Origin of the sequence: Paenibacillus sp. IHB B 3415 (assembly GCF_000802655.2) — a bacterium.
GTDB classification, from domain to species: domain Bacteria; phylum Bacillota; class Bacilli; order Paenibacillales; family Paenibacillaceae; genus Paenibacillus_AQ; species Paenibacillus_AQ phytohabitans.
The window spans coordinates 1-57,671 of record NZ_JUEI01000061.1 but is presented as its reverse complement, the minus strand read 5'-3'; the positions used below and the strand labels follow the sequence as shown (position 1 = coordinate 57,671).

Here is a 57,671-nt window from a genome sequence, read left to right as displayed (position 1 = left end):
GGGCATGCCGGGGCTGACTTGAAACGGGATCAGCTGGTCTTTGGCGGGGATATGATTAACAGGGGGAAAGATTCGGCAGGTGTAGTAAAATATATTAAAGAACTCACGGAGCGGCATCCCGGCCAGGTTCACGCGCTCATCGGCAATCATGAAGAAATGATGGGCGATTACATTAAAAACGGTGACAGGCTCTGGCTGAGCCATGGCGGGCATGACACGCTGGAGAGCTTTGCCCGGGCTTTTCCCGATCAGAAGGAGCGGCAGGCGCATATGGAATGGGCTTACTCCTTGCCCCTGTATTATGCAGATGAAGAATTTGTGTATACACATGCCGGACTTTGTACAGTGGAGCCCCTGGAGCAGCAGAGCCGGGAGATACTGTGGATGACGGAATATGAGTTCTACCGGCAGCCGCGGGAAGAGCTGCTTACATTAACGAACGGCAGGCCGGTGATTCATGGGCATACGCCGGTGGAACGGATATATTTTGACGGTGCCCGTATGAATTGTGATATGGGGTCCAACACCTACGCTGTGCTGGAAGAAAGGTCTCTTGGAATCGTGAATCTGACGGAGATGACCTACCATGTATACAAACAGGCAGATCAACGGCTGGAGAACCGGCGGATTGGACGCATTTAGCCCAAAAGCTGTACAGGGCCTGCTCCGGCGAGGCGGGAGTGCTTGAGAAGAATGTATAAGTATTCGAAATGAACAAGAGAGGATTGAGGGAGATGAAGCATCCTTTTCACCTGAAGGCAGTATGGAACGGCGGACGTAACAGTGAGGGTCATATCGAAGCAGGCGGGTTAAAGACGGTAATCTCGATTCCGCAGGAGATGGGCGGTCCGGGAACCGGAACGAATCCTGACGAAATGCTGCTGGGGGCAGCCTCGACCTGTTATTTGATTACGCTGGCAGCGATGCTCGAGCGTTCAGATATTGTACCACAGGAACTGACACTGGAGTCAGAGGCGACGGTAGATGTCACGAATAATGTATTTACGTACGAACGGATCGTGCACAAACCGCGGTTGGTGCTCCAGGCAGATGCGACAGCGGCCCAGCTGAAGAAGGCAGAGCGGCTGGCACATATGGCAGAAGAGTCCTGTATGATCTCCAGAGCCGTGGCAGGGAATGTCTCGATTGAGACGCAGCCTGTAATTGAAATAGCCGGGGCAGGAAAATAAAGGCTGAATATCCAGCTAGCATTCCTGCGCACGGGGAGGTCTAAGCTCATAGATACACCGGCGGAGAAAGAGGCTGCTCCAGCCGGTAAAGCGGCAGCTCCACGATCACGGAGGTACCCTTGGTGAATTCACTTTCGATCCGCAGCCGCCCGTCATGCAGCTCTATGATCTCCTTGCAGATGGCCAGGCCCAGGCCGCTTCCGGACTGGCGGGACCGTCCTTTGAAGAATTTCGTGCCGAGCTGTGCCAGGTCTGCGGCCTCGATGCCTTCGCCGTTGTCGGCTACGGTGATGATGATGAGCTCCCCGTTTAACACTGCTGTAAGGCGGATGGCTCCCTGGGCAGGAGTGAATTTGAAGGCGTTGTCCAGCAAATTGACAAAAACCTGCTTCAGGCGGTTGAAATCACCGTCTACCGGCAGGGGCTGATCAGGAAGCTCGGCATAGAGGCGGATCTGTTTGGTCTGCCCCCGGTATCTGAACTGCAGCAGCAGATCCTCAAGCAGTCCCCTGAGATCATAAGGCTGGCGTACGATCTTGATCTCACCAGCCTGGAATTTGGAGAAGTCCAGCAGATCCTCGACCAGGCCGATGAGCCTGTCGGTCTCCCCGGTCATGACCTCAAGACCCTGCAGGGTCTCTTGTTTATCCGATAAATCACCTACCAGCAGTGTTTCCCCCCAGCCTTTGATCGAAGTAAGCGGAGTGCGCAGCTCATGAGTGACAGAGGAGATGAAATCATATTTGATCTTCTCGCTTTTGAGAATTTCCTCGGACATATAATTCAGTGTAACTGCGAGCGTACCGACCTCATCATCATATGGTTTGGCCGCCCGTACGGTGAAATTGCCGGTGGCCATTTCCTTCGCAACCCCGGTTAGCTGCTGGATCGGACCCACGATTCTTTTGGCGATCAGCAGACTCATCACGAACCCGAATCCAATTACCAGCAGGCCGACTGCAGCTGCATTCAGCACAATTCTCATAATAACGGCATATAAAGGCTCCGCAGAAACAGAGTAACGCAGCACGCCAATCGTACTTCCGGATTCCTTAAGTGCAATCGAGACGGCTATGATCCGCTCACCCTGTAACGGCTTAAGACTCTGGAAGCTTCCTTTGCCGCTGGTCAGCGCTGCTCTCACATCAGGGGTATTCACCTTCTCCTGACTTGAGAAGCCGAAGGAATTAATAATGACATTCCCGGCCGGACTCAGCACTTCCACCTTACTGCTCTCTTCAGGAGAGAGATTCTCCAGAATATAACGTGCCCGTTCACTCAGGGTATAACCCTCCAGATACTTGTTGAAAAAAGTCGCTGAAGTAGCGGCCCGGGAATTCAACGTTTCCATCGCGCTGCCCAGATAGTAGTAGTGGACGGCAGCAATGAAAACTCCCTCCAGCAGCAGGACGATCAGGAGCAGCATAAGGGTAATATAGACGATAAGCCTGGACCTGATTCCCTTTAGCAAAGTTAGCCCCTCCATATATAGCCGAATCCCCACACCGTTTCGAGGAACTGCGGCCCGGAGGACTCCTGCCCGATTTTTTGGCGGATTCGGCTGATATTCACATCTACAATCTTAAGGTCTCCCATGAAATACTGTCCCCACACGGCTGTCAGAATATCGTCCCGGTTCATCGCCTTGTTCGGCTGCTCCAACAGCAGCTTGACGATCATGAATTCGGTCGGGGTCAGCGGGATATCCTGCCCGTTCTTCAGTAATTTCCGTTCATCCAGCAGAAGGGTAAAAGGCGGAAGCTCCAGGTTGTTCTCCTGCGGCAGAGCTTCTCCCGGATACATCCGGCGGTACAGGGAGCGCACCCGCGCGACCAGCTCAACCGGACTGAACGGCTTGACCACGTAGTCGTCTGCACCGGCTTCGAGGCCCATGACCTTGTCTACTTCCTGGCTTTTGGCTGTGAGCATAATGATTCCTAGCCGGGGGAACTGTCCCCGGAGGCGGGTGCATACCTCGAAGCCGCTCATGCCTGGAAGCATCAGGTCCAGTATAGCAATGTCAAAATCCTTCCGGTCCCCGGCAATCCTCAGGGCCTCTTCACCGGTAGAAGCTTCAGCGACCTCGAAGTCTGCACGCTTAAGATTCACACACAGAAGATCCCGGATCGGCTTCTCATCTTCCAGTATCAGCACTTTCATGAACAGCCTCCTTATTATTGCCGGGGCTTCTGCGGCGTGCCGGCCAGCTGCACTGCTTCCTCGAGGGTCAGCTTCAGCTGATTATACTCCTGAAGGGAAGCACCCTGCAGCTTGGCTGCTGCACCGGCAGCGGGCATGACCGCAATGAACACCGTTGGCGCCGTATCATCATTGGTATTCTGCAGCTCATACAGCAGCTTATATTCTCTATTCTCTGACTTCAGCTTAGTCTCTGCTGCAGCCCAGTCCTTCTTGGCCAGCAGGCGAAGCTCAAGCAGCGGGGCCTGCCGGGCAGATTCGGCATTCTTGTAGCTGAAGCGGATATTCTCCCATGGCGCCGGTGACTCTCCCAGTGTCTCCAGAATCGTACGGCCAGCCCAGTCCTTAGGAATATGGAAGTTGAAGCCCCAGCGGTCAAACTGTTCTTCCACGAACTTCAGGCCGGTTCCGCCATCCCATTGATAATACTTGGTGATGAACGGAGTGGCCAGAGGGGCGTAACTCTCGGTGCCCGCAGGCGGTACGAGAAAGCCAATCTCGACAATCCCGTCACCGTTAATATCTGTGCTGGCCAGAGGGTAATCCTTGATGGCCAAGTTATTGCTGCCGAGCATTCCGTCAGGCGCCGGTGCCAGCGGCGTGAGTACAAGGTCCTTGCTGCCGGCAAGCGCAGTACGCTGATAATCATCTGATGCCAGTATATCAGTAAATTTACTATTTTCCCAAGTAAGCAGCGAAGTGTAGGAGGAGTGCGCACCCACTGCGGCATCGATGAATAAGGCACTTCGGGTAGGGGATGCCTTGGCGAACTGGGCCCCAATTACGTTCCCGTCAAGCTTCTGATCGGACAAGGTCTGCAGCGTACCGCCCTGGAGCCGGAGCAGCTGAAGGTGCGTCTCGGGTTGTGTATCTGTAATATAGGTTCCCTGGAGTACAGCAATATCGGTTTGTCCTTCCCCGGTCAGATCCCCAACCACTACCTGATCATAGGGCTGCTTGAGAATCTCGGATAATTTGCCGCTGTTCAGACTGTGGACAGATAACTCTTTACTTAGTCCTTCCCCGCCGCTATATCCAAGCAGCAGATCCTCTGCTCCATCAGCGGTAACATCGGTGAACGCCACGTAATCCAGCTCGCTGCCTATCCCGGTCAGAGTGGCGAGTTTACTCCACTTCCCGTCCTTTTGCGAGAGCAGGAGGGTATTGATTTCATAATCGGTCTGGTCTGTCTTATAGAAGGCCAGCAGCTCATCCTGCCCGTCCTTATCGAGATCCTGTAATTGAATGGCGCTGCCGGATTCGGAATGGACAGGCACTGTTAAATGCGAATTGGCGGGAAGATATAATTTCACGATACCGGTTAATGTGCCATCGGCATTGCCCTGTGCCGGGGCCTGAAGCAGATCACTTGGCGCCTTCAGGGTGCCGCAGCCGGAGGTGATTATACTTAAGAATAGAAGGCCGCTCAGGCCGGGTATGAATTTGTTCATCCAGTTACTCTCCTTATGATTCATCTGTGCCTAGTATATCCCAACCTTTCTGGCAATTAGTTGCAAAATGGTAAAGGAGCTGTAACAGAGCTTATAGATTGAACTAAAGTTCTTAGGGTGAAGAATCTGACGTACCTGCGGTGAACATTTGGACTTCCGGCCGCTGTTATGTTTGGATTTCCTGATCTAGACCGCTGATCGCGGTAGAAATCCAAACATAAAGGCGGACGCTAACGCTCCTACAGTTCCAAATTTCCCCTCCGCTACTCCTTCTTCACTAGACTATATTGTTATGTTTGGATTTCCTGATCTAGACCGCTGATCGCGGTAGAAATCCAAACATAAAGGCGGACGCTAACGCTCCTACAGTTCCAAATTTCCCCTCCGCTACTCCTTCTTCACTAGACTATATAGTTCCAATTAACAACTCAGTTTAGCTCCGGAGGGGAGAGGGAAGGAAAGGGCAGGAAGAGACGGCCTGCGGCTGCTCGTCTTATACTGGAACGGCAAGAGGAGCTGCCGGCGTTGTTCCGGCCTATACGGCAGCGGACGGGATGCCAAGCATGGTCCGGCTGCCATTGGCAGGGTTGGAAGAAAGTGCAAACATGTGTTCTACCCGGAGCTCGTGGAATGTGCCTTTCGGTAGCTTTGCGGGGCTTGGCCGTAGCTTTTTTTGAAAGCTTTACTGAAGTAGCTCAGGTCGGCAAAGCCTGCCTGTTCCGCTACTTCCGAAATATTCGAGCCGGGGAGGAGGAGCTCCCAGGCTTTTTCCAGCCGGATCTTATTCATCCGTCTGACCAGCGTATGCCCTGTCAGCTTCTTGTACTCGCGGGATAAGTGGCCATAGCTCATATGGAACGATGCCGTGAGTTCTCCCACGTTCAGCCGGTCTCCCTGGAAATCCTCCAGGTAAATCTCCACCTTACGCACCAGCGGTTCAGAGCCGATTGCCGGGGTTTCGGTATGCCCCTCCAGTGTCTGCCGCAGCAGGCACAGACGCTCAAGCAGCCGGATTAGCAGCAACTGCAATCCCAGCTCCGATGGTTCTCCGGCTGCCGCTTCCTTAAGGAAGTGGGTCAGCATCACACTGAAACCGTCAGCATCACGATAAGCCCCCGGCTTCCATTCCTGAAGCGACTTCAGACGCGAATACAGTGAATGGGTATCCTCTTCTGCGCGTCCGGGATCAGCGTGGCGCAGCCGCCAGCGGAAGCAAAGTCCTTCATGTTGAAGTTATATAAAATCAAGTGTCCAAAATTCCACTTATTAGGGGGGATGTGTGTTGGAAACAGATGTCTCTACTGCGAGAATATCCTGTAGTAAGCGGAATGGTGTTAGGCTGACGTTATCTAAAGAGCGGAGCGAACTGAGAAGCCTCTATTTTCCGAAAAACCCTACAATATTGGATGAAGCGGACTGAGATTCCGTTATCTTGTTCATTTGAACTCGAAAGAAGGTATGACGGGGCATATAAGGGATTCTGTGTCCGATTGACCAGTGATTTCGCCGATTTTGCTCAAATAACGGAATCTCAGTCCTACTCACTAACTTCCAGGTCATAAAGAGTGCGGCTGTCTTCCCGCAGCTAAAATACGCGATGATAAACACATCTTCGGTGTTCTTTATAGAAACAGATAACGAAGGGCCGGAGGCGATTATGCTCAACAATGAAAATAGGCTAACCGTATGGAAATTACCATACGGTTAGCCTATTCTAACCAAAAAGACAGCCGGAATGGCTGCCTTTTGTGGGAAAGAAGAGCTTAACGCTGCAAGCTCTCTCCATTGGACGCAATAACGTCCTTATACCAGTGGAAGGATTTCTTGCGGTAGCGCTCAAGTGTGCCGGTATTGTCGTCGTGGCGGTCTACATAAATGAAGCCGTAACGTTTGCTGAGCTGTGCGGTTGAAGCGCTGACCAGGTCAATACAGCCCCATGAGGTGTAGCCCATGACATCTACGCCGTCCTCAATTGCTTCGCCCACCTGCACCAGGTGGTCATTCAAATACCCAATCCGGTAGTCGTCATTGACGGTCGGTATGCCGTCTTCGCCGGTGATCAGCTCGTCCTTGGCGCCGAGACCATTTTCGACGATAAACAACGGCTTCTGGTAACGGTCATGGAACATGTTCAGCACATAACGCAGACCCTGCGGGTCAATCTGCCATCCCCATTCGGAAGCCTTCAGGTAAGGATTGGCTGCACCGCTGAACAGGTTGCCTTCGGTCTGGTTGCGCTTATTCTCGTCTCCCGTCTCACAGATGCTCACATAATAGCTGAAGGAGATGAAGTCTACCGTGTGCTTCAGAATCTCGGCATCGCCAGGCTCCATATGGATTTCAATGCCGTTCTCTCTGAAGTAACGCTTCATATAGCCCGGATATACGCCTCTCGCATGAACATCCCCGAAGAAATAATTCATATGCTCCGACTTCATCGCTGCGATTACATCATCCGGGTTCGGAGTGAGCGGATAAGTCGGCATACTAAGGATCATACAGCCGATCTGGGCCTGCGGGTTGATCTCATGACTGATTTTCACGGCCAGCGCACTGGCTACCAGCTCGTGATGGATTGCCTGGTACAGATCCTGCTTACTGAGCTGCTCCTTTGGCGTGTAAATACCACCGCTCATGAACGGTTCATGCAGAATGGAGTTGATCTCGTTAAAGGTCAGCCAATATTTCACTTTGTTCTTGTAGCGGGTGAATACCGTTCTAGCATACCGTTCGTAGAAGCCGACTAAATCGCGGTTAACCCAGCCGTTATACTGTTTGGACAAATGCAGCGGCGTCTCATAGTGGGAGAGGGTAACGAGCGGCTCAATGCCGTATTTATGCAGTTCGTCGAACAGATCATCATAGAACTGCAGGCCTTGCTCATTAGGCTCCAGCTCATCACCGTTCGGGAAAATCCGCGACCAGGCAATGGAGGTACGGAAGACTTTGAAGCCCATTTCGGCAAAAAGCTTCACATCCTCTTTGTACCGGTGGTAAAAGTCGATTCCGACGAGCTTCATATTATCCTCAGTTGGAACTTCAGTAATCGGACCTTTGATCCCTTGCGGAGCGACGTCCTGGGTCGACCAGCCTTTGCCGTCCTCATTATATGCGCCTTCAAGCTGGTTGGCAGCTACAGCGCCGCCCCACAGAAAGCCTTCAGGAAACTTAATACTCATGCAATATCCCGCCTTTTTATAGTTATGGATTCAGATATGGTAAGCTAATAATATGTCCTATAATGGAATGCTAAATGTTGAAACGCGTTACATGTCAAGTATTTTTTTGGGAGATAACAATTTATATAAGGAGAAGCCTCATGTCGAATCTTGATCAAATTGCCAAGCTGTCGGGATTCTCCAAAGCCACCGTCTCGCGGGTGCTGAATCATTCCCCCCATGTGAGCCAGGCGACGCGGGATACCATCATGAAGATCATGGAAGAGCTGGATTACGTGCCGAACGGCAATGCTATTTCCTTGTCCAAAGGGCAGACGGAGCAGATCGGTATGGTTACGGAAGGGATCAACGAAGTGATGCTGCCGTTTCTGAACAGCTTCGTTGAGACCGCCAGCCAGTACGGCTACCAGACGATCATTTATACTTCCGGAGGTGATCCGGCCAAAGAGCTGCAGGCCTTCGAGGATATGCGGCGGAAAAGAGTCGATGCGCTGGTCATCAGCACCTGTGTCAACGATCTGGAGCTCCTCAGCTCCTATGGCAAATACGGGCCGATTGTGTCCTGGCAGCGGATGGAGCGTCCGGAGATTCAGAGTGTCGCCATGAACCAGTATGACGGATATATGCTGGGGCTGGAGCATGTGATCGCCCGGGGATACACGCGGATCGCCAATGCATTTGGCAGGCCGACCAGCATGAACACCTCCGGGCGGATGCAGGCGTATCAGGACATTGTCCGGAAATACGCACTGGCTGTTCAGCCAGACTGGTCGCCTACCGGCATCTATTCTATCCGCCAGGGGGAACAGCTGGTCCGCGAGCTGCTGCTGAATCCGGGCGAACGACCGAATGTCATTCTGTGCGCTAATGATCTGGTGGCGGCTGGTGTGCTGAACGAGGCCCGGAGGATGGGTGTGAAGGTGCCGGAAGAGCTGGCGGTTGTCGGATTCGATAATACCGAGCTGGCTCATACGCTGGGGATTACCTCCATCTATAATCCGATTGCCGCACAGGCACAGAATGCCTTTCAGCTGATTCTCGGCAGGCTCAAAGGCACGGAAGCGGAGCAGCAGCAGCTGGAGTTTCAGCTGGTGAAGCGGGCTACGACGTAAGGGGAAGCAGCTGCCGTCCTGGCGGCGCGCTGGGCCGGGAGAGGTAGGGGCGGCGCAGAACAAAGTAACAAGTGACAAAGCGGCAAAGCGGCAAAGTGACAAGTGACAAAGCGACAAAGCGGCAAAGTGACAAGTGACAAAGCGGCAAAGTGACAAGTGACAAAGCGACAAAGTGACAAAATAACTGTATTCCTGCATCAAATACAACATTTCCCGCGTCATACCGACCATAATCGAAAATTGTTGTATTAAATGCAGCAATCCCCGTTTGTTAAGCGGATTCGCGGGGGAATTCCTGTATTTCATACAACAATCCGCCTGCGCACCCGGGTTTCGCTGGCTCGAAGCTGTAATTTATACAACATTTTGTCTCCGGGGTGGAAAGTGGAGAGTAGGAGCAAGAGCAGCAATACAAGAGCTGTCCTTTGTGCAGAGAAAACTGCATAGGAGCAGCTCTTCGTGCTTATGGAGAAAATTGTAGAGGTTAGTCTCAAAAGTAGGCGGGACGAGCAAATGAAGAGCAGAAGTGCTCTTGAATCCGCCGTAAGTGAGCGGGAAGAGGAAATGAAGAGCAGAAGTGCTCTTGAATGGCGGGAAGAGGAAATGAAGAGCAGAAGTGCTCTTGAATGTGCCGAAAGTCGGCCGGATGAGCAAACGAGAGGGATAAATCCCTCTAATTCCGCCGGAAGCAGGGCGTCCCTCTACAAAAACAAAGGGCCGTGCCAAGCAGCCCATTCATGGCGCTTAGCACAGCCCTTGTAAATTGCCGCGCAGGACTCAGAAAATAATCTTCTGCGCCGCCATAATCCGGCCGATTTCGAAGATAGCGGCACACTCTGCGAAATGAACCTCGGAGATTACGGAATGGTCATGCGTTCTGTAATAATATTTGCCGTCGGTATACACATGATCATAGATGGGGCTGATGTCATACACCGAGGTAGGGTAGAGTTCCCCTTCGCCCTTGATGATCCCCGCCGTCACCGAATGGTGCCCGGAGCCTTCTACAAAGGAGATACCCATTGGAAGCCAAAGTGTGACTTCATGGCCGATATCCTGTCTCCAGCTGCCGTTCAGGGTACCTTCCCCTATGCGGATCAGACTGTCGCGCAGTTTCCGGGGAATCCAGGGGGAGGGGAAGACCAGATCGTGCGCCAGGTGAATGATCCTGCTGCTGTTGTCAATCTGTCTCATCAGGAAGTGGAAGCTCTTTCCGTCCAGGGTAACCTCTGCCCACTCATCAAAGAACAGGTTGTCCGAGAAAATCCGCTCCATCTGGTCGATCTCACCGTAGAGTGCGGGCATCAGCATCAGCTGGCTCTGAATCCGCCTGCCGATGAGCCGTATGAAGTCTACAATCGGGTGGGTCTCCGGCTGGAAGTAGCCGTAATTTATATCATAATAAAAGCCGAGATTCTCATTGATTAAGTCCTTGGCAAATGCCATGAGATTATCGAATTCGTGTTTCGTGTTCATGCACAAGCTGCTCCTTCAGTCGTATGATATTTTGCTTATCATATTACGACTAGGCTAAGGTGTCTGTGATGAAAAGAGCAGGTAATGATTGGGTTCTTAGCGTCAAAGCAAAAAAGATGCCTCATAGGCTCCCTTACCATGGGCGCTTATGAGGCATCTTTGTACTGCTCGGGTATCAGGACCTGATACCCAGAACCGGCTTATAGCCACACTCCGTCAGCCCGCAATGGAGAGCCTCTCTACAGCGCCGCCTGCCGCACAAACTCCCGGACCTCGCCTTGCCTAGGCAAGCGCGGCGATGGCCCCAACCAACCTTGGTACAGACTATTGCGCCTACCTGATTGGCGAAGGTCACGAACGTCTGCTACAGCTCCGCGCTCCGGGTGAACTCAGCCGGATGTGCCAGCTGGATGATCTGGCCGAGCAGGGCTCAGACGAACGCGTCTCCGGCTCCGGTAGAATCAATGGATTTCACGGAGCTGCTCGGAATCAGCATACGGGAATCCGGGGAGGAGATCAGGGTGCCGTCTTTGCCCAGAGTGACGGCTACTGCCCCGGCTCCCCATTCATGCAGCAGATCAAGGGCGGCATCGCGGTCCGCTTCGCCCGTAATAATCTGCAGATCCTCGTCGCTGACCTTCACCGGATCGGCCTTGGAGATACCTGCTCTGGACAGCGGGATGAATTCCTCCTGCCGTCCGTTCCACAGGTCACCCCGGTAGTTGGGGTCGAAGGAGATATATTGCCCATTCGCCTTCGCTTCATCCATGAGCGTCACATAAACTTCGCGGAAGGGCTCGGCCAGCAGGGCTGTCGCCGAGCCGAAATGAAGCATGGCCGCCTCACGGATGGCTGCCCGGTCCAGCTCTTCCAGGCTCAGCAGCCGGTCGGCGCCGCGGTCAAATACGAAATCGCGTTCTCCATTCGCCGCGAGTGAGACGAAGGCCAGGGTAGTCGGCGTTGCGGCGTCGAGCAGCAGCATCGAGGTGTCAACCTTCTACTCCTCCAGCGTCTGCTTCAGGAAGAGGCCGAAGGGATTGGCTCCGACTTTGCGAGGAAGGCGGATTGGCCGCCAAGCCGGGCAATGGCTGCACTTACGTTCGCCGGTGCCCCGCCGGCCTGCTTGGAGAAGTGCCTGCCTTCGGTCAGGCTGACATCCACATCGGTGCAAAAGAAATCAGTGAGCAACTCGCCCACGCAAAGCACTGTACTATATGGTTTAACTGTAAAATCACCTCCAGCAGAATTAGTTCGGAACGGGGGTGGAGTCTCTGAATACAACATCGGTGGCGACATGCGACACCTGATAGGGCTTGGCAGGGTCCTTGATTCTGGAGAGCAGCATCTCGGCAGAGACAATCCCCATATGTGCTGTAAATATGTACCGTCGTCAGATGGGGTTCGATGATCCGGGATTCCGAGGCATCGTCGAAGCCGTAGACCGCAACCACTTCCGGCACCTTGATTTCTCTGTTCTTAAGCGATTTCATCACACGGATCGCGATGAAGTCATTGGCGCAGATGAAGGCGGAAACGTCGCCTGCCGTGCAGAGACAGAGCCTGGCCTACAGCCATGACAACGGCCGGACCTGGATCAAGTATGCAGGCAACCCGGTGCTGACTCATCCTTCCACGGCGGATTTTCGTGACCCGAAGGTATTCTGGTCCGAAGCTCACGGAAAATGGATTATGGTGCTGGCGACGGATCAGACGATTACGTTCTACTCCTCCCCGAATCTGCGGGAGTGGCGTCTGGAAAGCGAATTCGGTGACGGTGCAGGCTCTCATGATGCGGTATGGGAATACCCGGACCTGTTCCAGCTCCCGGTTGAAGGGACAGGAGACAGCAAGTGGGTGCTGCTGGTCAGTATCGGTGATGACAGCGGGCAGAGATACGGCTCGCGGACGCAATATTTCGTCGGTGAGTTCGACGGCTCCGTGTTCACGCCCGAGCACAGCGACATCCGCTGGCTGGATTATGGCAAGGATAACTACGCGGGGGTCAGCTTCTCCGACATTCCGGCTGCGGACGGGCGGAGAATCCTCATCGGCTGGATGAGCAACTGGCGGTATGCCAATCATATTCCAAGCCAGGGCTAGCGCGGAGCGATGACGATTCCGCGGGTACTGACGCTGCATGATGCGGCAGAAGGCCGCATGTTGATCCGCCAGCAGCCTGTAGCTGAGCTGGACCGGTATTTCGGGGGAAACTAAGGCTATGCCGGATATGCTGTTGACTCCAGGTGAACGCCAGAATGTCAGCAGCAAGGATTCGGCGCTGGAGCTGCGGCTGGAGCTTGCGAACAATGAAGCGGAAGAGTTAAACCTGATAAGGGTGTTCCACCAGCTGGGAAATAGCTTGTGGAACACCCTTTATTTGCGCCACCGGATAGCGGCAGCCAAGCTTAGATTTTCCGGCCTTCATCTGCCCTGAATTCCCGCCGGAGCAATATGGCCTCCGCATAAGTGATCAGCATCTGGATGATGACAAGGAAGATCTGGTTCACCAGATCCATAGCAGAAGAGAAGATAATTACGAATGAAATCAGACCTGTGAGGAGCGACAACAGAATGAGCCCTTTGGAAGCTTTGCGGTTCAGTCTCGCCTTGAACACATTCGTGAGTGTAATGAATACACCCTGAACGAGAATACAATTGGCGAACAGAGTGAAATACGTCCAGAACCGGGCATCGAGTGAACGGCCAAACCAGTTAATCAGTACAAGAGCCACGACTAGTAGGAGAAGAGAGATACCATCCTTTCGGCTGAGCATGGCACAACATCCTTTCTATTGGCTGATTCAATCCAGTTGTGAAAGATATCCATTATTACCCGCAGACTGGTTAAATCAAGCAAATGTCAGGCGCTATGTGCTGCAGCCGGAGCCGGAAACATCCGGGTGAACAGGAAACGGGTCAGCGGACCGACAACAATCAGCTGCAGCGGCAAGGCACAGATGAAGTTGAGTCCCAGGACAGAGAAGTAATGACGGAAAAAGTTGTCCCCGAATCCGAAGTGTGCTAGTGTGCCATATAGAGACATGAGGATAACCATTCCGCAGACCATGAAGCACGAGATCGTCAGTACTTTCCGGATCATCGGGGCGGAAGGCTTCACGATTTTGAAGGCCAGGCCTTTGGCGATTTTACTGACTATAATAATATCGCAGAACAAGGCAACGGCAAGTGCCGGCAGCAGACCAATCGCCACATCGGCGAACAGTCTGTTATTGAATCCGTTAGAGATGATTACATTATAAAAAGACATGAAAACGACCATGAAAAAGCACATGAGGCTGGTGAAAATTAAAGCTTCTTTTTTATTGCTGCCCATTTCTCAAACTCCCTTAAATATAAGTTTTTCAAACCTCACTTATAGTAGCAGGGGGTGTGGATATTGTCAACCTAGTTGACAATTATCGATCTGGATAAAATCACTAAAGAAACTAACGAAAAGCGAAAAGAAGCGAAGGAGAAATTTGGAACTGTAGGAGCGATAGCGATCGCCTTTGTCAACGGATTTGGGCTGCGAACAGCGGATTAGATCAAGAAATCTGGTGTTCGCGGCCGGAAGTCCAAATGTTCACCGCAGTGACGACTAAACTTCAAGTTCAAATCTTAAGTGCATCTTATACAAGTAACTGGTTAATAGGGGACGGAACAAGCATTGCATATTACGGTCGGGCAGGCGGATAAGCGGACAGGCAAACAAACGGACAAGCGAACAAGCGGGCAGGCGGGTGGGCAGCAAGGGTTAACCGGATGGGTCTGTAGCTGGCTATACGAGCGACTTAAGTTCACTTGTAAAGATAGGCGTAAATGTTGTACGTAGTGCAACTTGGACCTATGGATAATGGCAGATTCGTAAGGATTGTTGTATGAAATACAAGAATTTCCCTGCTTAGCCGCTTGAATAAGGGAGGAATGCTGCCTTTTATACAACAATTTCCGACTACACCCGATATTAAGAGGGGATTGTTGTATTTTGTGCAAGATTTTAATTAGCCCCTTAAGTTCAGCCTTAGTTAGCATCCTAAGCTCCGGTTCTGCTTTAGCTGCTTAAGTCCAGCTTATATCGTTAATGATTTCACGCTAACGCCAAATTGCATGTATATATTGGAGGACATTTTGATGAAAGAGTATATCCTTGGTTTGAACCTGGTCGATTTAATCAGCGAGAAGCACAAGGTTCTGCGGGACAGGGTGAATATGGCGAGCGGGGAGAAGCTCAATAAGACCGAAACACATATTCTTGCAATGCTTGAGCTGCACGTCATGCTGTCCATTTCGGAGATTAGCAGGCTGATCAGCATTTCCCGCCAGGGGACGCAGAAAACGATCAACAATCTGCTGGCTGGAGGGTATGTGGACACGGCGATTGTAGAGGGGAACAGCCGGGACAAGCATATCGTGCTTACTCCGCGGGGGGCTGAGGTGTGCAGGAGTATGCTGGAGATCAAGCAGGATATTGAGTCGGAGATCGCGGCCCGGATCGGCAAGGATCAGGTGGAGGTATTGCGGAAGCTGCTTACAGAGGATTGGCTCTGAGACTGCAGCTGCTGCCGGGCGTCCAAGCGTATTCATAGGTTGTCATGGTAGAAGGCGTTAATCCAAGGTTCCCGGAGGCTTCCGGCGGGCCTGTTTGTGTTGCCTGCGAATGAATCCAGCCTTGAGAGGTGTACACTCGGCTAGTTGCAGAAGAGAAAATGCACACGTTAAAATTTCTTGGAATTCAAGATATGAAAGCGCTATAATTGAAAATGATTACATATTTGAAGGAGCCTATCTATGAAAAAGGGCAGGATGTTTTATAAGATTTTCATTCCGATTCTGGTGCTTGGCATCGGCCTGGTCATCAGCTTCGGCAGCTATATTTATATGACAACCAACCATTCTGTTATCGAGCGGGTCGCAGACGGCAAGAAGAGCCTGATTAACCAGATTAAGAATACGCTTGAACAAAAAATTGAAACCATTGAATATGCCTTCAATACGTACAGCACTACGAATTCCTTCAGCGAAGTCATCCGGAATCCGATTACTGAATCAGACTTTCAGGCATACCGCAATGTCAACACACAGCTGAATTATATTGCCTCCCTGGGGATGGACGGTGTGGAGTATTCACTGATCAGCCTGGAGCAAAATTGGCAGATCTCCAATGGGCGGCTTACCTATTTAAACGGCGAAGACCGGAAGAGCCTGTACGAGAGTTATATCGATAATCAAAAGCAGTCGCTCTTCTGGATTAAGACAGATAAAGGCATCCGTTTTGTGAACACCCTGCCGGTCTTCTCCCAGACGAAGCAGGCGATTGCTTTATCCGATATTTCACTTCAGTCGCTCCGGCGTACTCTGCAGACGGAAGACAACACGCCTGTATTTCTGCTGAACCGGCAAGGGGATACACTCTATGAACCAGACCCGGCATCGGGAGAGAATCTGTTGACCGGAGAACAGCTCAGCCGGGTTACGAAGCTTGCAGGTACCGGCGGACCGGCGGGCATTGTGCCGCTGGAGAGGGCCAATCATCAGAAGATTAAAGCCATCTACGCGAAGTCTTCCTATAACAATTGGATCTATGTGACGCTGCTGGAACAGAAGGAGATCTCGGATGCGCTGAAGGCTACAAGGTTCGGCCTGATTATGATGATCCTGATAATTACGCTGCTGATTGTGGCTGTAGCTTATAGCACGGCGCTTCATTTCACCAGGCGTATCCAGAAGATCCAGCGGAAGCTCTCCGGGGAGGGCCAGCCCGCGCCCAAGGATGAGATTGACTGGATTATTACGTCGATTGATACGATCCTGTCGGAGAAAGAGAGTCTGGAGGGGCTGCTGGAGCAGGAAATGCCGCAGCTGGAAACCCAGTGTATCCTGAACCTGTTCCGGGGCAGCATGTCGGCGGAAGAGCTGGAGCATAATATGGCCCGCTTCGGGTATTCGCTTACGGAGCATACGCATTTCGCCACGATGCTGATCCAGCTCGATAATTACGGGGAACGGCAGGCCAACGATAAGAACCTGCTGCTTGTTGCCGTGAACAAGCTGGTGGAAGAGCTGGTTCCGGCTACGCGGAGAATGATTCCAATTCTGCTCAATGACAAGACGCAGGCAACGATCCTGGTCTTTGAGGGTGCAAGCGAGCAGGAGAACCGCAAGCAGGTTCTGGAGGATGCCAAACGGATCATCAAGACCGTGAGGGACCTGCTCAAGCTCTCGGTCAGCGTCGGCATCAGCCGGTTCTACACCGACCTGACCGGCAGCAGGGAAGCCTGCGAGATGAGCAAGCAGGCGCTGCATCACCGGCTGAATCTGGGGAAGGAGTCGATTATCTTTTATGAGGATATCTCGCAGGTGATTTCAGGCCCGGTGCTGCTGCATTACCCTTCGGAGCTGGAATCGCAGCTGTTCGATGCGATCCGGCTTGGTGATGAAGAACGGGTATCCCGTTCACTCTATCCGCTGCTCGGGGAGATGATGAAGCACAGCAAGAACCCGCTCAACTTCGAGGTTACCCTGATCCGCTTCGTGAACAACCTGATTCAGCTGGAACAGCTGATCGGTGTAGAGGTGCTGCTGACCCAGGATAATTACGCCCTGTACCACCGGCTGCTGGATATCCGCAATCCGGAAGAGATTGAACGCATCCTGGTGAAAGAGGTTATTCACCCGATGGTGGCCTGTATGAAGGAGAAGACCACCCGCCAGTTCCGCGGCCTGTCTGACCAGATTGCGGGCATTGTACGGACGGAATATGATCAGGAGCTGTCGCTTGAGCTGATCGGCGAGCGCCTGCATTACAGCCCGAACTACTTGAGCAGTATCTTCAAGAAGGAGTTCGGGATGACCTTCAGCGAATATCTGATGGGCTACCGGCTGGAGACGGCCAAGAAATGGCTGGCAGAAAGCGATATGACGGTCAAAGAGATCGGCGAACGTCTCCAGTATCATAATCCGCAGAACTTCATCCGCTCCTTCCGCAAGAAGGAGCATGTCACCCCGGGAGCTTACCGGGCGATGAAGCAGGAGAAATAACAAGGCCCACGGACAGCAAACAGCCAGCCCCCGGTGAAGAGGGCTGGCTGTTTGGTTTATCCGGCAAGGTAAGCTTTTATATACTCAGGTCATACCTCTGAGCCCGGGCTGGTCAGCCTTTGACCGCTCCCAGCATGGCACCTTTGGTGAAGTGCTTTTGTACAAACGGGTAGGCTGCCAGCATAGGCACAGTAGCGACTACGATCACGGCCATTTTAATCGTCTGGGCCGGCGGCACAATATCCACTGAGGCGTTGTCCCCCTGCATCCCGCTGGACACGATAACAATCTGGCGCAGCAGCACCTGAATCGGCCACTTGACCGAATCATTGATGTACAGGACAGCAGTCATATATGTGTTCCAATAGGCCACTCCGTAGAATAAGGAGAGGGTAGCAATGGAAGGCAGCGCCAGCGGCAGCATGATTTTAAAGAGTACACCAAAATCATTGGAGCCGTCGATCTTGGCCGATTCCTCCAGCCCTTCCGGGAGCGCCTGGAAGAAGTTGCGCATAATGATCAGATTGAAGGCGTTGACCGCTGACGGGATAATCATGGACCCGTAGGTGTCGATCAGTCCGAACATTTTGACCACCAGAAAGGTTGGAATCATTCCTCCGCTGAACAGCATGGAGAAGACCACTACGAAGTTAATGAAATCTCTGCCTGCCAGATATTTGCGGGATAAGCCATAAGCCATCAGTGTGGTAAGAATCATACTAAATACAGTTCCGGCGGCCGTGACCCCGATAGACACGCCGAGGCCTCTAAAAATAGTAGGGGTAGACAGGATAAAACGGTAAGCATCCAATGAAAAGGTGGCAGGGAACAAGACGAACGTCTTCTCTACAACCTCCTGAGTCGAAGCAAAGGAGCTGGCAAAAACATTAATAAAGGGAAAAAGGCAGATCAGGGCAATGAGTGCCAGCAGGGTGGTATTGACGATGGTGAACAGTCGGCCGCCCACCGTTTCTTTTTTGAATGATGATGTAGATTGCGCCATGCGGTTATCCTCCTTGTAATCGTTTCAATGACACTGTAACAAGGCAGATTCATTCCGTATATAATCATTAGCTACGGCTTTGCCGGAGGGCAGAATAGGGGGAGCAGCAGGCTATAATCTTTATCCATGATGGGTATCCCTGCAAGGGGTGATGCTCCGGCAAAGCTTGCAGCGGCGCGGTTTAACCGATCAGAGTAGGTAATGATTATATACGTAATCCGCTAACAATCTTAAGCTTGAGGCGTAAAGAAACGCGTTCAAGGAGGCCGAGCTGGTGAAGGAAGCAAATATCGCCGTGATGGAATCAAACCCGTCAATGGCAAGGAAGAAGCGGAGCGGACACAGTCTGCTGAGTCTAAAAAGAAACAAGCTGTTATATCTGATGATCCTGCCGGGGTTTGTGTATTTTGTAATCTTTAAATACCTGCCGATGGGGGGCCTGGTGATCTCCTTTCAGGATTATCAGCCGTACCTTGGCATTGGAGGAAGCCCGTGGGTCGGCTTCAAGCATTTTGTCCGCCTGTTCACGGAGCCAACCTTTCTTATGCTGCTCAGGAATACACTGATCCTGTTTGCGCTGAACCTGGTGATCTTTTTTCCGCTGCCGATTATACTCTCGCTGATGCTGAATGAGGTCCGCAGCAAGATGTTCAAGAATGTGGTGCAGACGATCATTTATATTCCGCATTTCCTGTCGTGGGTAATTATCGTATCCATCTCCTATGTATTTATGAATGTGGACGGCGGGGTGCTTAACGAGGCCATTGCCGCACTCGGCGGCCAGAAGATCAGCTTCCTTACTTCCCCGGAGTGGCTTCGCGTCATCTATATCGGACAGATTATCTGGAAAGAGCTGGGCTGGTCGACCATCATCTATCTGGCGGCGATTACGGTAGTAGACACCCAGTTATATGAAGCAGCAGAAATGGACGGAGCGGGAAGGCTGCGCAAAACGTGGCATGTCACGCTGCCGGCGATCCGTCCGGTAATCATCACCCTGCTAATCCTCAAAATCGGGCATACGCTGGATCTTGGCTTTGAGCATATGTATCTGCTGATCAACTCTCTGAACCGTGAAGTGGGGGAAATCTTCGATACCTATATTTACACCGCCGGTCTGAAGAACGGTCAGCTCAGCTTCAGTACAACCGTTGGCCTGTTCAAAGGGGTTGTTGGTCTGATTCTCGTCATGCTGTCGAACAAGCTGGCCAAAAAGATGGGCGAAGACGGAGTTTACTAATAGGTGTACTTCACTGTAATGCAAACGATGAATTCTTGCTCCCCGTTAGCGGGGGAGAGGAAGATACAGGCCAGTCCAACAATCCGAAAAGGGGAAAAGGTATGAACAAAAAAGTTAGCAAATTAGCAGTGCTTGCTGTTAGCGGGGCTCTGGTACTGAGTGCATGCGGCAACAAGGAGCCGGCAAATTCGGGGCAGGCTGCAAATACAGCCGGGAATGAAGCCGGGAAGGCGGCACCCGCAGCAAAGACAAAAATCAGCTGGATGAACATTCTCCATTCCACCACGCCGCCGACCGATACCGTGCTGAATAAAATCGAGGAGATAACGAATACAGAGCTTGATTTCTCCTGGGTCCCGGACGCCTCCAAAGAGGAACGGATCAATACGGCGCTTGCTTCCGATTCACTTGCGGATATCGTCACACTTACGCTTTTGGAGAATTCCTCGGTGCGCAATGCCTTGAAGGCCGGTGTATTCTGGGATGTCGGTCCTTACCTGGATGAATTCCCTAATCTCGCAGCGATCTCGCAGGATATGCGGACCTCAGCTTCAATAGAAGGTAAGCTGTACGGTATCCCGATGGTGAAGGATATTGCCAGAAACGGCGTTATTCTCCGCAAGGACTGGCTGGATAAGCTCGGACTCCAGGTACCCCAAACAACAGATGAATTAATGCAAGTAGCGAAGGCGTTTACGGAAGAGGACCCGGATGGGAATGGTTCGAAAGATACAACGGGCTTCATTGACCGGAGCGATCTGGTATTCGGCGCATTCAAAACGCTGGGCTCCTATTTCGGGACTCCGAGCAGCTGGGATGTGGATGATAGCGGTAAAGTTACGCCGGAGTTCGAGTCTGAGGGTTATGTTAAGGCGATGGAATACATGAAGGAGCTGTACAAGGGCGGTTACATCAATCAGGATTTTGCAGTAACGGCCAAGACAGACCAGCAGCAGGGCTTCGCCCAGGGGAAGGCGGGGATTTATGTCGGAGCGCTCTTTGACAGCAAGAACCTGCTTAATCTGGCCAAAGGCATTCAGGATCAAATGGAGCTTGTGATGGTGAACAATATTACTTCCACCGGCAATGAGGCTGACCGGGCCATCTGGAGCTCAAGCAACGGCGTCGGCGGCCTGCTCTCCTTCCCTAAATCGGAAGTCAAGGATGAAGCGGAGCTCAAGCAAATCCTGCAATTTGTTAATGATATCATGTCGGAGGAAGTATTTGCGCTGATGACTTACGGAATCGAAGGTGTGCATTACACGATTGATGCAGACAAAGCAGTGACTATAACGAATACAGAGCTGTGGCAGCAGGAAGTGCAGCCGTTCTCTTCTTCACGTCCTAAGGAGCCCGGTTATGCCATTCATGATGCCGATCCGCTCCGGACAGAAGCGGCCCGTCTGATTCTTGAGAACGAAAAGTATGCAGTGCTTAATCCGATGTATTCCCTTGAATCCCCTACCTTCTCATCGGAGGGATCTGAGCTGCAGAAGATCATTACAGATGCAACGTATAAGTTCATTCTTGAAAAAATTGATCTGGGCGGATTTAAGCAGGAGGTTGAAAAATGGCGTAAATCCGGCGGCGATGCCATCATCTCCGAATATGAAGCCGCTTATAAAGCTGTAAACGGGTGATTGCTGAATATAAAAGCGGATAGGAGCAACAATGGACGAAGCGGAATGCCTGCTTCGTCTTTTTGCCGTGGTTTTGTCAGCAGGGGTAAGCATGGTTTCGGAAGTATGTGCAGTTATTATAGAAAATATGTGGATAGTATTCTTAAAACTGAAAATGTCTATGGTATCTGCATCTATACAGAATGTTATAAAAGGATTAAGGTATTAACCAGGCGGCGCAGCAAATATAGTGTCTTCATCCAGTTATAGGCCAGATTATAATTGAGCGCCAAGGGTAATATAACTTTAAAAAAAGTCGGTGAGCTGAGATGATGTCTTCGGTAAAAAGATTCCTGATTGGACGGCCGCTGAAGTCGGATCAACTGGGCGAACAGAAATTAAACAAAACCAAAGCTCTTGCCATTCTATCCTCGGATGCCTTGTCTTCGGTTGCTTACGGTCCAGAGCAGATTCTGCTGGTGCTGATTACGATTAGTGCTGCAGCCTTCTGGTATTCCATTCCTATCGCTATAGGGGTACTCGTGCTGCTGCTGGCGCTGATACTTTCCTACAGGCAGATTATTTTTGCTTATCCCCAAGGGGGTGGCGCCTATGTGGTATCCAAAGAGAACCTGGGCAAGTATCCGGGTCTCGTGGCCGGCGGCTCACTGCTTGTGGACTATATATTGACCGTGGCGGTAAGTGTATCCGCCGGAACGGATGCCATTACTTCAGCTTTTCCGGGTCTTCATCCTTATAATGTGATTATTGCTATCATCTTCGTCCTTCTGATTACAACACTGAATTTGCGGGGGGTCACCGAATCGGCGTCCTTCCTGGCCTATCCGGTTTATCTGTTCGTCCTTGCCATGTTTATCATGATCGGTCTTGGCTTGTTCAACATTGTGACCGGCAATGTGCCTGCTGAGCTGCATACCTCACTGGGTACACCAGTGGCTGGAGTGAGCTTGTTCCTGCTGCTCCGGGCTTTCTCTTCAGGGAGCTCGGCGCTGACAGGGGTGGAGGCCATATCGAACGCCATACCGAACTTCAGGGCTCCGGCACCAAACAATGCAGCCAAGACACTGGTGGCGATGGGCATACTGCTGGCGCTGTTATTCTCAGGGATTGTCTTCCTGGCTTATTATTACGGAATTGCCCCACGGGAAGAGGTCACGGTGGTTTCCGATATTGCCGAGCAGGTCTTCGGCCGGAACTTCATGTATTTCTTCGTTCAGGGGACCACGGCACTGATTCTGGTCCTGGCCGCCAATACCGGATATTCCGCGTTTCCGCTGCTGGCAGTGAATCTGGCCAAGGATAAATTCATTCCCCGGATGTTCACGGTCCGCGGTGACCGGCTGGGCTACTCTAACGGAATTCTCAGCCTCGGTATCCTGTCGATTATTCTGATCATTGCTTTTGAGGGACGGACCGAGCATCTGATTCCTCTGTATGCGGTAGGGGTGTTCATCCCCTTCACGCTCTCACAGACCGGCATGATGGTCAAATGGATCCGCCAGAAGCCGGAGGGCTGGCTGCCTAAGCTAATCATCAATACGATTGGAGCGCTCATCAGCTTCATCGTGACCATTATGTTCTTCCTGACCAAATTCCCGCAGATCTGGCCGGTGCTGGTCTTCCTGCCGCTGATTATCCTGTTCTTCTACCGCATCCACAAGCATTATGAATCGGTGGCTGATCAGCTGCGGATCACAACCTGCGGCGAGCCGCCGCTGGCGATAGAAGGAAATATCATTATTCTGCCGGTGGCCGGAATTACGCATGTAGTGGAGAACTCCCTGCGGTATGCCAAGTCGCTGGGTGCCGAACAGATTATTGCGGTACACATTCCGTTTGAGCGGGAGGATGACGCGATATTCGAGGAGAAGTGGAAGAAATTCCATCCCGAGGTGCGGCTGGTGACACTGTATTCGCCCTACCGCAGCATCATTCATCCGCTGACCAAGTTCATCGATACCGTCCAGCGCAAAGCAAGCGAATCGAATTATCAGGTTACTGTAATCGTTCCGCAATTCATTCCGAAGAAAGGCTGGCATAACATCCTGCATAACCAATCCAGCCTGCTGATCCGCGCGCATCTGCTGTACCGCAGAAATGTAATCATTACTACTGTGCCTTATCATTTGAAAAAATAACTTGTGCTGCGCACGCAAAAAGCCCCCCCCCCCCCCGGGGGCTTCTATAAGCTTGAGGCTAATCTTTCTTTTCTCACAACAGGAGCATATGGTAAGCTGACTCTGTGACCTTCCCGACGATAGGAGATTCGCCTCTGGAAGGTTACGTTAAGCAATAGCAACAGGCAACGGATGGAGGGAAAGTTGTTGAAGGTACGTGGTTTGAACGGATTCAAAGTTAAGACTGTGCTAATGATGATGATGCTTGTGCTGCTGCTCACGGGCTGCGCGCAGGGGACGGCCCATATGACGGTGAAGAAGAACGGTTCTCTCGATCTGGCCTTCAGTCTGCTGCTGGATTCCCGGGCGGAGAAGCTGGTCAGCGGTAAAATAGAGGAGCTCCTGACCACACGGCTCGCGGCCGCAGGGATTGAGCTGAACAAAACGGCAAGCGGTAAATCTACAGAATATCAGTTTCGGAAATCCTATGCCTCGATCGAGGAGCTGCAGTCCAGCGGCAGCAGTCTCGATATTGTGGAGGCGGAGGTCGGGCAGACAAACAGATGGCTGTATACCCGTTACGATGTAGTGGCCCAGCCTAAGCTGAACGCCTATTCGGATGAAATTATTGATGGCATCGGTAGCTTAAGCGTGCCAAAATCTCTTGTGCGGCTGCTGATGGGTACCTTCTCCGTTGATTTCAAATTAACGATTCCCTATGATCTGTACGGGCCTAATAATGCGGCGGAACAAGACGGCAATACCTTAACCTGGCATATTTCACTTGCGGATTCCGAGCCGCTGCGTCTGGCTGTATACGTGCCGGATATCAGGAATATTGCCATCGCTGGCGGCGGCCTCCTACTGATTCTGGCCGTACTTATAACGTTCTTTATCCGGTCAAGAAAAACACGCAAGCTCAAATCCGCACCTGAGGACCCTGCGCTTAATAATCATCGGGCACAGCCTTAGGCTTCGAGCTGAAGTTGTCACGGTACTGGCCGGGGGTCATCCCTTCCTGCTTGCGGAACGAGCGGATGAAGTTCTGCGAGTTATTGTATCTTAGGCGTGAGGCGATATCCTTCACCGGCATATCGGTTTCCTCCAGCCATTTCTTGGCCATTTTGAAGCGGTACATTGTAAGGTAGTCACTGAAGTAATACTGGGTCTCCTTACGGAACACACTGCTGATATAGTTGGCGTTATAATGCAGCCGGGAAGCACATTCCTCCAGCGTCAGATCCTTGTCATACTCATGCTGGACGATGTCGATCAGCTTCTCGGAGATGTTATGATACTGGGCATTCTGCCTGCTGTGGAAGATGACGATGACCGGCTGGATGACGATGGTCCAGAACCAGTCTTCAATCTCCGCAACAATATGCAGATCGGTCAGCTCTTCGAACAATGAGCCGTTGGCATGATAGATCTGATTCAGCGTAATCCCCGATTCCTGCATCATAATGAGCGTATTGTTCAGCAGCCGCGTCAGCGGAATCTGGTATTCCTGCGGTGAGAGCCCCAGCGCAAAAATACACTTGAACAGCTTATGCAGCAGTTCCTTCGCCTTATCGCTGTCAGCCAGCTTGATGGCATCCATCAGGTCATTTTCGGTATGGGTAGGGTAGTTCAGATTGAGATAATGCTTGCCGGAGTTAATGTTCTCGTACTGGATGATGATGCCTTTGCCGAGCGTGATCCGGTGCTTCAAGGCTTCCAGGCCTTCCCTGTAGGCAATGGACATTTTATCAAAAGAGTGGAACGGCAGACTAAGCCCGATGCTGACCTGCAGCTTCAGGTAATTATTAATCTCCTGCTGCAGCTTCTCCGTCAAAGCATAGAGCGTACGGTGAAAAGATTCCGTATTGCCGTCACTGCTGCCAATTACGGTCGCCAGGGCATGCCCCATCATCACAGGGGTTAACCTGTTATCCGCCGATACCAATTCCTCAATCATATTATGCGCCGCGAATAACAGCAGATTGAGATCCTTTTTCTCATAGCTGCTCTCCTCGGAGAAGTCGATGCTCAGCGTAATGACAGCCATCGTCTTCCATTCCTCCACCTGCTTGCGGTACCCGTATTGCTCCAGTTCCTCCAGCAGCTCACGTTTCCTCAGATTGCCCTGAAAGGCTTGAATCAGGAAGAAGGTCCGCACCTGCCCGATGTGCTGGCTGACCTCTTTCTCCAGCTGTGATTTGGATTGGAACAGGGAATGCACCTGCTCGCCGATGAGCTGGAATTCATCCGTATGCCTTGCCCGCAGGCCGGGACGGCGTTGCCCCATCTGATTAAGCAGCCGTTCGATCGGAGTGTACATACGCCGGGAGCCCAGCCACGCCAGCAGTACAGACAGCAGCAGCATGAATGTACAGACAAATACCGTATAGGTACCGATTTTGCCGGATTCGCGGGTCAGACTCTCAATGGAAGTTACCGACAGGTAGATCCAGCCGTTGAGCTGGGAGCGCATATAGGTTATGGAATAATCTTCTTTGTTGATTTCGGTTTTGAATTGCCCGGAGGGCTCGGCTGCTGCGGCAATCCGCCGGAAGCCCGTGAATCCCCCTGCTTCGGCGGGCTGGCCGATCAGGTTACGGTCAGGATGGAGCAGAATCCGTCCGGATTCGTCCAGCATAATAATGCTGTCCAGCGGCTGCACATCGGAGTTGATGAAGTCCTGGAGACTGCAGGCGGGAATATTGGCCATGGCGAGCCCGTATTTCTGGAGCTTGGTGGTCGGGAGCTTCTTAATCAGGCTGATGCTGTAATTGCAGCCGGTAACGTTAATACTCTCTTCGCTGTAGAACAGGGAGGAGGGATTCAGCACCCAGGACGATGTGCCTTGAATATTCATCAGGTTCGTGAGCTGCTCGTAATTCTGGTATTCATTCAGGCGGTAGAGTCCGGAATTCTTGATCATCCAGTTCTGCCGCTGATTTAATAGAATGACATCCTCCAGCTTCGTATCGAAAGATTGCATGTTGCGGATTTCGTTTCTTATGTCATTATATAAAATGAAATCGGTTACATTTAGCGGATTATTGAGCGCTTTTTTCAGCACAGAGGAGTTCACTACCTGGTTCAAGGTCTGGTTGACAGTGGTAAGCTTATGTTCTACATTTGAGGTAATTTGTAAAATAAGTTCCATTTTGCTTTCGTTAACATTTTTTTGAATTTCCTTGGAGGATGTGAAATAAGAGAAAGAACCAATGAACAGCACCGGCAGGATGCTGATTGCAAACGCGAACATCGTTAATTTACTTAAGAAGCTTAAGGATTTCACCAGATTCAGCACCTTTGTATGAGTAGTCGTAATCACTGCTTTAAGTGTATGCATCACGAAGGATAATAACAATAATCATCTGGTGCCGCAATAATCATTTTCTCTAATAATCACTACACATGCTAAATTATTCAATAAATAGGGCCTTATTGTATATAAATATTACTATTTTAGGAGGTTATGAAATGTTCAAAGGATTGGCAGGCAGGCAGGTGACTCTTATATGCTGCTCTATTCTACTACTCTCGTTCGGTTTATTCAGTGCTTGCAGTGAGGGGCAATCTTCCCCTCCAGATACTGCCGGAGAGAAGCCGTCCATCTCAATTCTTGCGCCACTGCATTTCCCGCAGACCCCTTCCAAGGATCTTATCGCCGAGATTGAAAGATTGACCGGGACACAGCTGAATATTACCTGGGTGCCGGAGGGCGTGTACACGGACAAAATGAATACGGCGCTGACCACCGGTGCCCTCGGCAAAGTTACATTTGTGAAATTCACCGATTATAATCCGGTCAAGAATATGATCCGTTCCGACGCTTTTTGGGAGATTGGCCCGTACTTGGAGGAGTTCCCGAATCTGCGCCAGCTGGACGCCTCTATCCTTAAGCAGACCACGGTGGACGGGGGGATTTATGGCCTCTATACAGAAAGACCCGCTTCCAGGCAGGGAATTATTATCCGTAAGGACTGGCTGGAGCATCTGCACCTGAGTCCGCCGGGGACACTGGATGAGCTGTACGAGGTAATGAAGCAGTTCACCTATAATGATCCGGACGGGAACGGCAAAGCCGATACCCTCGGACTGGTAGACCGGAATGACCTGGTGTACGGGGTATTCAAGACGTTAAGCTCTTATTTCGGCACGCCGAATAACTGGAAGATTGAGAACAACCGGTTTATTCCGGAATTCGCCACCTCTGAATACATGGACACGATGAATTTCATGCGCAAATTATATAACGAGGGGATTATCAACCAGGATTTCGCCCTGACGAGCAAGGATGTACAGCGGGATAAGTTCATCCGCGGGACGGCAGGGATATTCATCGGGAGCATGACAGACGTGCAGCGGCTCTCGATTGAGGCCAAGGCAATTAATCCCCAGGCAGAGCTTACCCTGATTAACCGGATTAAGGGGCCGGACGGGTACAAGGTATGGTCGATTCCCAAGTACAACGGCCTGTATCTTTTCTCCAAAAAAGCCATTGCCACAGAGCAGGAACTGAAGCAGGTGCTCGGGTTCTTTGACCGCACGATGGATAAGGATGTAGCCAACCTGATGGTGTACGGCTTCGAGGGCCGGCATTATCTGCTTGATGGGGAGGGGAAGGTGATCCTTCCAGAGGAAACCTCCCAGCTGCGTGTATTTGAGGTGAATCCGCTCTATTCCCTGATGATTGCCGATATCGGCAACAAGAATATTATGGAGGTCGCGCAGAAGGAACAGCTGACGGCCCTTGCCGACCAGCTCAGCCAGGATAATGAGCAGTTTCTGGTCGATGACCCGGCAGTACGTTTAACCTCCGCTACCTATGATGAGAAGAACGCCGAGCTGTCAGCCATTATCGTAGATGCTACCTATAATTATATTCTGGGCAATATCGATGCGGACGGGTTCGCCGGGGAGGTCGAGAAATGGCAGACCAGCGGCGGCAGTATGATCATCCAGGAATATACGGAGGCGGAGGCTAAGGCGCGGGCTAGTGAGGAATGATTGGTATGCCAGAAGCAAAGCGAAAGAACTTTGGCTAGGATTCACGCTATTAATTATCCTCCTTCGATTCCCTCGCTGAAATGGTACCGTCTTTTATAAGGATGGCAAAGTTTTTCTACTTGCTAGTGGGGAGAGGGGAGGGCAGGAAGAGTTGGAAAAAAGGCACTTAATTCTGCCGAAACGGAGGGTTGTGAGTAAGCAGATGGAAAAAGTACACTTAATCCGCGCAACCTTATGGATTCAGCAGAAATCGGACCGATTAAGTGTTGTTTATCCAACTGCTATTTTTTATAAGTGGATCATTGCCGACAAATTAGATGTACAAATTCCACTTAAATTAATCCACCGCGCTCAAGAACTGTACATAAAACTCCTTAAATCTGTGAATCCCCCTCCCCCAATGATCTAGTCCCGCCTCCTGCAGACACGCACTGCCTGCTTCGCTAATTTAAGGACGGCGAAGCCGTATCCACCCGGGGATGGTTAAGACGTTATGCTCCTTTTTCGGTACGCCGAGATAACTGGAAGGTCGAGAATAAAGGTATAGTTTTTTTAGAATGGCAACTGTAATGCCAAAATTTAAAAATTAAGGAAATATACATAATTTCATCTTGATAATTGAATCGACCACTGGTATATTTTGTATAACAAAAAAAGGGATTTTATTCTATTTATCACAAATTGAAGAGGAAAGGTGGTTATGACTTGGAGGCAACAACCACGATATTAGCAGAACTGGAGGAGTATTTAAGACAAAAAGCTTTGACGATCACTCAATTCGCCAGGCATTCCCAGCTTCATTCCGGGACACTCAGTAATATCGTTCATGGGCACCGGCCGATTGCGATGCAGCAGCTTGACCGGATCACTCGGGCGATGGGACGGGAGGAAGGGTTCTTCTACGACCTGTACATCGATAATTATATTATCGACGGCTCTTCGGACTGGCGCAGAATTGGTCCGCTGCTGCTCCGCTGTGCAGATCTAAACAAGCTGGACAGCATTCAGAGACTTGCCCGCCATATTATGGACAACCTGATGTACGCTCCCCTGTTGTTTGATACAGCGGAAGAACTGTTCACTGCCGGGAAAATGGAGGCTGCCGCCGCAATCTATGAGATTGTTGCCGAAGCTGAACGCTTCCAGCATTCGGAACGGCTGGCACTATGCCAGTATCGGTTGTTTACCATCTCACTTAGTGATGATCAGGACAGAAATCTGTGGATAGCTAACCGGTTTGAGCCCTTCGTTGAGCGGTTGGATGAAGTGGACCAGCTGGATGCACTCAAAGAGCTTGCCAATACATACCGTTCCTTACAGCGCTGGGATAAGGTTGAGGAGTTTGCCGCCAAAATGGGTCATAAAGCCAGAATCCAATATGACATGAAGGATCGGTCTGACCGGAAATCAGCCGAACCGGGCAAACTACCTGGTAGACCCTTGTTCTTTTATATTGCTTACAGTGACTTGCTGCGGGGAAACGTTTGTGATGAGCTAGGGGATTATGAAGGGGCTTTGACCCACATAAATGGTTATGCTGATTTAAGTTGGGTCAAAGAAGAAGGCGAGGCAGTGGATTATTGGAAGAACCTATTCATTGAATGGGCTGAAGTCAATGTGTATATATCAAATCTTTTGGGCGGAGATACCTCTGTAATCGATCATTATACTGCCTATATTGATAAGCATAGCGGAGAACTGATTATTGGACTTTTAAATATATTAAAAGCAGCAAATAAAAATCAACTTGATGTAGATGCTATTTTGAAACACTTTAAGCCAGAACTTGATTCGAACTTGAATGAATTGCTGCAGGGTAGATATTCTCGAAAACTAACTCTAGATCGTCACGCTACACTAATGTATGAATTAGCATACTATTATTTACATAAAGGCGATCACAATAAAGGATTTGATTTTTTGTTAAAAACTATAAAAAATTTCCAACGTATAAACAATGAAAAGTATATACTAGAAAGTGTAACTCTATTTGAAAGATTTAGGAGAGTTGCCAATCAAGAAGTTCAGGATCAGTATCAAATTCTACTTTTGGGAGGAGTTTCTCATGAAGAAGAAGGTAGTAGTACTTCTAACTGTTCTTAGCATCATTTTAGTGCCAATTATTGTGGGTCCAGGAGTATCTGATTCTCCTGTAGTAACTTTATTTACTCACGGGGAAGGCTGAGTATATAGAATTTTTAATTAGTTGATATTCAATTAGCTTTATTATCAAGCCCCACCACAGAAGCCTGCGGTGGGGCTTAATTGTGTCCATATTTCCTTTATCATAGAAGGTATAGGGAGCATACGTGATATACTTATAACTTTTTTTCATAATTAACCAAGTGAGTAGTTACAATGTCGAAACATCGCTTGTTTGTTCTAACATTGATCTTAGTCTTCCTTATTAATCTGGTAGCAGGTACAGCACTTGCTGCTGTTTGCATTAAGGAATTCATGTATGGCATACTCATCAGCACATGGTTCGCTTTATCGAACGGTTTTATTAGTCAAGAGCTGGAGGTTCCATCATGAAAGCAATGGTTATCGAAAAATACGGACAAACCCCGCTGCTGTTAGCGGACCGCCCAATGCCCGAAGTCGGTGAGCATGAGGTGCTCCATGCGGCAAGTATCAATCCGATCGACTTCAAAATCCGGGATGGCAAAGTGCGGATGTTATTGAAATATGAGATGCCGCTTATTTTGGGCAATGATTTCTCAGGTGTGGTTATCCAGGTGGGGGATAAAGTGAAGAAATTCAAGGTAGGTGATGAAATCTACGGCCGGCCCAGAAAAAGCAGGATTGGCACCTTCGCGGAGTATATTGCTGTTCATGAGGAGGATATTGCGCTGAAGCCCGGCAACCTCACTTTTGAAGAAGCTGCCTCCATTCCTTTGGTAGGGCTCACCTCTTACCAGGCACTGCATGATATTTTACAGCTGTCGGCTGGACAAAAGGTATTGATTCAGGCGGGAGCAGGCGGAGTGGGTACCTTCGCCATCCAGCTTGCCAAAGCGATGGGGATTTACGTTGCAACCACTGCAAGCGGAGCTGGCGCTGAACTCGTTAAGTCACTTGGGGCCGATCAGGTCATCAATTATAGAGCAGAGCAGTTTGATCAGGTGCTGCACAATTATGACGGAGTATACGATACCATTGGCGGAGAAACGTTAGAGAGAGCATTCCGAATCGTCAGACCCGGAGGGCAAGTTGTATCGGTATCAGGTCTGCCTAATGCCCGTTTCGGCAAAGAGTATGGGTTAGGGTTCCTGAAGGTTAATCTATTACGGCTCGTCACCCGGAGACTTACAAGATTGGAGCGCAAAACCAAGGTGAAATACAGCTTCCTGTTCATGAAGCCGAGCGGCAGACAGCTGGAGATCATCGCTGATTATATTGAATCCGGTGCAATCAAGCCTGTGATTGACCGGGTATTCCCTTTTGCAGAAGCTCAGCAGGCGATGGAGTACTCCGAATCCGGCCGGGCTAAGGGCAAGATTATATTGAAAATAAAATAATCCAAGCCCCGCCGCAAACGAAGCGGTGGGGCTTTAATGTAAAGAGCTGTTATTTTCTTAATCGATCTGAAGCTCAGCAACAGCATATAAAACTGCAGAGCCGCTTATTTTTACGCGATCCCCGTCATTTTTACAATATAATGTTCCTCCGCGTTTGGAGAGCTGCCGGGCTACTAATTCGTCCTTACCAAGCCGCGCTGCCCAATAGGGAATGAAATTACAGTGAGCAGAGCCGCATACAGGGTCCTCGTTCACATTCAGCTTAGGAAAAAAGCTGCGGGAAGCAAAATCATAGGTTTCGCTTCTGGCCGTGATTGAGACCCCGAGTCCATCGGGAAGCAGCCGCAGTTTAGAGAAATCAGGAGCAGCGTTAAGTACATCTTCTTCTTTTTCCAGCACGAACATTAAATCTCTGCCTAAATAAGTCTCTACCGGCTGAATGCCGAGAGCTTCAACCATTTGACTGGTTAAAGTCCAAGGCTCCGGCATTCTGCTGGGGAAATCCAGCTCGTAATACTCCCCTTTTCTTAGAACAACCAGTTCACCGCTCATGGTCTGAAATTTAAAGCTGTCTACATTAGTTTCATAAAAGTTAGCCAGGACATAAGCTGTTGCGAGAGTAGCATGGCCACAGAGTTCGATCTCATCAGCCGGAGTAAACCAGCGTAACCGGTAATGGTCCCCCTCCTTGACGGCAAAAGCTGTTTCCGAGAGATTATTCTCAGCAGCAATTTGCTGCATTGTCTCATCCGGAAGCCAGCCCTTCATAATACATACTCCCGCGGGATTACCTTCAAATAATTTCTCCGCAAATGCATCCACAACATAATATTTCATATACCCGCCTCCAAAAACTAAATTACCTATCATTTTACTGTATGCTCGTATAGTTTACGACTCTGTACTATATAAAGCGCCTATGACTATAACCCAACAAGCAGCCGGCTAACGATATCATCATCGCCTTATTGTGCCGCTGTACAGCTCCCAGTCGAAGAAGTTCTCGGGTTGCTGATTGAGTGTGACGTAGATTCGTTACTTGAAGAGGGTGAAAAGGGTGGTAAGCGCGCGAATTACAGTCAAGTTCACTGTGTAACCGCAAAATTGTTGTACAAATTACAACTTTGGTTCACAGATATCCGGGTAATCCGAAGGATTGTTGTACGAAATACAAGAATTTCCCCGCTGTGCCGCCAGTTGGAGGAGAAATGCTGCATTCTGTACAACAATTTTGAAATTCGGCCAATTTATTGAGGGAAATGTTGTATTTGGTGCAGGATTTTTGAGTAATATTGGATTTGCTCCCCGCTCGTACCCCGTTGATGTGCTATTCCTGACTCTGGCGCTCTCCCTCAGCACTTAAATTCAAGCTTCCCCACTCCCCCACCCTGCTTCACTATCCCCGACTTCACCGGTTCTACCCACCAACATTATTCCTGGCCCCGCCGCGAGCGAAGCGGCGGGGCTTGCACTTTGCTTCCCCTTTCAAGGATATACATTGAAAGGGCCCACCCGTGGAGCGGCAGAAAGGGACGGAGGGAGGTTTGGAACTGTAGGAGCGATAGCGTCCGCCTTTAGGTTTGGATTTCTACCGCAAGCAGCGGTACGAATCAAGAAATCCAAACCTAACAGCGGCCGGAAGTCCAAAGCTCACGCAGTCCCGCCCGCCGCCGCTCCCCTCCCCCATGTCCATCCCCACGCTCCATGCCCAGCCCACCGCACAATGTATATCCCCCTCCCCCCATCACACGATAATCATTAACCCACACCCCCAGCCCCAGCGCGCCTTTATGAGTAAATGATTGTATTCGTAATCCTCCGTGGACTGTAATGTGAGGCTTGTAACCAATACAAGTTAAACGGAGGTCAAAAAGGAATGACGAAAAAATCCTTCACCCTGCTCCTCAGCTCGCTGCTGACACTCAGCATGCTGTCCGCATGCGGCGGCAACAACAATAATGAGGCGGCGGCAACCAAAGATCCAGGTGCAAGCACCGGAACCAACACGGCAGCGACTACAGAGCCGGCAGCAGAACCGGAAAAGCCGACAGAGATCAAAATCATGCTCCCGCTGAACACGACAGATACTCCACCGGACACGATCAAGACGGAAGTGGAGAAATTGACGAATACGAAGCTGACCTATCAATTTTTCCCGGCAGATACCTATGAAGAGAAGCTGAACTCCTCCTTCGCCACGGGCTCACTGCCGCAGGTTACGTATCTGAAGAATCAGACGACCTTCCTGCAGATGAAGGAAGCGATCAAGGACGGACAGTTCTGGGAGATTGGACCGCTCCTCAGCGAATTCCCCAACCTGAACAAGCTGAAGCCGGAAATCCTTAATAACACCAAGGTAGACGGCAAGCTGTATACCCTGTATATCGGCCGTCCGCTGGCCCGTCAAGGGATTATCTACCGTAAGGACTGGGCGGATAAGCTGGGACTTGCAGCACCGGCCAATACCGAGGAACTGTTCGCAATGGCTAAAGCCTTCACGGAGCAGGACCCTGACGGCAACGGGAAAAAGGATACGATCGGGGTTGTTGACCGGAATGAGCTGGTGTACGGTGCGTTCAAAACCGTCTCTTCCTGGTTCGGCACACCGAACAACTGGGCGGAGAAGGACGGCCAGCTGGCTCCGGAATTTACCTTCCCGCAGTACTTTGACACCATGGATTTCTTCAAAAACCTGCGTGACGGCGGATACATGAATCAGGACTTTGCAGCAACCAGTAAAACGGATGCGGTAAATACGTTCACCAGCGGCAAAGCAGGACTGTATATCGGCGGTTCCATGCAGGATATCGATTCCCTGAACAAGGACCTGATCAAGAACGTGCCGGATGCCGTGCTGGACACACACAGTATGGTGGCCGGACCTGACGGCAAGTTCGCCCAGTGGATGATTCCCGGCTATAACAACGTAGTGCTGTTCCCGAAATCAGCGGTTAAGGATGAAGCAGAGCTGAAGAAGATCCTGAAGTTCTTTGATTACATGATGACTCCTGAAGTCTCCAACCTGATGTACTGGGGGATTGAAGGTACACACTATACCGTGGAAGACGGCAAAGCCAAAGCAACAGATAATAAAGAGCTGATCGAACGTGAAGTCAAAGGCTTCAAGGACAGCGTAATCGGCGAATACGAAACGAACGGCATGTACCAGAGTCTGAACGTGCTGCCGGGCCGGATTCATGCGGAAGAGCTGGTGCTGGAGAATGTGAAGGTAGGGGTTGCCGATCCTACGGCAGCGCTCGATTCGTCAACCTACACTTCCAAGGGTGTTGAACTGCAGCAGATCATTACAGATGCCACTTATAAATACATGTACGGCCAGCTCGATAAAGCCGGTTTCGAGAAAGAAGTCGAGAACTGGAAGAGCCGGGGCGGGGCCCAAATCATCGAAGAATACAATGCCGTGTACAAAAAATAAGCAGAACGCAGCAGCTTTGACTGCGGGCTGACCACATGAAAGAAGGCTGCTTGGGTTAGCGCTTCGGCAGCCTTTTTTTCAAATATAGAAGAATTTACAGAGAAAGGAAGAGAATCATGCAGGAAGTTACCGCCCAGCCCCGTGTAGTTCCCGAACAGAAGCCTAAGAGCTATAAGAGCAGCAGCGAGCTTAAAAAACGGCTGTGGAGAAACAAATTACTCTATGTGATGCTGATCCCCGGAGTGCTGTATTTCATTGTATTTAAATATTTGCCGATGTACGGACTGATTATCTCCTTCCAGGATTACAAGCCTTACCAAGGGATTACAGGGAGCGAGTGGGTTGGAATGAAGCATTTCAGCCGCCTGTTTACCGAACCCGATTTCCTGAACATTCTGGGGAATACCCTGATCCTGTTCGGGATGAATATTCTGATTTATTTTCCGATTCCGATTATCCTTGCCCTGATGCTCAATGAACTCAGAGGCACTTTTTTCAAAAGATTCTTCCAGACCCTGGTCTACCTGCCCCACTTCATGTCCTGGGTTATCGTCGTCTCGATTTCCTTCGTCATGGTGACGATGGACGGGGGGATTATCAACGAACTGCTGGCCTACTTCGGATTCTCCAAAATCAATTTCCTGCTGAGTCCCGGCTGGTTCAGACCCATGTACATTATTCAGGTCATCTGGCGGGAAGCGGGCTGGGGTACGATTATTTATCTGGCTTCCATCGCTGCGATCGATCCCGGGCTCTATGAAGCTTCGCGTATGGACGGAGCCGGAAGGCTCAGACAAGTCTGGCATATCACACTGCCGGCGATCCGCGGAGTTATCATTACCCTGTTTATTCTGAAAATCGGTTCCGTACTCGATCTTGGATTCGAACATGTCTACCTGCTGCTCAATTCCATGAACCGGGAAGTTGCGGAAATTATCGATACGTATGTCTACACCGCCGGACTGCGGCAAGGGCAGTTCAGCTATAGTACAGCCATCGGCTTCTTCAAGTCGATTGTGGGTCTGATCATGGTGGTGACCGTCAACAAGGTATCCAAGAAAATAGGAGAAGAAGGCGTTTATTAAAATGCCGCAGGAGGAATTGAAATGGTAGAAGACCGTACGATTAGCGGCAGAATATTCTCCGCTGTCAACTTTACACTGCTTGCCATCATCGCGCTGGTAACGGTGCTTCCCTTTGTCCATGTAGTAGCAGGGTCCTTCACAACCAGCGCAGAGCTGGCGGCCAACAAATTTGTACTGATTCCGAAAGTGTGGAGCCTGGAGGCCTACAAATTTATTTTCTCAACGAATACAATCTTCAGAGCCCTGGGTGTGTCCATCGGGGTAACGCTTATAGGGACTTTGTTCAGTATGTTCATCACGTCGCTGATGGCTTACGGTCTCTCCCGCAGGGATCTGGACGGACGCCGGGTATTTAACTTCCTGGTGGTGTTCACGATGCTGTTCCACGGCGGAATGATTCCAACGTTCCTGGTGGTCAAAGAGCTGGGTCTGATTGACTCGTATTCAGCATTAATTCTCCCGTCGGCGATCAGTGCCTTCAATATGATTATCCTGAAGAACTTCTTTCAGAACATTCCTGAAGGGCTGGAGGAATCAGCCAAAATCGACGGCTGTAACGACTTCGGTATTCTGTTCAAGATCGTATTGCCTTTATCGCTGCCGGCGATTGCCACGATCTCCCTGTTCTATGCGGTGACGTACTGGAACACTTATATGAGCGCCATTCTGTATCTGGATAACAGCGCCAAGTGGCCGATTCAGGTCCTGCTGAGACAGATTGTCGTGCTGGCCAGCGGGATGGATCACAGTGCAACGCTCGATGGCACGGTGCCGCCGCCGGATCAGACAATCAAAATGGCTGTTATCGTGGTAGCAACGCTGCCGATTCTGATGGTGTATCCGTTCCTGCAAAAGCATTTCGCCAAAGGCGCGATGCTGGGCTCGATGAAGGGCTGATGCTGAGGGCAGGCCGGGTATTCTGAAATATGAAAGGGGTATAACAATGATAGGCAGTCTGCCGCAAACACCTTTAGAATGGGCGCAAAAGGCCTGTGATTCTTTGATGGATACGTATCAAGCGGGGGAGCTTCCGCCTGCGCACCGCTGGCATTATCACCAAGGCGTGTTTCTATGCGGGATGGAGCTGCTGTGGGAGGCTGTCCAAGAGGACCGCTATATCGAATACATCCAGCAGTATGTGGATGATCTGGTAGATGAATACGGCAATTTCTATTTTGCCCGGGATGAGCTGGATGCCGTACAAGCGGGGCTGCTGCTCTTCACGCTGCATGAACGGACCGGCAAGCTGAAGTACCGGGAGGCTGCGGCTAAGCTCAGGAATCTGCTGCGGACGCTGAACAGAACCTCCGAAGGCGGCTATTGGCATAAGGACAAATATGCGAATCAGATGTGGCTCGACGGGCTGTATATGGCCGGGGTCTTCTCGCTGAAGTATGCGAATGCTTATGGAGAAGAGGACTTGCGCGCAGCGGTGCTGCACCAGGAGCGGCTGATGCGCAAATACATGAAAGACGAGGCTACAGGCCTGCTCTACCACGCCTGGGATGAGAGCCGCCGGATGCCTTGGGCGAACCCGGAAACCGGCTGCTCGCCGGAGTTCTGGAGCCGGTCGCTCGGCTGGTACGGGCTGGCGCTCTCGCAGTTCATGGATGAGCTGCCGGAGAATGATCCGGGCCGGGCGGAGCTGGCTGCCGAGCTAAGCGGCTTCGTGCAGGCGCTGATCCGCTATCAGGACCCGCAGAGCGGCCTGTGGTATCAGGTGGTCGACAAGGGGGCTGAGCCGGATAACTGGCTGGAAACGTCAGGGTCCTGCCTGTTCGTCTACACGATTGCCAAAGCGGTGAAGCTGGGTATTCTGCCGGCGGAGGCTGAAGCTGCAGCGGCAGCGGCGGCACGGAAAGGCTACGAAGGCTTAATTCAGGTGCTGGAGTGGGATGAGCAGGACCGGCTGATTCTGCCGGATATCTGCATCGGGACCTCGGCGGGAGATTACCGCAACTATGTAACCCGGCCGAAGGTCAGCAATGACCTGCACGGAGTAGGGGCGCTGGTGATGGCCTGTGTGGAGATGCAGGCGTTGTACCCGGCCAAAGTGTAGCAGAGCCTGAGACTGGGGGTTCGGCAGAATCGTAGTGAAGTTTGAAGTGGCTGTATCCGGCGGAAAGCGTAGCGAAGCTTGAGGCTGCCTGGACCAGCAGTGGATTAGTAGAAAGGAGGCGCGCAGTGTTTAATATTGCGGATTACGGAGCGCTCCGGGATAGCGCGGTTCCGGCAACGGCAGCAATTGCGGACGCCATCTGGGCAGCGTACAGCGCCGGCGGAGGCACGGTGTATGTTCCGGCCGGTACATTTGTGACAGGTGCAGTGCGCCTGCGCAGCAACATTCAGCTGCATTTAAGTGCAGGAGCGGTATTGTCCTTCAGTACCGATCCTGCAGATTACCCGGCCGTGGAATCACGGTGGGAAGGGGTGAAGCAGGAGGTGCACGCGGCCTGCATATATGGAGCGGATCTGACCAACGTCTCCATTACAGGCAGCGGGACGATCAATGGAAACGGTGCGCCCTGGTGGGAGAAGCACCGGAACCACCCGGAAGAGCTGGAGTATCCCCGCCCGAGATTAATCGGCTTCGATAACTGCAGCCGGGTAACGATCAGGGATGTCCAGCTGATCAATTCTCCGAGCTGGACCGTGAATCCGATCGGCTGCAGCAATGTAATGATCGATAATCTGTCCATCCTGAATCCGGCGGATTCGCCGAATACGGATGGCATTAATCCTGAGTCCTGCCGTGATGTCCGCATCAGCAACTGCCACATCGATGTGGGCGATGACTGCATTGCCATCAAAGCCGGCACCGAGGATACCAAGGAGCGGATTCCCTGCGAGAATATCACGATTACGAACTGCGTGATGGTCCACGGCCACGGAGCGGTGGTGCTGGGCAGTGAGATGAGCGGTGACATCCGCAACGTGACGATCAGCAATTGTGTGTTTAAGCAGACGGACCGTGGCATCCGCATGAAATCGCGGAGAGGGCGCGGCGGGATTATTGAAGATATCCGTGTCAGCAACATTGTGATGGAGGATGTGATCTGTCCCTTCACACTTAACCTTTACTATTTCTGTGGGCCGCGGGGCAAGGAGAAGTATGTCTGGGATAAGAACCCGTATCCGGTGACGGAGGAGACGCCTCAATTCCGGCGGATTCATTATGCCAATATTACAGCCCGCAATGTTCACGCTGCGGCGGGATTCCTGTACGGGCTTGCCGAGCAGTATGTATCGGAAATCACCTTCACTAATATTGATATTTCGATGGCGAAAGATGCAGTGCCCGGCCATCCCGATATGATGACAGGCATGGAGGACATGCAGCGCCGGGGATTCTACCTGGGCAATGTCCGCGATGTGCAATTTCAGCAGGTGAGCATCGAGAATCACGAAGGACCGGCCTTTTACGTTGAGAATGGAGAAGATGTGGAGTTTCTGAACTGCCGGTCAAGGAACACGGCGAAGCCGGAGAAGCTGGTGGAGCAGGTTACGGTGGAACTGGCGGGGAAATGAGATTGTAGCGCCAATGGGCCGCCGAATCCCCGGAGATGAAATTCTCCGGATTTAGTAAGAGAGCTGTATGCAGAAGAGCCTGGTCCTGTTAAAGGACCGGGCTCTTCTTATATGTATGATCAGTGTAGCGCTGCTGTACCATCCGCTGCACTGGAAGCAAGTTGCAGGTTGTCTGCTGCTGGACGCTCACTCCAGTTCTATATAAGCTGAACTTAAGAATGGTGGACAGCCGATGGATGAACCCCTTGAGGAGCAAGGGTTTCGTCCATGCAGCAAGTGAGATTCTTAAGTTCACTCGATATAACTGTAAATTGTACAACTAAAATGATCTATTATTGCGCGAGGGGAGGTTTAATTGCATTCTCTACACTTATATAACTCCCCTATGCCATAAATGGACACTCTTCTCTATTTTAATTGTACGGAATACAGTTATCTCTGCTCATCCGGGTTTTCGCCGACTTTTAACTGCACGAAATACAATTATTCCGCAATGTGCATCCGCACTCCTTACTCTAGAGGAGCTTTGCGGCGCAAACTTCTGCAACACAGGTAAGTATCCGCATTTGCTGTTGGGCGGTAACCCGGAGCGTGCAGCGTAATCCCTAGTTGGTTTTTAAGTTCAATATATTTAGCTGAAATCTTGCACGAAATACAACAATTCCCTCGTGATAGCGGGTTAAATCCGGAATTGTTGTACAAAAGGCAACATTTCCCCTGCTCCAAGCGGTTTAGCAGAAGGATTGTTGTATTTCCTACAACAATCCTTACGAATATCCCGGTATTTATGTATCCGAGTTGTAATACGTACAACATTTGTGCTTCTCTATGCAGATGTATCTGCAACCGTGTCCGCATTCGCAACCGCATTCGCAACCGCATCAACGTCCGTACCCTCATCCGCATCGGCCTCCGCAGGCGGATGTAAGCTAGAGTTATAGAGTGAACTTAAGAATCTAACCTGCTCTATTGCGCTACTGTATTGTGAATTCCTTGCTCGGCACAGGGGCGTTAATCGGCTAACTGTCATTCTTAAGTTCAGCTTATATAGCAACTTTTGCTGCCGGGCGGCGACCCGGAATGTATGGCGCAAGGCCCGGCGTACCAACCATTACGGGCAATACTTGTACTGGCGTGCGTTCAGGATATTTTACAGCCTTCTGAGTATATCTTTTCTCTTCAAACCGTTCTTCTTCGCAGTGGCATTCCAGAAGGAGTGGGTTGCGGCGAATTTCCAGGCGAAGCGCGGGAAGTTGGGGCTGAACAGCATAGATTCATCTGCGCTTCTGGATTGGATATTAGCGGCCATGCTTTGCATTGCTTTTCCCAGATTCTTAAGCGGACCCTTGCCGGGAGGGACCTTCTCCAGGGAGCCCAGCATTTCACCGGCACCTTGACCCAGCGCCTGCCCGAAATGAACACCGGCCCGTGTGCACCAGTGTTGAAGGATATCCAGAGCAATGTGATTCTGACTGCCCTCATAAAAGCCATTGTTGATCATAGCATAGACGTAGATATCCTGTTCGTGCTTCTTCTCTGATTTAAGATGTTCCTCAAGGGTTGCCAGCAGCCTGAACAAGTGTGAAGGGATGGCATCTACATAGAGCGGGAAGGCAATCACCAGCACATCCATACGGCACAGCTCGCTGTATTGCGCAGGGGTAAGCGGTCTTTTGTTCGGATTATAGTAGGTTAGTTCGTTCCCCGTGCTGATAAGCGGCTCCAGCATCTTCAGCATTATACCTGAGTTGCTGTTAACGGGCTTGGGGCTGCCGTTGATCATGGCAATGTTCATTGGATCGCCTCCTTAATGCTGTGCAGGCTGTTATGGAAATACACATTATTTCCTGCAGAATATAAATTCAGGCTGTTCGCGGCGACCAGCGTTCTGGCTGTGCCTTTTTCAGCCTCGGTGATGTCATCCCCATAGAAATGCACCGATAGTGTGAACTGGTGATCATACCGGTTGCGGTGATGCGTTTCTCCATTCTTGGTGACAAAATAGGGAAGGACGTAGGAAATACTCCGGTTCAGCACATTCAGCACAAAGGGACTGTAGCTGCCGTACATACATTTGCTGATGATAATCAGTTCATCGCTTTTGGAGAGCAGCTCGCCCAGATGGTTATAGCCATCCCGTATTACGCATGCTCCGGGCGTCCGTGTCCAGCAGTCGAAGCAGCCCATACACTGGCGGATGGTACCATTGTCCGAGATAACAGTCAGCTCTCCTTGCCCGCCCTCTGCCCATCCTGCGAATTCCTGCTCCTGCAGATCGTGCACAATCGTTCTCATGGTTCATGTCTCCTTAACTATAGATTCGAGCGCTAACAAATCACGCCAGTTCCCCGAATAACGCACCCCGTTATTGGTAAGCAGTGAAGCAATACCGTGCACCATCGACCAGTGTGAAATCAACTGACGGAAGAACTCTGCTTCCGGCAGTCCGATGCTTGTGAACAATTGATAGGCAGTGGTCCGGAATAGAACGAATGGCGGATAACTGTCGGAATTATAGTTGTCTAAATCAATGACTAAGCCTGAGTGGTAGAATAAAAACTGGAAATATTGCGGATGCTCCATGAAAAAATCAATGTAAGCCTGCCCCAGCTGGAACATCGCTTCCTGGCGGTCCTCCTGTCCTTGAACGGATGCACGCAGGGATTCCATAAATTGCTCTGTGACATGCTCACCCATGGCGGATACCAGCTCATCTATATTTTTGAAATGGCTGTAGGGGGCGGTGTGGCTGACTTTGCATTCGGCTGCGACCTTACGCAGGGAAAAGCTGTTAATGCCGTCTGTGTTAATAAGCTTAATGCCTGCTTCTATAAGCTGATTCCGTAAATTGCCGTGGTGGTAGGGTTTATCCGTCACTGCCTGCAGCCTTCCTTTCGGTTATCTTTACACTGTAAAGATTGTAGCATCGAATCTTTACGTTGGTAAGATACATTGATCACACAAGGCGGTCTGGAAATCATTCTCACCTGTAATTTTTTGCAAAGTAATTCGGTTTAAGTTATTATTAGTACCAAGTACTAATATCAGATGCTATGACTAATGATGAGGTGATATTCATGAAGGGTGCAAGAATTACAGCGATCGGCTCTTATGTGCCGTCCCGGAGACTTACGAATCATGATCTGGAGCAAATGGTCGATACCAATGACGAATGGATTGTTCAGCGAACAGGCATCCGGGAGCGCCGAATCAGCCGCGCGGATGAATATACCAGTGATTTGTGTGCAGCCGCCGTGCAGGATCTGATGAATCGTTATGGCAAAAGTGTACAGGATGTCGATATGGTTCTCGTGGCTACCAGTACGCCCGATTTCTCTTTTCCTTCTGTGGCAGCCATTGTGCAGAACCGTCTCGGCATTCCGCGTACTTCGGGAGCGATAGATATGAGTGCCGCCTGTGCGGGGTTTGTCTATGCCCTGCATACAGCTCATGCGCTGGTGTCCTCGGGACTGCATCATAAAGTGCTGGTCATCGGCGCTGACGCGCTGTCCAAAATCACCGATTACACTGACCGCAGTACCAGTATTCTGTTCGGCGATGGTGCAGGGGCTGTGCTTGTGGAGAGCGGCGGGGATACAGATCACTTCTTAGGGTTCAATCTCGGCAGCGAAGGGAGCGGAGCGCAGCATGTCTACCGCACGGGGCTGGCGGACAAGGTGAACGGAGTGGAGCTTGCCGCTACAGGCATGCTGGTACAGAACGGGCGTGAGGTCTTCAAGTGGGCGGTCCGGACAGTTCCGCAGGGGGTACAGCAGGTGCTGCAGAACGCAGGAGCGGATCTTGCGGAAGTGGACTGGTTCATCCCGCACAGCGCCAATCTGCGGATGATTGAACCGATCTGTGAACGGCTGAATTACCCGTTTGAACAAGCGCTGTACAGCCTTGAATATTTCGGCAACACCTCGGCGGCCAGTATTCCGCTTGCCCTCGATCTTGGCATCCGCGAAGGAAAGGTGCGGAATGGCCAGCGGATATTGCTGTACGGATTCGGTGCAGGTCTCACCCACGCGGGCCAATTGGTCAGCCTGTCACTGGACCCGCAGGTGGCTGCCCCAACACCTCTTTAATGTCAGCAGAAAACACTCATAAGAAGATCCACATCGGACATTTTATCAAGGCGGTTTCCGAATCATTAAATCGTCAGATATCGTGAGATATGTATTAGACTAGCCACAACTATGGAAGACAGCGGCAGCCGTGGACGAGAAAACAAAGTCCTGGACTGCCGCTGTTTTATTGAGCTAAGGTTTCCCGTTAGAGCTTAATTTTCCGAAATCCCTCGGGCAGACCGAGGGGCAATTGCCCCAATGCTGCTAAATATGTTGTTATCTGACGGATTCGCCTTCTATGAAACACTAATCTCTCTTTTACTTAATTTCTTAAATGCAGAGTAATCCTGATCGGATTTAATAAAACTTAATATTTTTTCGGCGCATTCTGCGGGACTCAACTCTTCCGTATTTACTTCAAGGTCATATTCATCAAAGGAATATATTGTGTCGTACTGGGAATTCGCTAGTCCAATCTCTCGATCTCCTCTGATTTGCTCTCTTCTTGTAAGTTCTTCTTTCGAGCATAATACGCATACAAAAAATGTAGGATGATCGAACAATAGATCAAGGTAATCATTAAACCGCTTGTCATTGTCGATTACGGTATCGACGATTACATTCAAACCCATTTCTGAAAACAATTTAATTGTTGCATAGTACACTGACATTATGGGATCAAAAAGAATTTGTCCGACATTATCCACTTCTCTTGTAGGTTCAATATCTGGAAATATATTATCAATAAAATCATTGTAATTAGCAAAAAAATCATCTATGGATAAATGATGAAAAGGAATCTCTTTCTGCTTTTTCAATTCCATAGAAATACTAGTCTTTCCTGAACTTGAAGTTCCGTTTAAGAATACAATAAGTCCTTGTTTCAAACAAAATCACCCTCACATATAAGTTTTGCGCACTTTCAGATAACGTCATATTCACAAAGTTCATGAAAAAATAAGGCTTTGCAGGGATGCATCACCAATCTCCGGTCTCCGATATACGTGTCTACTTTACTTTATTCAATAAGATTGTCATCATTCTGCTCAATGTCCCTTGATCGACAAAAGGAGCAAGGCTTGCCAGCAGATCTGGGCTAAGCTGCTCAGCTTCGACTCCATTAATCAACTTCTCGAGATTTTCCCTGTCCAAAAAAGGTGCGAGGCTCATGATCCGGTTCGCATCGATGGTACCATCTGTAACCCGCTCTACCAAGCGGCTTAACGTTTCTCTCCTAATAAAGGGTGCCAGCCCTTGAACGGAATTCCAGCTTACGCTGCCCTCATCTGCCTGATGAACCAGTTCATCCAATGTATCTGTTCCAAGGAACGGAGCCAGCCGCATGATCACGTCTAAGTTAAGGATGCTGCTGTCTACTCGTTCTGTAACCTTATGCAGAGCGCTTGCTTTTACAAACGGCGCTAATTCTACAAGCTCTTCCATCTCCACCTCACCGGTATTGACCATCTCTGCAACTTGGTCCGGCCTGTTCTCTGCGATCTCCTCAATGATCGTTCCTAGGTGCTGGTGCTCCCGATTTTCTGCGTTGTCTCCTGCATTTAGAATGTCGTCTACCGTTTTGCCGAATAACCTCGCAAACTGCGGAAGCGTTCCGATATCCGGTAGCGATTCGCCTCGTTCCCATTTCGATACCGCCTGATGACTTACATTCAGTTGATCGGCAAGTTCCAATTGGGTCAGATCCTGGTCTTTGCGAAGCTTCGAAATATAAGCTCCAATTTTACGCAAGTCGAGCATTGTATACCTCCAATGAAACAAAATGTACAGTGCGCACTGTCGAAAACAGCATAGCATTTTGGCAAATGCAATCCTATCAAGCGATGGTTGAATGGTCACATGCGCTTTATTCAACTGCCGGTAGAATTGTCCAGATTGAACTTTTGCCAGTTTCATTTATAGATTTTTTCTACAAATCATTTCCATTATCCTGCCCGTTCGCTTTTAAACACAAATAATGGGGACCAAGCCGAAAAATGGTCCCCATAACCAGAAAAACGGTACCTTGAACCATCCCATCAAATGAGAGATTATAGTATCGAAAGCGGTTTCAGTATGCTTCAGGTAAGCGGAATGAGGAAACAGAGGGGAGGTAGTAATCTGCACCCGGAAGAGGGCGCAGCTCAGCGGTTCAACCCGCTTCCGCAGGATTCACGGATGATCAGCGCCGGCTCAACCACGAAGGAGCCGCCTTCCGACTGATTATTAATGAGATCGAACAGCATATGGGCCGCGAGTACGCCCAGCCGTTCCTTGTTCTGGCGGATTGTAGTCAGTGTCGGACTGGTATACTGGCAGGCCTCGATATCATCACAGCCGATGATGGCGACATCCTCCGGAACACGGAGGCCATGCTCCTTCAAGGCGCGGACCGCTCCCAGGGCGAGCAGATCGGAGGCGGCGAAGATGGCTTGCGGCAAGCTTCCGGTCTGGATCAGCTGCTTCATGGCCGCGTAGCCGCTGGGCTCGAAGAAATCGTCACCATGCACGAACCATTTGGGATTCATCGTCAGACCGAAACCGGCAATGGCTTTGACATAGCCCGCTTCGCGCCGGTTGGAGATATCCGAATCGGCCGTACTGCCGATGAAGCCAAGCTCCCTGTGGCCGAGCAGATAGAAATGCTCCACCACTTTGGAGGCAATCTGGTAATTATCCGACATCACATAGCCGGATTTCTTGCCGGTCAGCTCCAGGTCAACGCCGATGCAGGGAATATTGCTCCTATCCAGATCCTGTATGGCAGGCTCCATCTGTTGTCCGGAGATAATGACGCAGCCATCCACATGGAAATGCAGACAACGCGAGAAATAATCGCCGCTGCTGATGAATTTCTCATTGGAAAAGAAGATCAGGTCGTAACCCAGCACCCCCATCTGCTTCTTGAAGGAATTCAGTACCTCTACAAAAAAAGGATGGGTAAACTCCACATTCAGCTCACCGGCAAAAATAACCCCGATCAGATTCGACTTCTTGGTAGCCAGTGTCTTGGCGGAGCTTGAGGGGGTATATCCGGTTTGTTCGATAATCTCCAGCACTCTTTGCTTCGTTTTTTCGGAAACATCGCTGTAATTATTCATTATTTTCGAAACAGTGGATACAGAGACCCCGGCCATTTCGGCAATTTTTTTGATATTCATCTGCATGCTAAAGTCACCCCCGCTTAATAGTTGTAACAGGGCCAAAAGACGGGTATGCCAGGGTTTCTCAGGCTATAGGGCCGTTCATCGGACACTCGGCTGCTGCTAAGAAATAGTTCTTTCTAGAGTCTATTCAACTTGCCGAAACAAGTCAAAGGTTTATTGCACTCAAGGGATAAGTATGGATATTATCGAAACCGATTTCGATTATTGCAGCTGTGAAATACCCGGTCATGTGATTCGGAACGGGCGATACTGGAAACTAGAGGAGGCATAATGGGAATGAAAAGAAATGTATCTGCGGTGTTAGCGGCTGCTGTGATCATTACCGGACTATTGTCACCGCTGGGCGGCGGAGCGGCAGGCGCCTTGCCTGCGAAGAGTAAGCTGGCAGCTGCGGGGAATATAACAGCTGCGGTGCAGAACGGAAATTTGACTGTCGCTGAAATGAAAGCGTTTACTGATGTGAGCACGGACAATTGGGCGGCGGATGCCATACAGCGCTGGAGCCGCAGTGGTGTGATCTCCGGTTACGGGGACGGCAGCTTCCGGCCGGATCATCAGGTGACGCGGGCAGAATTCGCGGCCATCATCAACCGCATATTTGGCTACAAGGAAGCGGCAGGTGCACTCCCGGCAGATATACCTGCGGGAGCCTGGTACAGGAACGATATCGCCAAGGCGGTAGCGGCAGGTTATCTAAGTGCAGGAGCAGATAACCATATCCAGCCTGGGGCTAAGCTGAAGCGAGGGGAAGCGGTTGTGGCGCTGCAGAGGATTCTCCGGCTGGAGACTGGCAATCATGCAGGGTCGGTGTATAGCGATCTGGCCGGGGCAGCCAGCGAGGTCATTTCAGCAGCGGATGCATTTACTGCAGCCGGCTATATTCAGGGCTATCCGGGAGGATTGTTCAAGCCGGACGGAAACATTACCCGCGCCGAGCTGGCTAAGATGGCCGATACGCTGGTGCAGGAGCTCCAGTCCTCCGGCGGGGAAGTGAAGCTGGGAACGGTACAGGGGAATGTGGTGCTGAACCATGAAGGAGCTACACTCAAGGACAGTGTAATTGAAGGCAATCTCTATCTTACCGAGGGTATCGGAGAAGGTGATATCCGGATTCAAGGTGTTCAGGTAAAAGGCACAACCTATATCCGCGGCGGCGGTGAACACAGCGTGACCCTTGCGGACAGCAGCCTTGGCACTATTCAGGTTGCGAAGCCCGGTGGCACAGTCCGCATCGTTGCCAGCGGGACCACAACAGCAGGAACCATACAGCTGAACTCTGGTGCCATCCTTGAAGAAGGCAATCTCACCGGAGAAGGATTCACCAATGTTATATTGCCGGCGAGGGAGAAAACGGCCACCCTTAAAGGGAATTATGGAGTGGTCTCCACCGCAGATCCGGCAGGAGCCGGATTTACGCTGAACTTCTCCGGCAAGCTCGCTAAGCTGGTATGGGGAACCTCCGGCACAATAGTGCTGATGGACAAAGCGCAGGTGGCCGAGCTGCTCATCAAACCCGGTGCCAAGGGCTTGGCGATCCAGGGCAGCGGCAGCTTCGGTACCGTGCTGAACCAGGCGGATGATGTTACTGTAGGCGGCTTTGCCCTCAAGCAGGGCAGCAGCACGAATCTGAATCCGGCTGCACCGCAGGCCAGCCAGCCTCCTGCTGCCGGCAGCGGCGGAGAGACTGCCGCTACGGCTACACCGGCTGTGACCCAGACGCCGGAAGCTACACCAGCGCCGACGCCAGTGGTAACGCCGGAGCCAACACCGGAAGCTACACCGGAGCCAACACCGGAAGCTACGCCGGAAGCTACGCCGGAGCCGACGCCGGAAGCTACGCCGGAGCCGACGCCAAAAGCTACACCAGAGCCGACGCCGAAAGCTACACCAGCGCCGACGCCCGAACCGACGGCAACACCGGTAATTACGCCGAGTCCGCTGCCTACATCGACCCCGTTGCCGGAAGTTACACCAACTCCGGCACCAACCAGCGATCCGTGGAGTCTCGTGTGGAATGATGAATTCGATGATAATGTCATTGATCCGGCTAAATGGACTTATGACCTTGGAGACGGAACCATAGTCGGTAATCCGGGCTGGGGCAACAATGAGCTGGAGTATTATACGAACGACGGGAAGAACGTGAAGGAAGAAAACGGCAAGCTGGTCATCACCGCGCGTAAAGAAACAGTAGGCGGTAAACCGTATACCTCCTCACGGATCAAAACAAAGGGATTGTACAGCAAACTGTACGGTAAATTCGAGATCCGGGCGAAAGCACCGACTGGCAAGGGGCTCTGGCCGGCGATCTGGATGCTGCCGGAAGATTACACCTACGGCAATTGGGCTGCCTCCGGAGAGCTGGATATTATGGAAGGCTGGGGCAGCCGCCCGAATGTGGTTGCCGGAACCATTCACTATGGTTCCCAGTGGCCGGATAATGTCTATTCCGGCAAGGAATATGTGCTGCCGGGCAATTCCACGATTGAAGATTACCACACCTACTCCATCGAGTGGGAGCCGGGGGAAATCCGCTGGTATGTGGATGGAGTCTTATTCTCCACCAAGAATGACTGGTACAGCAAGAGCAGCGGCCAGCCGGCAATGAATGCGTATCCGGCACCGTTCAACCAGAGATTCCACCTTCTGATGAACCTGGCGGTAGGCGGTAACTTTGACGGTAACCCCACGGAGGAGACGGTATTTCCAAGTTCCATGGAAATTGACTATGTCAGAATATATGAGCTGACCGGACGCGAGTACCGGGAACCGGTACCGGTTCAATTCGAGAAGGAGCCTTATCTGGAGGGAGCCAAGCTGCCGCTTGAGGACGGCAACTTCATTTATAACAGCGGGTTCACCGAACAGGTAGATGGCGATGCCGGAATGGGCATTCCGAATACAGCGCATTGGGTATTGTTTAAGGAAACCGGTGCGGATGCGGCTCTGTCATTAGAACCGGCAGGCGGAGGGAATTTCCTCAAGGTGAACATCAGCAGCGCTGGCGGAAATTCTTATTCGATTCAGCCGCAGGCCATCGTCTCAGTCGCGAAGGGAAGATACTACAAGCTGAGCTTCGATGCCAAGACGGATACGGCGCGTGATATTAGCGTCCGGCTGACAGGCGGGGCGCCGCTGGGATTCCCGTCGTATTCACCGGCGTTCAAAGCTGACCTGACACCGGAGATTCAGCATTTCGAGACGATGTTCCAAATGAAGGAGAGCTCGGATAACGCAGCGCGGATCGAGTTCAATATGGGCACCAATGCATCACCGGTATGGCTCGGTAATGCCAGGCTCGAAGAGATTGAGAGTATCCCCTTCGATCATGACAGTGCCAAACCGCCGCTCGGCAGCGGCAACCATCTCTACAATGGCAGCTTTGATCTGGGCGAGCCGGACCGGCTGAGCTATTGGCACACCACGGCTGCAGGCGGTGCAGCGGTGCTTCCGGTTGTAATAGACCCGGGTGTCCTGAAGCTTGAGATTTCAGGCGGGGATAGCGGCAGCGCTGACGCTGCATTGCTGCAGAAGGGAATCTTCCTGGTGCAGGGGCAGGATTATAAGCTGACTTTTGAAGCCGAAAGCGCCTCCCCACGGACAGCAGTAATTGAACTGCAGGGCAATAACGGGCAGGTATACGCTTCAGAGCCGGTGCAGCTTACAGCAGGCAAACAGCAGGTAGAGGCGGTGTTCACGAACCTTGCAGGAGCAACGGATCATCTGGGTCAATTCGTCCTGCGGCTTGGCGGGACTGCCGGAACCGTGTATGTGGATAATTTCGTTCTGCTGCGCACCAGCTTCTATTATGACCCGACCCTGACCTATTACCCATTGCTGAACGGGGACTTCAGCTTCGGCCTGAACAGCTGGGAGCGGCTGGTTACGGAAGACGGCGGGCAGAGTGCAGCGGCGGCAGTGGACGGAGCGGCGAAATTCAGCATTACGAATACCGGTAATCAGCCGTATTCGGTCATGCTGTTCCAGAATGGCCTGAAGGCGGCCGCAGGCTCCGATTATGTGGTCGAATTCGATGCCAGCTCCAGCGTTGCCCGCCAGATCAGCGTGAAGGCGGAGAATGCGAAATACATCTCTTCAATGGATAAGACAATCGATGTATCACCGGCAACGGATCATTACAGATTCGAATTCCGGCAGGCAACGAATGATACCCTTTCGCTGAAATTCCTGCTTGGCAAGGTGGGCGGTGTGAGCGTTCCGCAGAGCCATGACATCATCATCGACAATGTGAAGTTCGAGATCAAGGACGCGCCGGCCAAGCCGCAGGAGCTGCTCGCAGACAGCACCGGTAACCGGGTGTCGCAGCCGATCGAGCTTACCTTCATAGAGAAGGGAGACTGGTCCGGCAAAATTAATGCTGTGAAGGTGGACGGTGTCACGCTCGCGGATGAACTTTACAGTCTGAAGCCAGGCGCGATTATCATCGGTGCCGCGGCATTCCCGGCAGAGGGCAGCTATAAGATTACCGTGGAAGCTGACGGTTATGTAGGCTCAAGTGTCGTTCAGGCCATTCTGGCCAATGACAACAATCTGGTGGTCAACGGTTCATTCACAAGCGGTGACTCGGGTTGGTCGACATGGTCCGGGGGAGGCGGAGTCTCAAACTTTAAGGTGAACGAAGGTGTGGCGGAGATCGAGATTGCCGCTGCGGGCGGCGATACCTGGAGTACACAGTTCTATCAGGAGCATATCAAGCTGGAAGCAGGCAAAACCTACGAGCTGAGCTTCAAGGCCAAATCTACGGTTGCGCGGCAGATTATTGTGGAGTACAGCGGAACCTCTGCCCAGTCGGTCCAAGCGAAGTTCGATGTCACGGCAACCTGGGCGACTTACAGCGCGCAGTTCAGTGTTACGAATGACAGCCCGCTGAAGCTGAACTATCTGATCGGCAAAACCGTAGGTGAAGACGGGACGGCAAACAGTACGGAGCACACGATCTCCTTCGACGATATTGTGGTCAGAGAGGTTACAGGCGGTCCGGTCATCGAACCTGCCAGCGGCACGCTGGATAACGGAGCCTTCAATGCGGATCAGGGCATTAAGGGCTGGACGCAATACTTCGAAGAACCAGGGAAGGGGAGTGCCGCAGTTAAGGATGAGGAACTTGATATCTCGTTGAATTTCACTGGATTATATAATTACGCTGCGCAGGTCGATTATAGAGATCTTAAGCTTGTGCAAGGCAAGACCTACACCCTGACCTTCAAGGCCCGTTCGGATGTGAACCGGCTGATTGAAGTGGCCGTTGAGCATTTCGGCCCGGATTACAACAAGTATTTACCGGTGACAGCCGTAGCTCTGACCGGTGAGATGGAGGCGTACAGCTACACCTTTACTATGAATGACAGTACTGATGCGGGTGCACATCTGGTATTCCTTATGGGGCTCATTGACGGAAACAGCGCACAGACCAACACGGCTATCCAGGCCGGCAACCATATTTATATCGATGATGTCAGTCTGGTTGAGAAACTGTAACAGTAAAATAACAGAGAACGATAAACGGCCCCGTTTTCATTTGTGCGGAATAGGATTAACGTATATTGCTGATATTATTCTTTAGGGATCAATTCAAAAATCTTGCCGGTCTCCAGCGCTTCGATCAGCTTCAGCAGCCAGCGGTAATATTTGATCGCTTCCTCAATTTTGGCCTCATCGGTCATAAGCAGACGCCCGATGTCCGGCTCGTCCGCATATTCTTGCTTCATCTGCTGGATCTCGGACAATGATTTGTTAAGTGCAGTCATATTACCCTCGACTGCTTTTCTCCATTTAATGGAGAAGTAGTCGCTGAAGTTCTGATGCCAGTCGGGAACCACCTCGAACAGATCCTTGCGGGTGCCTTTTCCCCAGACTTTATCGATCATCTTCAGATCCAGCAGCGTGCGCACACCGGTACTCATTGATGTCTTGCTCATACCCATAGTGCTGCTGAGTTCGTCCAGTGTAACCGGACCCTGATTGAAATACATGTAACCGTATAAATGCCCAATGGAGAGGGTAATCCCGTACAAATCCATGTTTTTACCGATGGAATCGATGACCCGCTCCCGGACTTTGCTGATTCGCTCTATTTGTTCGGGCAGAAGCCCCTCTAAATCGTTCATGATGTCCCTCCTGAGGAATAGGCTGACAGGCAACAAACCTCTCCAATGTATTGTAATCAAATCCGCTGCTATAAGTAAAGAATTCATCTGGAACGGAATATGGCGTTAAACAGAGTATTCTATACGTAAAGTTCGTAAAGTTAAAACTGTACACTAAATTTTAAGCGAATATGCGCTTTGCGTCTCTTTTCACAAGTCCGTTACACTAGATCAGGAGAACTAACCTGAAATATTAAGGGGAGAGAAGGAGGTCACCATGGCAATTATAGAGGTGAAACAGCTTACCAAAGTATTCGGTCATGATGCGGTACGGGCACTTCCATTATTAGAACAAGGCTGGTCCAAAGAGAAGATTGCCCGGGAAGCCAAGCTGACGGTTGGCGTGAATAAAGCCGAATTCAGCATTGAAGAAGGAGAAATATTTGTCGTTATGGGATTGTCGGGCAGCGGTAAGTCCACGCTCGTCCGGTTATTGAACCGGCTGATTGAGCCCACTGGGGGCCAAGTATTATTCAAGGGCAAGGATGTTGTCCAGATGAATCCGGAACAGCTAAGAGAGTTCCGGCGCAAGAATATCGGCATGGTCTTTCAAAAGTTCGCGTTGTTTCCGCACCGCAGTGTGCTGGCCAATGCTGAATACGGACTGGAAGTGCAAGGTGTGGAGAAAAGCAAGCGAACCCGTCTTGCCATGGAGGCACTTGAGCTGGTGGGCCTTAAGGGCTGGGAGCATCACCGCCCGGATCAGCTGAGCGGCGGCATGCAGCAGCGTGTCGGTCTGGCCAGAGGGCTTGCCAATGATCCGGATATCCTGCTGATGGATGAGGCCTTCAGTGCGCTTGATCCGCTGATCCGCAAGGATATGCAGCAGGAGCTGCTGGAGCTGCAGGCCCGGGTGAAGAAGACCATTGTATTCATCACGCATGATCTCGATGAGGCGCTGCGGATAGGTGACCGGATTGCACTGATGAAGGACGGCGTCATTGTCCAGATCGGTTCGCCGGAAGAAATTCTCATTCAGCCTGCGAATAAATATGTAGAACGTTTCGTCGAGGACGTCGACTTGTCCAAGGTGCTCACCGCCGCTCATGTCATGCGCCAGCCGGAGATGATCCGTCCGGAACGCGGACCCCGGGTAGCCCTGCAGCTCATGCGGGACAGCGGAGTATCCAGCTTATATGTGGCGGATAATGAAATGAAGCTCCAAGGTGTAATTACAGCGGAGAATGCGGCACAGGCACTGAAAGAGAACCGGAGCATTCTGGAAGTCATGCAGCGGGAGATTCCCCGTGTACGGCCGGATACCCTGCTGAATGACCTGTTCGAGATGATGTCGGAGACGCATCTGCCGGTTGCCGTAGTAGACGAGGGTGACAAGCTGAAGGGCATTGTCATCAAGGGAGCCGTGCTGTCCGCACTTGCCGGTAATGCGGTTCCGGAAGGAGGACTTGGTTCATGAATTTACCCAAAATACCGCTCGGAAAGGGCGTAGAATGGCTTGAAGACTGGCTGACGACTTATTTCGGCCCCTTCTTCGATCTCATTCATGCTGTGATCGGCGGAATGGTAAGCGGCATTGATGCGGCGCTAACATTCCTGCCCGCGATTGTGCTGACCATACTTATCGCCGCTTTGGCTTATTGGATCGGCAAATGGCGAATGGCATTGTTCGCAGTGATCGGGCTGCTGCTGATTGATAATCTCGGATTATGGGACCCCTCAATGCAGTCGCTGGCCCTTGTGCTGACGGCTTCCTTGCTGGCTGTAATTATCGGGGTTCCGCTGGGCGTGCTCTGTGCACAGAGCAAGACCTTCCAGAACATTGCTACGCCTATACTTGACTTCATGCAGACGATGCCGGCGTTCGTATATCTGCTGCCTGCGGTATCGTTCTTCTCTCTGGGTGTAGTGCCCGGGGTGATTGCTTCTATTATATTTGCTATCCCGCCAACCATCCGTCTAACGAACCTGGGTATCCGGCAGGTATCGCCGGAGCTGGTGGAGGCTGCGGATGCCTTCGGATCGACAGCAGGACAGAAGCTGTTCAAGCTGCAGCTGCCGATTGCCCTGCCGACTATTATGGCCGGTATTAACCAGACCATTATGCTGTCACTGTCGATGGTCGTAATCTCGTCCATGATCGGCGCCCAGGGTGTCGGAGCCTATGTGTACCGTGCGGTATCACAGGCTAAGACGGGGGCAGGCTTCGAAGCGGGAATTGCCATTGTTATTATTGCTATATTGCTGGACCGTCTGACCCAAAAGCTGTTCAAGCCCAAACAACAAGGATAGAGGAGGATTTATTTATATGAGAACATTTAAATCGATGAAACTGAGCCAGCTCGGCTTGATTATACTGCTGATGATGGTTGTTGTTATTTCCGGATGCTCGTCCAAGGATAATTCTTCAGTGAAGCTGGCCTATGTGGCCTGGGATTCGGAAATTGCCAGCACGAACGTGGTTAAGGAAGTACTGGAATCGAAGCTTGGCGTTACGGTAGAAATGCTGCAGGTCGATGCCGGTCCAATGTGGGCAGGGATTGCTGACGGAAGTGCGGATGCGATGGTAGCCGCCTGGCTGCCGGGTACCCATGCTTCCTATCTGGAGAAATACGGCAATGATATCGTAGATGCCGGTGTGAATCTGGATGGAACGAAGACTGGACTTGCCGTTCCCGCTTATATGGATATTAATTCCATCGAGGACCTGAAGAATGCGGAAGTTGCGGCTTCGCTGGATAACATGATTATCGGAATCGAACCGGGTGCCGGAATTATGACGGCTACTGAAGCCGCAATTGAAGCGTACGGATTAAGCGATTATACGCTGCTTGAGAGCTCTTCGGCGGCGATGGCACAGGAGCTGCAGAAAGCTTTTGACAACAATGAACCGATCGTAGTTACCGGCTGGACTCCGCACTGGATGTTCGCGAATATGGATCTGAAATATCTGGATGACCCGAGGAATGTATACGGCGGTGCTGAACAGATCCATACTATGGTACGAAAAGGTCTGAAGGATGATATGCCTGATGTATATCTGTTCTTAAGTCAATTCAAGTGGACTGCAGAGGATATGGCTCAGGTCATGGTCAAGATTCAAGGCGGACAATCTCCGGAGGAAGCGGCCAAAGATTGGGTCGATAACAATGAAGCCAAGGTGAATGAATGGATTGCCGGAGTGAATTTGTAGAGATTGTTCAGCGAATCAGCTATTTGGCAGAGAAGATCGATGTGTGCTATGATTGAAAGAACATAGGCTACAATTCTGTAACTTGTACGCTAACGACTGTTCTTTAGATGTACATATCATAAGCAAACTCATTCAACAAACACCCCGCGAGGGGTGTTTTTCTTGAAGATTCACGAAACAAACGTTAATGAGCGATTCCCTTATGTTCAGTATGAAATCAGGAGACAGCTGCTGCAAGGAGTCAGGAAAGGGGAGAACTCCGTGACTGAGACCATTAATGCCTGGATCGACTGGCTGCTGCAGAGTCTTGGACTGAGCGGCCCCTCCATTCTATTCGCTACCGTTCCACTGGCGGTACTGCAAAGTTTGTTCGGATTTTTCCCACTCGCGATCCTGATTGTGCTTCATGTCTCTGTATTTAATGTTATTGGCGGGATGATTGTCAGCTGGCTGGCCTGTAATATTGGTGCGGTGCTCGTCTACTTCCTGTTCCGGCGCTATCTCTTTGAGTGGTTTGACCGGAAATGGGGATATAAGCTGAAGCGCTATGACAAATGGCAGATGTATCTGGACCGCTACGGCATCTGGACCCTGGTGCTGCTGCGCACGATTCCGATTGTGCCGAGCAATATTATCAATCTGATGTCGGCCGTTTCACCGATTAAGCCTGCTGCATTTATCTGGGGGACGGTACTTGGAAACCTGTCTTATATCTGGCTGTTTGGAACGATCAGCTCCTCGCTGATTGTCCCCCGGGAGGAGTGGAACGGGTTCCTTACGTGGTATGCGGTGTTTATCGTGATTCTGATCGCTATTTTTGTCCGCCGTCACTGGGGGCATCTGCAGGAGGATAAGCGCAAGCGGATGGGGCATTAGGTTTATCTTTAAAATATGCTGAAACGG

The 57,671-nt window shown here is 51.0% G+C and carries 44 protein-coding genes and 2 pseudogenes (1 of these 46 running past the window's edge); 26 read left to right on the top strand and 20 right to left on the bottom strand.

Annotation, left to right across the window (positions count from 1 at the left end; genetic code table 11):
- Both QW71_RS24965 and QW71_RS24960 read left to right on the top strand, forming a co-directional pair.
- On the top strand, positions 1–642 hold the 3' portion of the coding sequence (locus QW71_RS24965) for a metallophosphoesterase family protein (protein ID WP_039305429.1). The gene continues 60 nt to the left of window position 1, outside the view; the window shows 642 of its 702 coding nt (coding positions 61–702); its start codon lies beyond the left edge, outside the window; its stop codon occupies positions 640–642.
- Between the two features lie 92 nt (positions 643–734).
- Positions 735–1,190 (top strand): OsmC family protein, encoded by a 456-nt coding sequence (locus tag QW71_RS24960; RefSeq protein ID WP_039305427.1) that lies wholly within the window; start codon positions 735–737, stop codon positions 1,188–1,190.
- 46 nt (positions 1,191–1,236) lie between these two features.
- Here the strand turns inward: QW71_RS24960 and QW71_RS24955 are convergent, their stop codons facing one another.
- The 5 genes from QW71_RS24955 to QW71_RS24935 form a co-directional block, all read right to left on the bottom strand.
- Complete coding sequence (locus tag QW71_RS24955; protein ID WP_235441542.1) at positions 1,237–2,661, bottom strand: HAMP domain-containing sensor histidine kinase; 1,425 nt, start codon at positions 2,659–2,661, stop codon at positions 1,237–1,239.
- Positions 2,662–2,663: 2 nt separating this feature from the next.
- Positions 2,664–3,350: a response regulator transcription factor gene (locus QW71_RS24950; protein WP_039305424.1), complete on the bottom strand. Its 687-nt coding sequence runs from the start codon at positions 3,348–3,350 to the stop codon at positions 2,664–2,666.
- Positions 3,351–3,364: 14 nt separating this feature from the next.
- Positions 3,365–4,840, bottom strand: coding sequence for a VCBS repeat-containing protein (locus tag QW71_RS24945; RefSeq protein ID WP_039305421.1), 1,476 nt, complete (start codon positions 4,838–4,840; stop codon positions 3,365–3,367).
- 612 nt (positions 4,841–5,452) lie between these two features.
- Positions 5,453–5,923 carry a helix-turn-helix transcriptional regulator gene (locus QW71_RS24940; protein ID WP_052770190.1) on the bottom strand — a complete coding sequence of 157 codons (471 nt, stop codon included), beginning with the start codon at positions 5,921–5,923 and terminating at the stop codon, positions 5,453–5,455.
- A 680-nt stretch (positions 5,924–6,603) separates the two neighbouring features.
- Positions 6,604–8,019 carry a glycoside hydrolase family 1 protein gene (locus QW71_RS24935; RefSeq protein ID WP_039305417.1) on the bottom strand — a complete coding sequence of 472 codons (1,416 nt, stop codon included), beginning with the start codon at positions 8,017–8,019 and terminating at the stop codon, positions 6,604–6,606.
- Positions 8,020–8,159: 140 nt separating this feature from the next.
- Between QW71_RS24935 and QW71_RS24930 the strand changes: the two genes are divergently transcribed.
- A complete protein-coding gene (locus QW71_RS24930; RefSeq protein WP_039305414.1) occupies positions 8,160–9,131 on the top strand; it encodes a LacI family DNA-binding transcriptional regulator in 972 nt (323 codons plus the stop codon).
- A gap of 777 nt (positions 9,132–9,908) precedes the next feature.
- Here the strand turns inward: QW71_RS24930 and QW71_RS24920 are convergent.
- The 3 genes and pseudogenes from QW71_RS24920 to QW71_RS39190 all read right to left on the bottom strand — a co-directional run.
- Complete coding sequence (locus tag QW71_RS24920) at positions 9,909–10,607, bottom strand: DUF6710 family protein (protein ID WP_039305408.1); 699 nt, start codon at positions 10,605–10,607, stop codon at positions 9,909–9,911.
- 367 nt (positions 10,608–10,974) lie between these two features.
- Positions 10,975–11,891, bottom strand: a pseudogene (locus QW71_RS39195) (carbohydrate kinase); the annotation flags it as partial.
- A pseudogene (locus tag QW71_RS39190) lies at positions 11,854–12,139 on the bottom strand (substrate-binding domain-containing protein); the annotation flags it as partial. The pseudogenes QW71_RS39195 and QW71_RS39190, both read right to left, overlap by 38 nt.
- Between QW71_RS39190 and QW71_RS39185 the strand changes: the two are divergent.
- Positions 12,111–12,707, top strand: a complete 597-nt coding sequence (locus QW71_RS39185; protein WP_306766065.1) for a glycoside hydrolase family 32 protein — start codon at positions 12,111–12,113, stop codon at positions 12,705–12,707. The pseudogene QW71_RS39190 and the gene QW71_RS39185 overlap by 29 nt on opposite strands.
- Positions 12,708–12,825: 118 nt before the next feature.
- Positions 12,826–13,041, top strand: coding sequence for a hypothetical protein (locus QW71_RS39990; RefSeq protein WP_039305405.1), 216 nt, complete (start codon positions 12,826–12,828; stop codon positions 13,039–13,041).
- Here the strand turns inward: QW71_RS39990 and QW71_RS24900 are convergent.
- Together QW71_RS24900 and QW71_RS24895 are read right to left on the bottom strand one after the other, a co-directional pair.
- Positions 13,013–13,381: a hypothetical protein gene (locus QW71_RS24900; RefSeq protein ID WP_039305402.1), complete on the bottom strand. Its 369-nt coding sequence runs from the start codon at positions 13,379–13,381 to the stop codon at positions 13,013–13,015. The two genes, QW71_RS39990 and QW71_RS24900, sit on opposite strands and share 29 nt — an antisense overlap.
- A gap of 86 nt (positions 13,382–13,467) precedes the next feature.
- Positions 13,468–13,941 carry a DUF2798 domain-containing protein gene (locus QW71_RS24895; protein ID WP_039305400.1) on the bottom strand — a complete coding sequence of 158 codons (474 nt, stop codon included), beginning with the start codon at positions 13,939–13,941 and terminating at the stop codon, positions 13,468–13,470.
- Between the two features lie 797 nt (positions 13,942–14,738).
- Between QW71_RS24895 and QW71_RS24890 the strand changes: the two genes are divergently transcribed.
- Both QW71_RS24890 and QW71_RS24885 read left to right on the top strand, forming a co-directional pair.
- A complete protein-coding gene (locus QW71_RS24890) occupies positions 14,739–15,155 on the top strand; it encodes a MarR family winged helix-turn-helix transcriptional regulator (RefSeq protein WP_039305398.1) in 417 nt (138 codons plus the stop codon).
- 240 nt (positions 15,156–15,395) lie between these two features.
- Entirely contained in the window at positions 15,396–17,645 is a 2,250-nt protein-coding gene (locus QW71_RS24885; RefSeq protein WP_039305396.1) for a helix-turn-helix domain-containing protein, read from the top strand.
- Positions 17,646–17,757: 112 nt separating this feature from the next.
- Here QW71_RS24885 and QW71_RS24880 read toward each other — a convergent pair whose 3' ends face one another.
- Positions 17,758–18,648, bottom strand: coding sequence for a carbohydrate ABC transporter permease (locus tag QW71_RS24880; protein WP_039305394.1), 891 nt, complete (start codon positions 18,646–18,648; stop codon positions 17,758–17,760).
- Between the two features lie 316 nt (positions 18,649–18,964).
- Here QW71_RS24880 and QW71_RS24875 point away from each other — a divergent pair, with 316 nt between their 5' ends.
- The 5 genes from QW71_RS24875 (at position 18,965) to QW71_RS24860 (ending at position 24,617) form a co-directional block, all read left to right on the top strand.
- Positions 18,965–19,888, top strand: coding sequence for an ABC transporter permease (locus tag QW71_RS24875; protein ID WP_371916330.1), 924 nt, complete (start codon positions 18,965–18,967; stop codon positions 19,886–19,888).
- A 101-nt stretch (positions 19,889–19,989) separates the two neighbouring features.
- The gene (locus QW71_RS24870; protein WP_039305392.1) at positions 19,990–21,528 is read left to right on the top strand and encodes an extracellular solute-binding protein; all 1,539 of its coding nucleotides are present in this window, start codon (positions 19,990–19,992) and stop codon (positions 21,526–21,528) included.
- Positions 21,529–21,559: 31 nt separating this feature from the next.
- Entirely contained in the window at positions 21,560–21,736 is a 177-nt protein-coding gene (locus QW71_RS40610) for a hypothetical protein (protein ID WP_160311841.1), read from the top strand.
- A 100-nt stretch (positions 21,737–21,836) separates the two neighbouring features.
- Positions 21,837–23,666, top strand: a complete 1,830-nt coding sequence (locus QW71_RS24865; protein ID WP_039305390.1) for an APC family permease — start codon at positions 21,837–21,839, stop codon at positions 23,664–23,666.
- A 186-nt stretch (positions 23,667–23,852) separates the two neighbouring features.
- The gene (locus QW71_RS24860) at positions 23,853–24,617 is read left to right on the top strand and encodes a DUF3153 domain-containing protein (RefSeq protein ID WP_039305389.1); all 765 of its coding nucleotides are present in this window, start codon (positions 23,853–23,855) and stop codon (positions 24,615–24,617) included.
- Here the strand turns inward: QW71_RS24860 and QW71_RS24855 are convergent.
- Positions 24,592–26,931: a helix-turn-helix domain-containing protein gene (locus QW71_RS24855; protein WP_039305465.1), complete on the bottom strand. Its 2,340-nt coding sequence runs from the start codon at positions 26,929–26,931 to the stop codon at positions 24,592–24,594. The two genes, QW71_RS24860 and QW71_RS24855, sit on opposite strands and share 26 nt — an antisense overlap.
- Before the next feature lie 185 nt (positions 26,932–27,116).
- Here QW71_RS24855 and QW71_RS24850 point away from each other — a divergent pair, with 185 nt between their 5' ends.
- The 3 genes from QW71_RS24850 (at position 27,117) to QW71_RS24835 (ending at position 32,167) form a co-directional block, all read left to right on the top strand.
- The gene (locus tag QW71_RS24850) at positions 27,117–28,646 is read left to right on the top strand and encodes an extracellular solute-binding protein (RefSeq protein ID WP_047013966.1); all 1,530 of its coding nucleotides are present in this window, start codon (positions 27,117–27,119) and stop codon (positions 28,644–28,646) included.
- 705 nt (positions 28,647–29,351) lie between these two features.
- Complete coding sequence (locus QW71_RS24840) at positions 29,352–30,749, top strand: transcriptional regulator (protein ID WP_039305385.1); 1,398 nt, start codon at positions 29,352–29,354, stop codon at positions 30,747–30,749.
- A 428-nt stretch (positions 30,750–31,177) separates the two neighbouring features.
- Positions 31,178–32,167, top strand: a complete 990-nt coding sequence (locus tag QW71_RS24835) for an NADP-dependent oxidoreductase (RefSeq protein WP_039305383.1) — start codon at positions 31,178–31,180, stop codon at positions 32,165–32,167.
- A gap of 57 nt (positions 32,168–32,224) precedes the next feature.
- Here the strand turns inward: QW71_RS24835 and QW71_RS24830 are convergent, their stop codons facing one another.
- A complete protein-coding gene (locus QW71_RS24830) occupies positions 32,225–33,004 on the bottom strand; it encodes a PhzF family phenazine biosynthesis protein (protein ID WP_039305381.1) in 780 nt (259 codons plus the stop codon).
- 1,039 nt (positions 33,005–34,043) lie between these two features.
- Between QW71_RS24830 and QW71_RS24825 the strand changes: the two genes are divergently transcribed.
- From QW71_RS24825 to QW71_RS24805, 5 genes are all read left to right on the top strand, one after another.
- The gene (locus QW71_RS24825) at positions 34,044–35,603 is read left to right on the top strand and encodes an extracellular solute-binding protein (RefSeq protein WP_039305378.1); all 1,560 of its coding nucleotides are present in this window, start codon (positions 34,044–34,046) and stop codon (positions 35,601–35,603) included.
- 116 nt (positions 35,604–35,719) lie between these two features.
- Positions 35,720–36,688 (top strand): sugar ABC transporter permease, encoded by a 969-nt coding sequence (locus tag QW71_RS24820; RefSeq protein WP_039305375.1) that lies wholly within the window; start codon positions 35,720–35,722, stop codon positions 36,686–36,688.
- A gap of 21 nt (positions 36,689–36,709) precedes the next feature.
- Positions 36,710–37,585 carry a carbohydrate ABC transporter permease gene (locus QW71_RS24815; protein ID WP_039305372.1) on the top strand — a complete coding sequence of 292 codons (876 nt, stop codon included), beginning with the start codon at positions 36,710–36,712 and terminating at the stop codon, positions 37,583–37,585.
- A 46-nt stretch (positions 37,586–37,631) separates the two neighbouring features.
- Positions 37,632–38,747: a glycoside hydrolase family 105 protein gene (locus QW71_RS24810; RefSeq protein ID WP_039305369.1), complete on the top strand. Its 1,116-nt coding sequence runs from the start codon at positions 37,632–37,634 to the stop codon at positions 38,745–38,747.
- Between the two features lie 125 nt (positions 38,748–38,872).
- On the top strand, positions 38,873–40,216 hold the full coding sequence (locus QW71_RS24805) for a glycoside hydrolase family 28 protein (RefSeq protein ID WP_039305366.1): 1,344 nt from the start codon (positions 38,873–38,875) through the stop codon (positions 40,214–40,216).
- 1,150 nt (positions 40,217–41,366) lie between these two features.
- Here QW71_RS24805 and QW71_RS24800 read toward each other — a convergent pair.
- The 3 genes from QW71_RS24800 to QW71_RS24790 are packed head-to-tail and all read right to left on the bottom strand — an operon-like array spanning position 41,367 to position 43,093.
- Positions 41,367–42,011: a hypothetical protein gene (locus QW71_RS24800; RefSeq protein ID WP_039305363.1), complete on the bottom strand. Its 645-nt coding sequence runs from the start codon at positions 42,009–42,011 to the stop codon at positions 41,367–41,369.
- Entirely contained in the window at positions 42,008–42,511 is a 504-nt protein-coding gene (locus tag QW71_RS24795) for a flavoprotein (RefSeq protein ID WP_039305360.1), read from the bottom strand. Before QW71_RS24795 ends, QW71_RS24800 begins: the two co-directional genes overlap by 4 nt.
- A gap of 3 nt (positions 42,512–42,514) precedes the next feature.
- Positions 42,515–43,093: a TetR/AcrR family transcriptional regulator gene (locus QW71_RS24790; protein WP_039305357.1), complete on the bottom strand. Its 579-nt coding sequence runs from the start codon at positions 43,091–43,093 to the stop codon at positions 42,515–42,517.
- A gap of 200 nt (positions 43,094–43,293) precedes the next feature.
- Here QW71_RS24790 and QW71_RS24785 point away from each other — a divergent pair, with 200 nt between their 5' ends.
- Positions 43,294–44,304, top strand: coding sequence for a ketoacyl-ACP synthase III (locus QW71_RS24785; RefSeq protein ID WP_152679853.1), 1,011 nt, complete (start codon positions 43,294–43,296; stop codon positions 44,302–44,304).
- Between the two features lie 278 nt (positions 44,305–44,582).
- Here QW71_RS24785 and QW71_RS24780 read toward each other — a convergent pair whose 3' ends face one another.
- The 3 genes from QW71_RS24780 to QW71_RS24770 form a co-directional block, all read right to left on the bottom strand.
- The gene (locus QW71_RS24780; RefSeq protein WP_039305352.1) at positions 44,583–45,173 is read right to left on the bottom strand and encodes a chloramphenicol phosphotransferase CPT family protein; all 591 of its coding nucleotides are present in this window, start codon (positions 45,171–45,173) and stop codon (positions 44,583–44,585) included.
- A 121-nt stretch (positions 45,174–45,294) separates the two neighbouring features.
- Positions 45,295–46,044, bottom strand: a complete 750-nt coding sequence (locus QW71_RS38215; RefSeq protein WP_052770182.1) for a helix-turn-helix transcriptional regulator — start codon at positions 46,042–46,044, stop codon at positions 45,295–45,297.
- Between the two features lie 383 nt (positions 46,045–46,427).
- Positions 46,428–47,444: a LacI family DNA-binding transcriptional regulator gene (locus tag QW71_RS24770; protein ID WP_039305455.1), complete on the bottom strand. Its 1,017-nt coding sequence runs from the start codon at positions 47,442–47,444 to the stop codon at positions 46,428–46,430.
- 282 nt (positions 47,445–47,726) lie between these two features.
- Between QW71_RS24770 and QW71_RS38210 the strand changes: the two genes are divergently transcribed.
- Positions 47,727–52,949, top strand: a complete 5,223-nt coding sequence (locus QW71_RS38210) for a carbohydrate binding domain-containing protein (RefSeq protein WP_052770180.1) — start codon at positions 47,727–47,729, stop codon at positions 52,947–52,949.
- A 74-nt stretch (positions 52,950–53,023) separates the two neighbouring features.
- On the opposite strand, the gene QW71_RS24760 is transcribed toward QW71_RS38210, so the two are convergent.
- Positions 53,024–53,578, bottom strand: coding sequence for a GbsR/MarR family transcriptional regulator (locus QW71_RS24760; protein WP_039305349.1), 555 nt, complete (start codon positions 53,576–53,578; stop codon positions 53,024–53,026).
- A gap of 256 nt (positions 53,579–53,834) precedes the next feature.
- Here QW71_RS24760 and QW71_RS24755 point away from each other — a divergent pair, with 256 nt between their 5' ends.
- The 4 genes from QW71_RS24755 (at position 53,835) to QW71_RS24740 (ending at position 57,644) form a co-directional block, all read left to right on the top strand.
- Positions 53,835–55,034 carry a glycine betaine/L-proline ABC transporter ATP-binding protein gene (locus QW71_RS24755; RefSeq protein WP_039305346.1) on the top strand — a complete coding sequence of 400 codons (1,200 nt, stop codon included), beginning with the start codon at positions 53,835–53,837 and terminating at the stop codon, positions 55,032–55,034.
- Complete coding sequence (locus QW71_RS24750) at positions 55,031–55,867, top strand: proline/glycine betaine ABC transporter permease (RefSeq protein WP_039305343.1); 837 nt, start codon at positions 55,031–55,033, stop codon at positions 55,865–55,867. The genes QW71_RS24755 and QW71_RS24750 overlap by 4 nt, the downstream gene beginning before the upstream one ends.
- A gap of 16 nt (positions 55,868–55,883) precedes the next feature.
- Complete coding sequence (locus QW71_RS24745; protein WP_235441541.1) at positions 55,884–56,768, top strand: glycine betaine ABC transporter substrate-binding protein; 885 nt, start codon at positions 55,884–55,886, stop codon at positions 56,766–56,768.
- Between the two features lie 162 nt (positions 56,769–56,930).
- Positions 56,931–57,644, top strand: coding sequence for a TVP38/TMEM64 family protein (locus QW71_RS24740; RefSeq protein WP_235441540.1), 714 nt, complete (start codon positions 56,931–56,933; stop codon positions 57,642–57,644).
- The last annotated feature ends 27 nt before the right edge of the window (positions 57,645–57,671 follow it).

Bases quoted from the DNA above. Each gene is read 5' to 3' on its own strand.
- QW71_RS24960 (WP_039305427.1), top strand. From the start codon at position 735: ATGAAGCATCCTTTTCACCTGAAGGCAGTATGGAACGGCGGACGTAAC.
- QW71_RS24950 (WP_039305424.1), bottom strand. From the start codon at position 3,350: ATGAAAGTGCTGATACTGGAAGATGAGAAGCCGATCCGGGATCTTCTG.
- QW71_RS24945 (WP_039305421.1), bottom strand. From the start codon at position 4,840: ATGAACAAATTCATACCCGGCCTGAGCGGCCTTCTATTCTTAAGTATA.
- QW71_RS24940 (WP_052770190.1), bottom strand. From the start codon at position 5,923: ATGCTGACCCACTTCCTTAAGGAAGCGGCAGCCGGAGAACCATCGGAG.
- QW71_RS24935 (WP_039305417.1), bottom strand. From the start codon at position 8,019: ATGAGTATTAAGTTTCCTGAAGGCTTTCTGTGGGGCGGCGCTGTAGCT.
- QW71_RS24930 (WP_039305414.1), top strand. From the start codon at position 8,160: ATGTCGAATCTTGATCAAATTGCCAAGCTGTCGGGATTCTCCAAAGCC.
- QW71_RS24920 (WP_039305408.1), bottom strand. From the start codon at position 10,607: ATGAACACGAAACACGAATTCGATAATCTCATGGCATTTGCCAAGGAC.
- QW71_RS39185 (WP_306766065.1), top strand. From the start codon at position 12,111: ATGAAGTCATTGGCGCAGATGAAGGCGGAAACGTCGCCTGCCGTGCAG.
- QW71_RS39990 (WP_039305405.1), top strand. From the start codon at position 12,826: ATGCCGGATATGCTGTTGACTCCAGGTGAACGCCAGAATGTCAGCAGC.
- QW71_RS24900 (WP_039305402.1), bottom strand. From the start codon at position 13,381: ATGCTCAGCCGAAAGGATGGTATCTCTCTTCTCCTACTAGTCGTGGCT.
- QW71_RS24895 (WP_039305400.1), bottom strand. From the start codon at position 13,941: ATGGGCAGCAATAAAAAAGAAGCTTTAATTTTCACCAGCCTCATGTGC.
- QW71_RS24890 (WP_039305398.1), top strand. From the start codon at position 14,739: ATGAAAGAGTATATCCTTGGTTTGAACCTGGTCGATTTAATCAGCGAG.
- QW71_RS24885 (WP_039305396.1), top strand. From the start codon at position 15,396: ATGAAAAAGGGCAGGATGTTTTATAAGATTTTCATTCCGATTCTGGTG.
- QW71_RS24880 (WP_039305394.1), bottom strand. From the start codon at position 18,648: ATGGCGCAATCTACATCATCATTCAAAAAAGAAACGGTGGGCGGCCGA.
- QW71_RS24875 (WP_371916330.1), top strand. From the start codon at position 18,965: ATGGCAAGGAAGAAGCGGAGCGGACACAGTCTGCTGAGTCTAAAAAGA.
- QW71_RS24870 (WP_039305392.1), top strand. From the start codon at position 19,990: ATGAACAAAAAAGTTAGCAAATTAGCAGTGCTTGCTGTTAGCGGGGCT.
- QW71_RS40610 (WP_160311841.1), top strand. From the start codon at position 21,560: ATGGACGAAGCGGAATGCCTGCTTCGTCTTTTTGCCGTGGTTTTGTCA.
- QW71_RS24865 (WP_039305390.1), top strand. From the start codon at position 21,837: ATGATGTCTTCGGTAAAAAGATTCCTGATTGGACGGCCGCTGAAGTCG.
- QW71_RS24850 (WP_047013966.1), top strand. From the start codon at position 27,117: ATGTTCAAAGGATTGGCAGGCAGGCAGGTGACTCTTATATGCTGCTCT.
- QW71_RS24835 (WP_039305383.1), top strand. From the start codon at position 31,178: ATGAAAGCAATGGTTATCGAAAAATACGGACAAACCCCGCTGCTGTTA.
- QW71_RS24830 (WP_039305381.1), bottom strand. From the start codon at position 33,004: ATGAAATATTATGTTGTGGATGCATTTGCGGAGAAATTATTTGAAGGT.
- QW71_RS24825 (WP_039305378.1), top strand. From the start codon at position 34,044: ATGACGAAAAAATCCTTCACCCTGCTCCTCAGCTCGCTGCTGACACTC.
- QW71_RS24820 (WP_039305375.1), top strand. From the start codon at position 35,720: ATGCAGGAAGTTACCGCCCAGCCCCGTGTAGTTCCCGAACAGAAGCCT.
- QW71_RS24815 (WP_039305372.1), top strand. From the start codon at position 36,710: ATGGTAGAAGACCGTACGATTAGCGGCAGAATATTCTCCGCTGTCAAC.
- QW71_RS24810 (WP_039305369.1), top strand. From the start codon at position 37,632: ATGATAGGCAGTCTGCCGCAAACACCTTTAGAATGGGCGCAAAAGGCC.
- QW71_RS24800 (WP_039305363.1), bottom strand. From the start codon at position 42,011: ATGAACATTGCCATGATCAACGGCAGCCCCAAGCCCGTTAACAGCAAC.
- QW71_RS24795 (WP_039305360.1), bottom strand. From the start codon at position 42,511: ATGAGAACGATTGTGCACGATCTGCAGGAGCAGGAATTCGCAGGATGG.
- QW71_RS24785 (WP_152679853.1), top strand. From the start codon at position 43,294: ATGAAGGGTGCAAGAATTACAGCGATCGGCTCTTATGTGCCGTCCCGG.
- QW71_RS38215 (WP_052770182.1), bottom strand. From the start codon at position 46,044: ATGCTCGACTTGCGTAAAATTGGAGCTTATATTTCGAAGCTTCGCAAA.
- QW71_RS24770 (WP_039305455.1), bottom strand. From the start codon at position 47,444: ATGAATATCAAAAAAATTGCCGAAATGGCCGGGGTCTCTGTATCCACT.
- QW71_RS38210 (WP_052770180.1), top strand. From the start codon at position 47,727: ATGAAAAGAAATGTATCTGCGGTGTTAGCGGCTGCTGTGATCATTACC.
- QW71_RS24760 (WP_039305349.1), bottom strand. From the start codon at position 53,578: ATGAACGATTTAGAGGGGCTTCTGCCCGAACAAATAGAGCGAATCAGC.
- QW71_RS24755 (WP_039305346.1), top strand. From the start codon at position 53,835: ATGGCAATTATAGAGGTGAAACAGCTTACCAAAGTATTCGGTCATGAT.
- QW71_RS24750 (WP_039305343.1), top strand. From the start codon at position 55,031: ATGAATTTACCCAAAATACCGCTCGGAAAGGGCGTAGAATGGCTTGAA.
- QW71_RS24745 (WP_235441541.1), top strand. From the start codon at position 55,884: ATGAGAACATTTAAATCGATGAAACTGAGCCAGCTCGGCTTGATTATA.